This is a genomic window from Curtobacterium sp. MCLR17_051, assembly GCF_003234395.1.
GTDB classification, from domain to species: Bacteria; Actinomycetota; Actinomycetes; order Actinomycetales; family Microbacteriaceae; genus Curtobacterium; species Curtobacterium flaccumfaciens.
In genome coordinates this window covers 1-57,426 of the sequence record NZ_QKTA01000001.1, presented here as the reverse complement: position 1 = coordinate 57,426, position 57,426 = coordinate 1, and the positions used below count along the sequence as shown (strand labels likewise).

Below are 57,426 nucleotides of genomic sequence, written 5' to 3'. Positions count from 1 at the left end.
GCACCACCGCGGCCGGTCGGCTCTCCGGTGGCAACCAGCAGAAGATCGTCCTGGCGCGCGAACTGAGCCGTGAGCTGCGGCTGTTCGTCGCCGCGCAGCCCACCCGTGGCATCGACGTCGGCTCGATCGAGTTCGTCCACAAGCGCATCGTCGCCACCCGCGACACCGGTGTCCCGGTCATCGTTGTCTCCACCGAGCTCGACGAGGTCGTGGCCCTGGCCGACCGGATCGCCGTGATGTACCGCGGCGGCATCGTCGGCATCGTCCCCGCGACCACCCCCCGCGACGTCCTCGGCCTCATGATGGCCGGGGAGATCCCCGAAGGAACGGAGCTGGCCGCGTGACCGCGCAGGAACCAGACAACACGCAGCAGCCGACCCCGGCAGCGCACGGCACCGCGGACGCCCCGCTCACCGACGACCGTCTGCAGGAGGTCGAGTCGACCCCGCACCTGATGACGGACTCGGCGGAGGACACCGAGCGCCGCAACGGCGCCGGTGGTGACCGCTGGCAGGCCGCCCTGCAGGGGATCCTGAACGGCTCCGTGCTCGTCACGGTCCTCGCCGTCGTCCTCGCGCTGGTCGCGTGCGGCATCCTCATCGCGGTGACGGACGAGAACGTCCGTGCCACGGCCGGCTACTTCTTCGCCCGCCCCACCGACATGCTCCAGGCGATCGGCACCGCGGTCGGCGGCGCCTACGCCTCGCTGTTCCAGGGCTCGGTGTTCAACTTCGGCGCGGACTCGTTCCAGCAGGCGATCGGGCCGCTCACGCGCTCCGTCGACTACTCGGTGCCGCTCATCGCCGCCGGACTCGGGATCGCGCTGTCGTTCCGCGCCGGGCTGTTCAACATCGGCGGCCAGGGCCAGATCCTGATGGGCGCCGCTGCCGCCGGCTGGGTCGGGTTCTCGTTCGACGGCCCCGCCGCGATCCACATCCCGCTCACGATCCTCGCCGGCATCGTCGGCGGCGCGGTCTGGGGCGGCATCGTCGGGGTGCTCAAGGCCCGGACGGGTGCGAACGAGGTGGTCGTCACGATCATGCTCAACTACGTCGCGCTCTACCTGGTCAGCTACCTGCTCCGCACCCCGGGCCTGCTGCAGGCCCCGGGCAGCAGCAACCCGATCTCGCCCGCCACGAAGGACAGCGCGCTCCTGCCGCAGCTCTTCGGTGTGCGGTACGGCGTGGACCTCGGGTTCATCGTCGCGATCATCGCGGTCGTCGTCGTCTGGTGGCTCGTCAACAAGTCGTCGCTCGGCTTCCGGTTCCGCACCATCGGTGAGAACCCCCGTGCCGCCCGTGTGGCCGGCATGAGCGTCCCGGCGCTGACCATCTGGGTCATGGTCATCTCCGGTGCCCTGGTCGGCATCGCCGGCGCCTACCAGGTGCAGGGCGCCGTCACCACGGGCTTCACCTCGGGCATCGACGCCGGCATCGGCTTCGACGCCATCACCGTGGCACTGCTCGGCCGTTCGAAGCCGTGGGGCGTGTTCTGGGCGGCGATCCTGTTCGGCGTCCTGAAGAACGGTGGCTACGCCATGCAGGCCGCCAACGGCATCCCGATCGACATCGTCGGCGTCATCCAGGCCCTCATCGTCCTCTTCATCGCGGCGCCGCCGCTCGTCCGCGCGATCTTCCGGATCCCGCAGCCGGGTGCACGCAAGCGCACGAAGACGAGCAAGAACAGCAAGAAGGCGGTCGCCGCATGAGCACCATCAGCCCCACCGCGGCCCCCGCGTCGCCGCTCGCGGACCGTCCGGTCGAGACCACCAGGAGCTGGAAGCTCCCGATCGGGTACGGCGTGTTCACGCTCATCGCGATCGTGCTGTTCGGCCTGCTGCCGCGCTCCGGCACCACCACGTTCCGCCTCGCGAACGCCGGTGACTTCTTCGCGCTGCCGAACGTCCCGCTGCCCGCGCTCGGGACGGGCATCGTCGTCATCGCCCTGCTCGCGATCCTGACCGTGTACGCGTTCATCGAGACGCGAGCACTCCGCCGGGTCCCGCTGTGGGTCACGTCGGTGTTCGCGGTCGTCTTCGTCATCGGGTTCCTGACCTGGGCCGCGGCCGGTTCGTCCCTGCCGATCCCCGGCCTGCTGCTCGGCGCGCTGAGCCTGAGCGTCCCGCTCGTGTTCGGTGCCCTCGGCGGCGTCATCTCGGAGCGGGTCGGCGTGGTGAACATCGCGATCGAGGGTCAGTTCCTCGCCGGTGCGTTCACCTCGGCGCTCATCGCCTCGCTCACCGGGTCGCCCTGGGTCGGCCTCGTCGGTGCCCTCGTCGCGGGTGTGCTCGTGTCGTTCGTCCTCGCGGCGTTCAGCATCAAGTACCTGGTCGACCAGGTCATCGTCGGTGTCGTCATCAACGCCTTCATCTCGGGCCTGACCGGCTTCCTGTACTCGCAGGTGCTGTCCCCGAACCAGCAGACGCTCAACATCGGCATCCGGTTCCCGAAGTTCGAGGTCCCGGTGCTCCACCAGATCCCGATCATCGGACCGATCTTCTTCGAGCAGTCGGTCGTCGTCTACCTGGCCTACGTCGCCGTCGCGGTCGTCACCTTCGGCCTGTTCAAGACCCGTTGGGGTCTGCGACTCCGCGCCGTCGGCGAGCACCCGCAGGCCGCCGACACGGTGGGCATCAACGTCACGAGCACCCGGTTCTGGAACGTCTCCCTCGCCGGTGCGATCGCGGGCCTCGGCGGTGCGTACTTCACGCTCGACGCCACCGGCGGGTTCACGAAGGACATGACCGCGGGCGCGGGCTACATCGCCCTGGCCGCCGTCATCTTCGGCCGCTGGGACCCGATCAAGGCCACGCTCGCCGCCCTGCTGTTCGGCTTCGCGTCGAACCTGCAGAACACGCTCAGCGCGGTCGGCTCGCCCGTGCCGAGCGAGTTCCTGCTGATGCTGCCGTACGTGGTGACGATCTTCGCCGTGGCCGGCCTGGTCGGGCAGTCGCGCGGCCCCGCCGCGTCCGGCAAGCCCTACATCAAGAGCTGACGGCCTGGAGGCACGACACATGACCGACACGCAGCAACCAGGTGACCAGGCGGTCACCGCCACCGACCCGGCGGACGCCGCCACGGGCCTCCCGGTCGACGACGTGGACTGGGGCGCCCTGCGGGACGCCGCCACGGCCGCGATGCGGCGCGCCTACGCGCCGTACTCGTCGTTCCCGGTGGGCGCCGCGGCGCTCACCGACGACGGCCGGATCGTCTCCGGCTGCAACATCGAGAACGCGAGCTACGGGGTGACGCTCTGCGCGGAGTGCTCCCTCGTGTCGCAGCTGCACATGACCGGCGGCGGCAAGCTCGTCGCGTTCACGTGCGTCGACGGCGACGGGGCGACCCTGATGCCGTGCGGCCGCTGCCGCCAGCTGCTGTTCGAGCACTCGACCGAGGGCATGCTCCTCGAGACGCTCTCCGGCATCCGCACCATCGACGAGGTCCTGCCGGACGCCTTCGGGCCGCGGACCCTCGCCACCTACCAGCAGGAGCACTGATCCACATGGCCGTCGAGCCGTTCGACACCGTCGACCTCATCCGCACGAAGCGCTCCGGCAGGGCCCTGAGCACCGCCGAGGTGGACTGGCTCGTCGACGCCTACACCCGCGGCTACGTCGAGGACCCGCAGATGGCCGCGATGGCGATGGCGATCTTCCTGAACGGGATGGAGCGGCGTGAGATCAAGGACCTCACGCTCGCGATGATCGCGTCGGGGGAGCGGATGTCGTTCTCGTCGCTCGGCAAGACGACGGTCGACAAGCACTCCACCGGTGGCGTCGGCGACAAGATCACGCTGCCGCTCGCACCCCTGGTGGCGTCGTTCGGCGTCGCCGTGCCGCAGCTGTCCGGTCGCGGACTCGGGCACACCGGCGGCACGCTCGACAAGCTCGAGTCGATCCCCGGGTGGCAGGCGTCCATCTCGAACGACCGCATGATGCAGGTGCTGCAGGACGTCGGCGCGGTCATCTGCGCTGCCGGGTCCGGCCTGGCACCAGCGGACAAGAAGCTCTACGCGCTCCGCGACATCACCGGCACGGTCGAGTGCATCCCGCTCATCGCGTCGAGCATCATGTCGAAGAAGATCGCCGAGGGCACCGGGGCGCTCGTGCTCGACGTCAAGTTCGGGTCCGGCGCGTTCATGCCGACCTACGAGGCGTCCCGGGAGCTCGCGCAGACCATGGTCGACCTCGGCAACGACGCCGGGGTCGCGACCTCGGCGCTGCTGACCGACATGGAGGTCCCGCTGGGGCTGACGATCGGCAACGCGCTCGAGGTGCGGGAGTCGGTCGAGGTGCTCGCCGGCGGCGGCCCCGCCGACGTCGTCGAGCTGACGGTTGCGCTCGCGACCGAGATGCTCACCCTGGCGGGACTGCCCGACGCCGACCCGGCCGCGGCGCTCGCGGACGGCCGCGCCATGGACACCTGGCGTCGGATGATCGAGGCGCAGGGCGGGGACCCGTCCGCCGCGTTGCCCGTGGCCCGCGAACAGCACGTCGTCACCGCTCCGACGTCGGGGGTCCTCACGCAGCAGGACGCGCTGCCGTTCGGCGTCTCGGCCTGGCGGCTCGGGGCCGGTCGTGCCCGCGCGCAGGACCCGGTGCAGGCCGGTGCGGGCATCGAGCTCCACGTCAAGCCGGGGGACACCGTGACCGAGGGCCAGCCGCTCTGGACGCTGCACTCCGACGACGCGTCGCGGATCCCGCGTGCGCTGGAGTCGCTCGAGGGCGCGTGGACCATCGGCCCGGAGGGCTCCGCTGCCGCGGCACGCGGGCCGATCGTGCGCGAGCGCATCGGGTCCTGAACCGGGCCACCCGACCGACCGGAGGCTCCCTGCACACCTGTGGGGAGCCTCCAGTGTCTTCCGTCGTGGGTTGTGCACAGGTGCCTGCGCGGCGGCGGTGACCACCGATAGCCTGGGGGCATGAGCGCCGACGCCCCGACCTACCGCCTGCCCGACGCCGGGGCGGTCATCAACGACCTGCCGAAGGTCTCGCTGCACGACCACCTCGACGGCGGCCTGCGTCCCGCGACCATCATCGAGCTCGCAGCGTCGGCGGGTGTGTCGCTCCCCACCACCGACCCGGCCGAGCTCGGGCAGTGGTTCGCCGACCAGTCGAACTCCGGCTCCCTGGTCGAGTACCTGAAGACGTTCGACGTCACCACGTCGGTGATGCAGACCGCACCGCAGCTCACCCGGATCGCCCGCGAGTTCGTCGAGGACCTGGTCGCCGACGGCGTCGTCTACGGCGAGGTCCGCTGGGCGCCGGAGCAGCACCTGCAGGGCGGGCTGACCCTCGACCAGACGGTCGAGGCAGTGCAGGCCGGCATCGAGGAAGCCGTCGACGCCGCCGGTGGGCGCATCCGCGTCGGCCAGCTCGTCACCGCGATGCGGCACGCCGACCGGTCGCTCGAGATCGCCGAGCTCGCCGTCCGCCACCGCGACGCCGGGGTCGTCGGCTTCGACATCGCCGGTGCCGAAGCCGGGTTCCCCGCCTCGAACCACCGCGCCGCCTTCGACTACCTGGCGTCCGAACTGTTCCCCGTCACCGTGCACGCGGGCGAGGCCGACGGGCTCGCGTCCATCCGCTCCGCCCTGGTCGACGGCCGGGCGCTCCGCCTCGGGCACGGCGTCCGCATCTTCGAGGACGTCGCCCTGTCCGACGCCGGGGACGGCTCGACGCTGGCCTCCCTGGGCGAGGTCGCCTCGTGGGTCCGTGACCGCGAGATCCCGCTCGAGGTCTCGCCGTCGTCCAACCTGCAGACCGGGGCGATCGCCGCGTGGGGCGACGACCTCGCCGACCACCCGTTCGACGTGCTCTACCAGCTCGGCTTCCGGGTCACGGTGAACACCGACAACCGCCTGATGAGCGGGACCTCGCTGTCGAAGGAGCTCGCACTGCTCGCCGGCACGTTCGGGTACGACCTCGACGACCTGGCCGCGTTCCAGATCAACGCCGCGCTCGGGTCGTTCCTGCCGCTCGAGGACCGCGAGGAGATCATCGCCACCATCACGGCCGGGTACCAGGAGGCCTGACGCATGGGACTGCCACCGCTGCCGGACACCGCCGTCCTCCTCGGTGCGGACGCGCCCGCGTGGCGTGACGCGATGCGCCTGGTCGGCGGTGCGCTCGTCGCCTCGGGCTCCACCACCGACGAGTACACCGACGCCATGATCGGCATGGTCGAGGAGCACGGGCCGTACATCGTCATCTCGCCGGGGCTCGCGTTCGCGCACGCCCGGCCGGGTGGCGCCGTCGTGCGGGACGGACTCGCGATCGTGACGCTCGCGACGCCGGTGGCGTTCGGCCACCCGCACAACGACCCCGTCCGTGTGGTGCTCGGGCTCGCGGTGGCCGAGGTCGGCACCCACCTGGAGTCGATCGGCGAGATCGCGAACCTGTTCAACGACGCCACCGTCACCGGACGGATCGCGGCGGCGACCACGGCGGACGAGGTCCGCGCGATCATGGGGGTCTCCGCGTGAAGATCGTGACGATCTGCGGCGCCGGCATCGGCTCGAGCGGCATCCTCAAGGTGAACGCCGAGAAGGCGCTCGACGCCCTCGGGCTGTCGGCGTCGGTCGTCGCAGCGGACGTCGCGTCCGTGCGGGACGTCTCCGACGACGCCAACGTGATCCTGACGAGTCAGGAGTTCGTCGAGGCGATCGGTGACACCTACGCCGAGGTCATCGTCATCGCGAACCACTTCGATCAGGGTGAGATCACGGCGGCTGTGGACCGGGCGCTCGGCGAGCACTGAGGCGGGTGCGGTGGCGGCCGCTGCGGCGGCTGCTGCGGCGGGCGTCCGCCCTTTAGAGTTGGGGCATGAGCACCGAGAACCCGCTGAACGACCCCGCTGCCGACCCGTTCGAGGTCGCGCGGGCCGCCGCCGCCGCCATCGCCGAACAGTCCGGCATCGAGCGGCACGACATCGCCCTGACCCTCGGGTCGGGCTGGGGCAAGGCCGCCGACATCATCGGTGAGACCGTGTCCGAGATCCCGGCCGAGCAGGTCCCCGGGTTCAGCGCCTCGGCCGTCCCCGGCCACTCCGGCACGATCCGGTCGATCCGCCTCGCCGACGGCCGCCACGCGCTCGTCATCGGTGCCCGCACCCACTACTACGAGGGCCACGGGGTCCGTCGGGTCGTGCACAGCGTCCGCACCGCGGCGGCGACCGGTGCTTCGATCATGGTGCTGACCAACGGCGCCGGCGGCATCAAGGAGCACTGGACCCCGGGCACCCCGGTGCTCATCAGCGACCACATCAACCTGACCGCGGACAGCCCGCTCGAGGGCGCGACGTTCATCGACCTCACCGACCTGTACTCGGCGCGGCTGCGCGAGCTGGCCCGGACGGTCGACCCGTCGCTCGACGAGGGCGTGTACACGCAGTTCCGCGGCCCGCACTACGAGACCCCGGCCGAGGTCCAGATGGCGAAGACCATCGGCGGGCACATCGTCGGCATGTCCACCGCGCTCGAGGCCATCGCGGCCCGTCAGGCCGGCATGGAGGTCCTCGGGTTCTCGCTCATCACGAACCTCGCCGCGGGCATCCAGAAGACCCCCCTGTCGCACACCGAGGTGCTCGAGGCCGGCAAGCAGGCCGAGCCGGTGATCGCCGACCTGCTCGCACGCGTGGTCGCCGCACTCGGGCAGCCGGCCTCGTGAAGCTCGACCTCGACCAGGTGCTCGGCACCGCGCGGGCGTGGCTGGCGCAGGACCCCGACCCGGAGACCCGCGACGAGCTGGCCGCGGCGATCGACGCGGCCGCCGACGGTGACGGTCCCGCTGTCCGGGCGCTCGCCGAGCGGTTCGACGGCCGGCTGCAGTTCGGCACCGCCGGACTCCGCGCGGAGCTCGGCTGGGGCCCGCTGCGCATGAACCGGGTCGTCGTGACCCAGGCCGCTGCGGGGCTCGCACGGTTCCTCATCGGCACCGGGCGCTCGCGCAGCGTCGTGATCGGGTACGACGGCCGGGTGAACTCGGACGTCTTCGCACGTGACTCGGCCGAGGTCATGCGCGGCCTCGGGCTCGAGGTCACCCTGCTGCCCTCGGCCCTGCCGACGCCGGTGCTCGCATTCGCCGTCCGGCACCTCGACGTCGGCGCGGGCGTCATGGTCACCGCGAGCCACAACCCGCCGCGGGACAACGGGTACAAGGTCTACCTCGGTCAGCACGACGGCGGCTCGCAGATCGTGCCGCCCGTCGACGGCGAGATCGCGGACGCGATCGACGCCGTCGCCGCAGGGTCCGTCACGGACCTGCCGCGCGGCACGGACTACACCGTTGCGACGTCGGCCCTCGTCGACGCCTACGTGGCTGCCACGGCCGCGATCGTGCCCGCTCCGGCACTCGGGGTCGAGGAGCAGCCGAAGGTCGTCTACACGGCCATGCACGGCGTCGGGTGGGAGACCGCTCGCGCGGTGTTCGCCGCCGCCGGATTCGCGTCACCGACGGTGGTGCCGGAGCAGATCGATCCGGACGGTGCATTCCCGACGGTCTCGTTCCCGAACCCCGAAGAGCCCGGCGCGATGGACCTGGCGATCGCCCGTGGTCTCGCCGTCGGCGCCGACCTGGTGATCGCGAACGACCCCGACGCCGACCGGCTCGCACTCGCGATCCCGACGGCCTCGGACGCCGGTGCGCCGTCGTACCGTCGGCTGTCAGGCAACGAGGTCGGCTGGCTGCTCGGGTGGCGTGCCGCTGCACGGGCGTCCGAGTCGGGCGCGACCGGCACGCTCGCCGCGTCGATCGTCTCGTCGCCGGCGTTGGCCCGGGTGGCTGCGCGCCACGGGCTGGAGTACCGCGACACCCTGACCGGCTTCAAGTGGGTCTCGCGGGTGCCCGAGCTGCTGTTCGGCTACGAAGAGGCCCTGGGCTACCTGGTCGACCCGTCGGTCGTCCGCGATAAGGACGGCATCTCGGCTGCGCTCGAACTGCTGTCCCTCGCCGACGAGCTCGCCGCATCGGGCTCGACCATCGCCGACCACCTCGAGGCCTTCGCCGCCGAGTTCGGTGCGTTCGCGTCAGGCCAGGTGGCGACCCGCGTCGACGACCTGTCGCGCATCGGCGAGATCATGGCGTCGCTCCGGTCCACGCCGCCGTCGACGCTCGGCGGGCTCGACGTGCACACGGTGACGGACTACGCCGACGGGGTGGCGGGCTTTCCGCCCTCGGACATCCTGCGCTACGACCTGTCCGGCGACGCCCGGGTGATCGTCCGCCCGAGCGGGACCGAGCCCAAGGTGAAGGTCTACATCGACACCGTCGCGGATACCCCCGCCGAGGCCCAGCGCCTGGTCGACGCCCTCGCCGACTCGGTGCGCCCCTTGGTGTCGTAGGGCGCGGTCCGCAAAACACCGGTGTTCGCGCTCTGAACACCCGCACAACGCGGTGCAGAGCGCGAACACCGGTGTTTTGCTGTTCCTCCACAGGGGGTAGGGGAGCGAGGGCTCCTCACAAGGAGCGTGTTGCCGTCGTGTGGGCCGCGCGGGAGCCGTGACCGTTGGGCCATGGCTCACATCACGGTGTTCGGCGCGGCTCCGGGCGATCCCGATCCGAGAGCGCACCGACGGCTGGCGGATGCTGCTCGCCGCGGGACCCTCATCCGCCTGACGGCGGGTCGGTACGTCGAACGTGGCGCGTTCGAAGCAGCGAGCGCAGCGGAGCGCCATCGAGCACGGGTCGAAGCGGTCGCGCCGAACATCCACACTGCCCTCGTGATCTCCCACGAGTCGGCTGTGGCGATGCTCGGACTCCCGTGGCTCGGGGAGTTCCCCGAGCACGTCGTCGCCACCGATCCGCGTCGAGCCACCGGGCAACGTCGCGCACACCTGCAGAAGGTCGGAGGGGCGGGTCGCACCATCGCCTGTGCGAGCGTCGGCGGCCTGCCCGTCACGACCCTCGTGGTCACCGGGGTCGACGTCGCGCTCCGAGCATCGTTCCGCACGGCGGTGGTCGTGTTGGACGCGGTGCTGGCCCGAGGAGTGTCGCAGGACGCGCTGCTCGCCGAACTGCGCAGCCGGGAGCCGCGTCCGCGCGCGTCCACCCGCGCGCGACGGGCGATCGAGTTCGCGGACGCGGCTGCCGACTCGCCGGGTGAGTCATTGGCGCGGCTGTGCTGGGCAGAAGCGGGGTTCCCGGCGCCGGTGCTGCAGCAGGAGTTCCGTGATGCGGCAGGCCTGATCGGCCGGGTGGACTTCTGGTTCGAGGACGCCGGCGTCGTGGTGGAGTTCGACGGGCTGGTCAAGTACCGCGACCGGACGACGCGCGCTGGTCGCTCGCCCGAGCGCGTCGTCATCGACGAGAAGCTCCGGGAGGACCGGCTCCGTGCCCACCGCCACGTCCGGAGGGTCGTCCGCGTGACGTGGCCGGACGTGCAGCCGGGCGGCAACGGCCCCGTGGCACTCGAGGCGGCCGGAGTGCGCCGTGTTCGATGAAGCAAAACACCGGTGTTCACGAGTCGAACCGCGGGTTGCGCGTGTTCAACCGGCGAACACCGGTGTTTTGCGAGACGGAACCCCCGCGCTACGCGAGCTCGAGCAGCACGTGACCGGACGAGACCGTCTGGCCGACCGGGGCGTTCAGCCCGGTGACGACGCCGTCCTTGTGTGCTTGCACGGGCTGCTCCATCTTCATGGCCTCGAGCACGACGAGCAGGTCGCCCTTCACCACGGAGTCGCCCTCGGCGACCGCGAGCTTCACCACGGTGGCCTGCATCGGCGACGCGACGGACGACCCGGACTTCGCCAGGCCCCCGCGGATGGCCGACGAGCGGCGCTTCGGGGGAGCGGTGGGGCCGGCCGGACGACGACCGGCGACGCCGCCGGCAGCACCGCCACCGACGATCGACGGCATGGTGACCTCGATGCGCTTGCCCTGCACCTCGACCACGACGCTGTCGCGCGCAGCCGGCGCCGGCAGTTCCTCGGGGGAACCGCTCCACGCCGGGATGTCGTTCACGAAGTCGGTCTCGATCCACTGCGTGTAGATGCTGAACGGCTCGTCGTCGGCCGTCGCGAACGCCGGGTCGGACACCACGGCACGGTGGAAGGGGAGCACGGTCGGCAGGCCCGTGACCTCGAACTCGGCGAGTGCACGACGCGAACGCTCCAGCGCCTCGGCACGGGTGGCGCCGGTGACGATCAGCTTCGCGAGCATCGAGTCGAACGAGCCGGACACGACGTCGCCGGAGACGACACCCGAGTCGACACGGACGCCGGGGCCGGACGGTGCGTTGAAGGCGTGCACGGGGCCGGGCGCGGGGAAGAAGTTGCGACCCGGGTCCTCGCCGTTGATGCGGAACTCGAACGAGTGTCCCCGCGGCGTGGGGTCCGAGTAGTCGAGCACGCCACCCTCGGCGATGCGGAACTGCTCGCGCACCAGGTCGATGCCGGTGACCTCCTCGGAGACGCAGTGCTCGACCTGCAGGCGGGTGTTCACCTCGAGGAACGACACCGTGCCGTCGGCGCCGATGAGGAACTCGCAAGTGCCGGCACCGACGTAGCCGACCTCGCGCAGGATCGCCTTCGACGACTCGTACAGTGCGGTCTGCTGCTCGGACGTCAGGTAGGGCGCCGGGGCTTCCTCGACGAGCTTCTGGTGGCGTCGCTGCAGCGAGCAGTCGCGGGTGGAGACCACGACGACGTTGCCGTGCTCGTCCGCCAGGCACTGGGTCTCGACGTGGCGCGGCTTGTCCAGGTACTTCTCGACGAAGCACTCGCCCCGACCGAACGCGGCGATCGCCTCACGCGTGGCGGACTCGAAGAGCTCCTCGACCGAGGCGCGGTCGCGGACGACCTTCAGACCACGACCGCCGCCACCGAACGCCGCCTTGATCGCGACGGGCAGACCGACCTGGTCGACGAAGTCGAAGACCTCGGAGACGTCCTGCACGGGCTCGATGGTGCCGGGGGCGAGCGGTGCGCCGACCTTCTCGGCGACGTGGCGCGCGGAGACCTTGTCGCCGAGGCGCTCGATCGACTCCGGCGACGGGCCGATCCAGACGAGCCCGGCGTCGATGACGGCGCGGGCGAAGTCGGCGTTCTCGGCGAGGAACCCGTAGCCCGGGTGCACGGCGTCCGCACCGGAGCGGCGGGCGACCGAGATGATCTTGTCGATGACGAGGTACGTGTCGGCGCTCGTGGTGCCGTTCAGCGCGTAGGCCTCGTCGGCGAGGCGGGCGTGCAGGGCATCGCGGTCCTGGTCGGCGTAGACCGCGACCGATGCCTTGCCCGCGTCGCGGGCCGCGCGGATGATGCGGACGGCGATCTCGCCGCGGTTCGCGATGAGGACCTTGCTGATACGGGGCATGACACAGCAGCGTATTCGTGCGGCGGGAGTGCGTTTTGACTGGCACCCACAAAGAACCACCCGGAAGAGGTGCGGATGTCTACAGTGCCCACAGGTCGTGCCAGGCGATGCCGAAGCCCCGGAGGAGCATCGACCGCAGCACCGGCAGCGACATCCCGATCACGGCGGACGGTGCGCCGTCGATCCGCGTGATGTACGCCGCGGCCCGACCGTCGATGGTGAACGCACCCGCCACCTCGAGCGGCTCGCCCGTCGCGACGTACGCGTCGATCTCGTCGACGGACACGTCGTCGGCGAAGGTCAGCACCGCGCTGTCGACCGCGACCACGCGGTCGCCGGCGGCGGCCAGCGCCGACCCGCCGGGCGCGACGTCACCCAGCTGCGGGACGCCGGCGGTGGACGTGACCAGGGACCGGACGGGAGGCACGGTGCGGGCCGGTGCTGCGCCTCCAGGCCGTCCCGTGGCCGGTTCCGGGGCCCGGTGCCGGTCGTCGCGTCGTCGATCGATCACGCAGTGTCCGCTCCACAGGGTCCCGCCGCCGGCGGCGAGCATCTGCCGCCAGCGCTCCCGGGCGACCGCGGGGTCGTGCGGCTTGCCGTACAGCTGTCCGTCGACCTCGAACGCGGAGTCGCCGCCGAACACCACGCCGTCGACCGGTGACCCGGCGACCGCGGAGTCGGCGACTGCGGACGCCTTCGCGACGGCGAGGAGCGAGACGAGCTCCGGACCGGTCAGGTCGCGGCCGAGGGATGCCGCTGCTGCGGCGCCGACGGCGTCCTCGTCGACCCCGGGGGACACGAGCACGGGTTCGATCCCGGACTGGGCGAGGAGTGCTCGGCGGGCGGGGGATGTACTCGCGAGGTACAGACGCATGGGACCATCTCACCATGGGTGAATCCGTCGGCACGCTGCTCGAACTCGACGTCACCGGGATCGCCCACGGCGGCATCTCGGTGGCACGGCACGAAGGACGGGTGGTCTTCGTCTCGGACGCGATCCCCGGGGAGCGCGTCGTCGCCCGGGTGACCGAGGACCGCAAGAAGTCGTTCTGGCGCGCCGACACGGTCAGCGTCATCACGCCGAGCGAGCACCGCGTCGACCACGTCTGGCCCGAGGCCGCGCTCGAGCGTGACCCCGAGACGCGCCCGGGTGGTGCCGAGTTCGGGCACATCGCCCTCGCACACCAGCGCACGCTCAAGCACGACGTCCTCGTCGACTCGTTCGCGCGGTTCGCACGGATGGACCTCGCCGAGGTGCTCGGCCACGACGTCGTCGTCGAGGCCGCGCCCGGCGACGACGCGGCGAACGGCCTCGGCTGGCGCACGCGCGTCCGGCTGCACGTCGACGAGCAGGGCACCGCCGGACCGTTCGCGGCCCGCTCCCACTCCGTCATCCCGGTGACCGGCCTGCCGCTCGCGACCGCCGTCGTGCAGCAGAGCGCCCCGCTCGGCCGTGGTGCGCTGCCGGGCTCGTCGGTCATCGACGTCCTCGCACCGAGTGGCTCCGAGGGCGCGCGGCTCGTCATCGACGACCAGAAGCCCACCGTGGTGACCGAGGTCGTGGGGGAGCGCACGTTCCAGGTCGACGACAACGGGTTCTGGCAGGTGCACCGTGCCGCGGCGACCGTGCTCACCGAGGCCGTGCAGGACCTGGTCGACCGCGACCGACTCGACCCCGAGGGCACCCACCTGGACCTGTACGGCGGTGTCGGCCTGCTCGCCGCCGCCCTCGGTGACCTGGTCGGCCCGAAGGCACGCATCACGAGCGTCGAGAGCGCCGCCCGTGCCACCGAGCACGCGCAGGAGAACCTGTCGGAGTGGCTCGGCGCCCGCGCCGAGACCGGCCGCGTCGACCGCTGGCTGACGAACACCGTGGCGAACGCCTCGCGCGCCGAGAAGGACCGCTTCCGCGCCGGCACGATCGTGCTCGACCCGCCCCGCGCCGGTGCCGGTCGTGACGTGGTCGTGCAGATCGCCGCGCTCCAGCCGGAGCAGGTCGTCTACGTGGCGTGCGACCCGGTGGCACTGGCCCGCGACGTCGCGACGTTCGCCGACCTCGGCTACCGGCTCGAAGCACTGCGGGCCTTCGACCTGTTCCCGCACACCCACCACCTGGAAGCCGTCGCACGCCTGGTCCCCACACGCTGAGGTCCGGCGGTCGCTCGACCGCGGGTCCTTGCGTGTCGGGGTGTCCACCAATCGGCGGACCGGCCAGCGTGGCGCAGCGGAGAAGCCCCGCACCTGAGTCCGGGCTGGGTATCCTGGGTCGTTGATGGCACTCCGGTTTCAGGGGCCGGCGTCGCGCATCGGAACGAGAGGCCACTGTGGCAGCAGGAACGACAACCACCAGCACCGAGACGTCAGGGGCGGCCACCAGGCCGGTCCGGGTCGCGATCGTCGACGACCACGAGTCCGTCCGACTCGGGATCCAGGCGGCGTGCCAGAACGAGGGGTTCGAGGTGGTGCTCACCGCCGCCAGCGTCCCCGAGTACGTCCAGAACCTCGACGGGCGAGAGGTCGACGTCGTCGTCCTCGACCTGTCCCTCGGTGACGGTTCGACCGTGACCGAGAACGTCAAGGGCGTGCAGGGGACGGGATCGGCGGTGCTCGTGCACTCCATCGCGGACCGTGTCGCCAACGTGCGTGAGGCGCTCGCAGCAGGGGCTGCCGGCGTCATCCCGAAGTCCTCGGCCACCAAGACGGTGATGGCCGCCGTCGCCACCGTCGCGCGCGGTGACGTCCTCAACAACCTCGAGTGGGCGAGCGCCATCGACGCCGACCGTGACTTCGCGAAGGCGCAGCTCGGCCGTCGCGAGCGCGAGATCCTGCACCTCTACGCCTCGGGTCTCCCGCTCAAGCTCGCCGCCCAGCAGCTCGGCATCGGCTACTCGACGGCCCGTGAGTACCTCGACCGGATCCGTGTGAAGTACGTCGAGGTCGGTCGCCCGGCCCCGACGAAGGTCGACCTGCTGCGTCGAGCCGTCGAGGACGGGATCCTCCCCGGGCTCGACTCGGGCATCGACCCCGACGGCGACGGTCGCTGACACGGATGGCGACCGCGGCTGAGTCGGCGCGGACGGTCGTCGAACCGGCGCCCTTCGGCGCCGATCCGGCGCGCAGCGTCCGCGCCTCGATCACGCAGGCGTCGGTCGAGCGCGCGTTCGCGATCCTCCTCGCGATGGCGGCGATCGGCCTCGGCATCGTCGACGCGCCCGCGGTCCTGCAGCAGCTGCCGTACCTCGACCCGTTCTGGGGTCCGACGCTGATGCTCGCCCTCGCGGCGTCGTTCGTGTTCATCGGGGTCTCGGCCTTCGTACAGCGGGTCGCGCAGCTGGCGCAGATCGTCTGCGCGCTGCTGTTCCTCGTCGTGCTCGTGACGTGGACGGCCACCGTGCAGGAGCCCATCCCGTCGGCGCAGCAGCCGTGGCCGTGGTGGTTCTGCACGGTCGGCTGCACGGCGGCGGCGATGGGCTTCGCCACGTGGCGTGCGACGGTCTACACGGCGCTCGTGCCGGCGGTGTACGTCGTCATCCGGCTCAGCCCGCTCGGCGGCGACGTCGGGGTCCTCGCGGTCCTGCTCGACGGCGTGTACACGGCGCTGCTCAGCGGCGCGGTGCTCGTCATCGCCGTGGTGCTGCGGCGTGCGGCCACGTCGGTCGACACGGCGCAGTCCACGGCCGTGCGGCGGTACTCGCTCGCCATCCGGGAACACGCGACCGAGGTCGAACGGGTCCAGGTGGACGCCATCGTGCACGACAGCGTGCTCACGACGCTGCTCTCCGCCGCCCGTGCCGACACGCTCGAGGCCAAGACCCTCGCCGCGCGGATGGCCCGGAACGCGATCGACCACCTCGAGGCCGCCGCCACCGACGGTCCCGGTGACGTCGCGCCGGTCGCCCTCGGGGAACTCCGGGCGCGCATCCGCGAGGGGGTCGGTGCGTTGCCCGCTCGGGTCCGCCTCGTCCCGACGCCGACCGGGTCGGTCCGCCTGCCCGCGTCGGTCGCCGACGCGCTGGCCTCGGCGGCGCTGCAGGCCGCTGTGAACAGCGTGCAGCACGCCGGCGACGCAGACGTCTCCCGCTGGGTCCGCATCGAGCAGCAGGGCCAAGGGGTGCTCGTCGAGGTCGGTGACGAGGGCCGCGGGTTCGACGTCGCGGCCATCCCCGCCGAACGGCTCGGTGTCCGCCGCTCCATCGTGGAGCGGGTCGCGACCGTCGACGGTCGCGCCGAGGTGCACACCGCCCCGGGCGAGGGCACCCGCATCGTGCTGACGTGGTCGCCGGCCGCGAGGACGACCGCATGAAGGTCTCCCTGCCGGCGAGCATCGCCCTCGGACTCGCGTCGCTGTTCTCCCTCTACCACCTGGTCCTCGCCGCGGCCACGCTGCCGCGCGTCGACCAGGTCGCCCCGATCATCGCCTGCATGGTCCTGTATGCCGCGGCCACCGGCCTCGCACTGTTCGTCCCCGGCAGGGTGCTGCCGGTCTGGACGGCCTGCTTCTCCCTCGCCACCGCGATCGTGATGCCGGTGATCGCCGCCCCCGTCCTCGTCGATGGTCGTGGTCCGGGCTCCGCCACCTGGTGGATCGCGGCCATCGGCACGCTCATGGTGGTGCTCGTCGTGCGCGGCCGGGGCCCCTTCGCGTGGGCCGGCGTGCTGTTCCTGACCGTGTACACCGTCGCCTGGGCCGGTCTCGGCTCGCTCGGTGGGCTCGGCGTGGTCGGCAGCGTCGCCTGGGTCGCGATCGCCACCGTCTTCGCCGCCGCGATGAGCCGCGCCATCCGGAACACCCGGGAGCTCGTCCTCGCCGAGCAGGAGACCGCCGACTGGCAGGCCGCGCAGGACGCCCACGTGTTCGAGCGGCAGTTCCGGCTGAGTCAGACCACCCGGATGGCCCTGCCGATGCTGCAGCGCATCATCGACTCCTGCGGCGACCTCGACGACGCCGACCGCGCCGAGTGCCTGCACCTCGAGCAGGCCATCCGCGACGAGATCCGGGGCCGGTCCCTGTTGTCCGACGACGTCCGCGACGAGGTGATGCGCCTGCGTCGCCGCGGAGCGACCGTCCAGCTGCACGACGACGGCGGGCTCGACGACCTGGACGCCCCGGACATCCGCCGCATCCACGCCCGTGTCGCCGAGGCGCTCCGGCAGGCCCGCGATGCCGACAACGTCATCGTGCGGACGGTCGGTGAGGGCTCCGACTCCGCGGTGACCGTCGTCGGACTCCGCCTCGACGGCGCGGCCAGTGAGTCCGCGGCGCTCGGAGCCGGGATGGACGACGACGACGGGGACGAGGACGACTCCGTCGCACTCTGGCTGGAGATCCCGCGGCACGAGCCCGCGTAGCGCGCGGCACGCCCGGTACAGCGCGCGGCAGCGCGTGCGCGCGTGTTGCGACCATTCACCACGTGATCGACGCGTGGATCGTCGCGAACTTGGTGCGGACGGCGCTGCGGACGCGCGTGGTGCGCCGGGCGTGCGGGCGGCGGTGGACGCGATGGGGGACAGCCGGGAGGCCCGTGGCGGCGCCGCCACGGGCCTCCAGGCTGCCGCGTGGGTGCGTCGGCGGGCGCGCGCACGGAAGCGACCATGTCGCTGTCGTACGACGTCGACGGTGTCGTTCCGGATCGGCCTCGCCAGCCGCCCCGCCAACCGCACCGACGCCCGCCCGCACGCGCCACACGCCCCGGAAACGGGGAACGGGCCGGTCGGATACCGACCGGCCCGTTCACGACCCGAGGCTGAGCGACAACCCGAATGTCGCCCTGCCTCGCAGCGGGCGGTGGCTTCGTACCCTAGTCGGCCACCGTCCTGCGATGTCTTTCGTTGAAGGACACCGAACACCAACTACTATGCCGACGCACGAGCCGCATGTCAGTCGTCATTATGGGGGACAATTCCGCCATTTCCGGTCCGTATCCACTGAACGTGTCCCCCGAGTGAGGGGATACCGACCGGGAAGTGCGCCCTGCAACCGTTCCGGTCGCCCGCGCACCAGGGGTACATCAGCGGAGCGATCGGCCCCAGGCGCCCGGTCCGTGGTCGAGCGGGCGGCGGAGTCCGCGGGCCGCGGCGTCCCACCCGGTGCGGGGTTCGACGACCACGGCGGCTCGTCCGGCGGCAGCGGCCTCGTCGGCCTGGCGCTGCAGGACGGCCACGACGGCGGCGAGTTCCTCGGGGGTGGGGTCGCCGGCGACCACCCGGACGTCCGCCACCGACGCGGGTTCGTCCGAGGGCACGGCTGCTGCGTGGCGACCCATCAGAGGGGGATGTTCCCGTGCTTCTTCGGGGGCAGCGTGGCGCGCTTGCCCCGCAGCGACCGGAGGGCCTTGATGACCGACACGCGCGTGGCGTGCGGCTGGATGATGCCGTCGAGCTCACCGCGCTCGGCCGCCAGGTACGGCGACGCGACGTTGTACGTGTACTCGTTCGCGAGCTTCGTGCGGACCGCGGCGACGTCCTCGCCGGACTCCTCGGCGCGCTTGATCTCGGCGCGGTACAGGATGTTCACGGCGCCCTGGCCGCCCATGACGGCGATCTCGGCGGTCGGCCACGCCAGGTTGATGTCGGCACCGAGCTGCTTGGAACCCATGACGATGTACGCGCCGCCGTAGGCCTTGCGGGTGATGACGGTGACGAGCGGGACGGTGGCCTCGGCGTAGGCGTACAGCAGCTTCGCGCCGCGGCGGATGACGCCGGTCCACTCCTGGTCGGTGCCGGGCAGGTAGCCGGGCACGTCCACCAGGGTCAGGATCGGGATGCCGAACGCGTCGCAGAACCGCACGAAGCGGGCGGCCTTCTCGCCGGCGTCGATGTTCAGCGTGCCGGCCATCGCCTGCGGCTGGTTCGCGATGATGCCGACCGTGCGGCCCTCGACCCGGCCGAAGCCGATCAGGATGTTCGGCGCGAAGAGCGGCTGGACCTCGAGGAACTCACCGTCGTCGACGATGTGCTCGATGATCGTGGTGACGTCGTACGGCTGGTTCGTCGAGTCCGGGATCACGAGGTCGAGCTCGTGGTCGGCGTCGGTGGTCTCGAGCTCCGGGGCGACGTCGTAGGCCGGCGGGTCGGACAGGTTGTTGTCCGGCAGGAACCCGATGAGCGAGCGCGCGTAGTCGAGCGCGTCGGTCTCGTCCTCGGCCAGGTAGTGGGCCACGCCGGAGACCGCGTTGTGCGTCTGGGCGCCGCCGAGCTCCTCGAAGCCGACGTCCTCGCCCGTGACGGTCTTGATGACGTCGGGGCCGGTGACGAACATGTGGCTGGTCTTGTCGACCATGATGACGAAGTCGGTCAGGGCGGGGGAGTACACCGCACCGCCGGCCGCCGGACCCATCACGATGGACAGCTGCGGGATGACGCCGGAGGCCTGGGTGTTCAGGCGGAAGATCTCGCCGTACTTGCCGAGCGCGACGACGCCTTCCTGGATGCGGGCGCCGCCGGAGTCGAGGATGCCGATGATCGGCACGCCCGTCTTCAGCGCGTGCTGCATGACCTTGATGATCTTCTCGCCGGCGACCTCGCCGAGCGACCCGCCGAAGACCGTGAAGTCCTGCGCGTAGACGGCGACGTTGCGGCCGTGGATCGTGCCGACGCCGGTGACGACCGCGTCACCGTAGGGGCGCTTGGCGTCCATGCCGAACGACGTGGTGCGGTGCCGCACGAACTCGTCGAACTCCACGAAGGAGTTCTCGTCGAGCAGCTGCTCGATGCGTTCGCGCGCGGTGCCCTTGCCCTTCGCGTGCTGCTTGGCGATGGCGGATTCGCCCGCGGCGGTCACGGCCTCGTGGTACCGGTCGCGGAGGTCGGCCAGTCGGCCGGCCGTCGTCGACAGATCGGGGGTGTCTCCTGAAGTCACCCGCTCACCCTACCGGCGGGTGCCACGCTGCCGGTTGGAGGACCCCCACGGTTCCTGCCCGTACATTTGCGTGCATGTCCACATCCCCGTCGCCGTCGTTCCCCGCCACCAGCGCGGCTGTCCGGTCGGCGGGCGCGACGATCACCGTCCCCGCCGAGACCGGGTCCACGAACGCGGACCTGCTCGCCGCCGCCCCCGAGCAGCAGCACGGCAGCGTCGTCGCGACCCTGCACCAGACCGCGGGTCGGGGCCGGCTGGACCGCACCTGGACCGCTCCGGCCGGTGAGACGCTCGCCGCCAGCGTGCTCGTCCGTGCGGACCTGGACGACCACGACCGCGGCTGGTTGCCGTTGGTCGCCGGGGCGGCGATGCGCGACGCGATCGCGTCGGTGCTCCCCGCCGGCGCCGACGTCGTCGTGAAGTGGCCGAACGACGTGCAGGTCGCCGGGGAGAAGGTGTGCGGGATCCTCTGCCAGGTCGCCGCCGACGGCAGCGTCGTGGTCGGGGTCGGCGTGAACCTGACGATCCCGGCGGACCGGCTGCCCACCCCGACGTCCACCTCGCTCCTGCTCGCCGGCGCGGTCGACGACGCACCCGCCCTGGCCGACGCGGTCCTGTCCGCCTTCCTGCGGTCCGTCCTGGAGGCGGTGGCCGGCCTGGTCACCGGGGGTCCCGCCGCCGAGACGGTCCGGTCCCACGTCCGCGCCGCGTGCGGCACGATCGGTCGCCGCATCCGCCTCGAACTGCCGGACGGCACCGTCGAGGAGGCCGACGCGACCGGCATCGACGACGCCGGCCGCATCACGATCCGGGACCAGGCGGGCGGCACCAGGGGCGTCGCGGTGGGGGACGTCACCCACCTGCGGTATGCATGACGGCATGACCGCCGAGCCCCCGCCCGAACGTGTCGTCGCACGCCTGCGACCACACGCCCGTCGGCTGGTGCGCCCGGCGGTGTTCGTCGTGCTCGTCACCGCGGCCGGCGGGTTCGGCTTCGGCGTGTTCCAGGCGCAGCTGGCGTGGCTGAACGCCGTCGTCGCGCTCGTCGTCGTGGTGCTCGTCGTGTTCGGCGGTGCCGTCCCGCTGTTCCGCTGGATGTCGGAGCGGTACGTCGTCACCACGCGTCGCCTGGTCGTGGTCAACGGACTCGGCACGCGGACCCGGCGGGAGCTCCTGCACTCCCGCGGCTACGACGTGACCGTGCGGCGCCGCGGGCTGCAGGGGCTGTTCCGCTCCGGCGACGTGCTCGTGTTCCCCGGCGACGATCCCGCCGTCGTCCTCGCCGACGTGCCGCACGCCGACCTCGTCGTCGCCGTCCTGCACGACCTGGTGGAGGCCTACGAGGCCAGACGCCGGCACCGTGAGCCGGACTGGGACGAGATCGTCGGCGGTCCGGACCGTCCGCCGTGGGGCGACGTGCGGGCCTGACCCGGCCGCTGCGAGCCTCGTCGCGGGCGTCGTGATGAGACTTCGGCGAGAAACCGGTACCTTCTTCGACGTGCGTATCTCTGTGATCGGCTGCGGCTACCTCGGTGCCGTGCACGCCGCCTCCATGGCCAAACTCGGACACGAGGTCGTCGCCGTGGACGTCGACCCCACCAAGATCGAGCGGCTCGCCGCGGGCGAGGCCCCCTTCTTCGAGCCCGGCCTGCCCGAGATCCTGACCGAGGCCCTCGAGTCCGGTCGGATCCGGTTCACCACCGACATGGCCGAGGTCGCCGGTGCCCGCGTGCACTTCCTCGCCGTCGGCACCCCGCAGGGCCCCACCGGTGCCGCGGACCTGACCTACGTCAACGCCGCCGTCGCCGCGCTCACCCCGCACCTGTCCGCCGGCGAGTTCGTCGTCGGCAAGTCGACCGTGCCCGTCGGTACCGCCGCACGCCTGGCCGCCGAGGTCAGCGAGGCCGTCCCCGGTGCCACGCTCGTCTGGAACCCCGAGTTCCTGCGTGAGGGCTTCGCCGTGCAGGACACCATCGCGCCGGACCGCTTCGTCTACGGCGTGCCGGACGGCGAGGCCGGCGAACAGGCCGTCGCCGCCCTCGACGAGGTCTACGCCGAGGCGCTGTCCACCGGCACGCCCCGACTCGTCGTCAACCTGCCCACCGCCGAGCTCGTGAAGATCAGCGCCAACGCGTTCCTCGCCACGAAGATCTCGTTCATCAACTCGATGGCCGAGATCGCCGAGGTCGCCGGTGCCGACGTGACGGCGCTCGCCGACGCGATCGGCCACGACGCCCGCATCGGCCGGAAGTTCCTGAACGCCGGCCTCGGCTTCGGTGGCGGGTGCCTGCCGAAGGACATCCGTGCGTTCCAGGCGCGGGCGAACGAGCTGGGCGTCGGGGAGTCCCTGGCGTTCCTGGCCGACGTCGACGCCACGAACCTGCGTCGTCGCGCCCACGTCGTCGAGCTGGCGCAGGAGCTGCTCGGCGGGGTCGTCAGCGGCAAGCGCGTCGCGGTGCTCGGCCTGGCCTTCAAGCCGAACTCCGACGACGTCCGCGACTCGCCGGCCCTGGACATCGCAGCCCGCCTGCAGGAACTCGGCGCCGTCGTCTCGGCGTACGACCCCGAGGCCGTCGTCACCGCACGCCGCGTGCACCCCGAGCTCGACTACGTCGAGAGCGCGGCCGAGGCGCTGGGCGGGGCGGAGCTCGTGCTCGTGCTCACCGAGTGGACCGAGTTCCGGGAGCTCGACGCGACCGCCGCTGCCGCACTCGTGGCGTCGCCCGTCGTCATCGACGGCCGCAACTGCCTCGATCGTGACGCGTGGACCGCCGCCGGCTTCACGTACCGCGGCATGGGACGCTAGCCGCGACCGACAGGAGGCCCGGTGCCGGTCCGTGGGACCGGCACCGGGCCTCCGGTGTGTTCGCCGCGTCGTCAGCCGATGGCCGCGCGCAGCACCGCCCGGTAACGCTCGCCGATCCGTTCGGTGGAGAACTCCGCTGCCGAGACGACGGCCTGCTCCTGGTAGCGCGAGCGCGCTGCGTCGTCGGTGAGCACGCGCTGCAGTGCTGCGCGGAGCGCCGGGACGTCGCCCGGGGGCACGAGCACGCCGGACACGTCGTCCTGCACGACGTCCCGGATGCCCGGCAGGTCGCTCGCCACGATCGCGGCCCCGACCGCCGCGGCCTCGAGCAGGGTGACCGGCAGCCCTTCCTGGTCGCCGTTCGCCGCGGGGATCGACGGCACCGCGACGACGGTGGCCGACGCGAGGGTCTCGAGCACCTCGGTGCGGCCCCGCTGGCCCAGGAACGTCACCGGCAGCCCCGCCGCCTGCTGCTCGAGCTGGGCGCGGTACGGGCCGTCGCCGACCACGGTGAGCCGCCAGGGCACGTCGTCGCCCAGGCCGCGGAGTGCCTCGATCAGGTTGCCGAAGCCCTTCTTCTCGACCAGACGACCGACCGCGACCACGTGGTGCTCCTGCGGCGCGACGCGGGCACGGGTGTCGCGGGCCGGGCCGAGGTCGACACCCATCGGGATCACGGTCGAGCGCGACTCGGGGACGCCCCACTCGGTCAGGCGCTCGCGCATCTCGGAGTTCACGGTGGTGACGTGCGCCGACCGTCCGAAGATCCAGCGCTTGAGCCGGACCAGGGGAGCCGCACGGAGCGCGTAGATGTCCCCGCCGTGGGTCGTGACGACGACGGGCACACCCGGGGCGGCCAGCGTCGCGACGAGGGCCTGCGGGATGGCCCAGTGCGCGTGGATGACGTCGGGCCTCGCGGAGCGCACCACGCGCCGCACGGTCAGGTACTGCGCGAGCACGAGCGCGGGCACCTGCACGATGCGGGAGCGCCGCTCCTTGAGGTTGTCGAGGATCGCGCCGTCGGCCAGGTCCTCGAAGCGACGCGGGAAGTACGGGTAGCGGCGCACCTCGACCTCGCCGAGGCGCTCCTTCGCGGCACCGCCCGGCACGCGGGGGGTGAGCACGAGGGTGTCGAACTCGGTGGCCTCCTGGTGGGCGAGGTCGAGCACGAACGCCGGAACGCCGTCGTCCGGACGGGCCGGGAACGTCGAGCCCAGGACGAGCAGGCGGGGGCGGTCCTGGCGGGAGCGGGCGGAGCGAGTGGTGCGGGACATCGTGCCTTTCCGGGGCTGGCGGGGGACGGTCCGGTAGGCTCTCACCCCGTGCGCGTACTGATCCACAATAGCGATTCGCCCCACAACCGCGGGGACCGGGCGATCCTCGCCGGCAACGTCGAGCTCGTCCGTCGCCGGTGGCCGGACGCCGAGATCGTGTCCCTGTCCCAGTACCCCGAGCGGGACGCCGCGTGGTTCGGGATCCGGTTCCTGCCGGTCTCCCCGTACAGCACCGGCATCGGCGACCTGTTCGCGCTGCTCCGTGCCGCTCGCGGCGCCGACGTGGTGCTCTGGGGTGGCGGCGAGATCCTGAAGGACTACACGAACAAGCTCGGCCTCGTGTACTGGTTCGGCAAGATGCTGCTCGTCCGTGCGGTCAACAAGAACCTCGTCGGGGCGTTCCAGGGCATCGGCCCGACCACCGCCGGGGTCAGCAAGCGCCTGATCCGCGCCACCGTCGACCTGTGCAGCGCCTTCGCCGTCCGCGACGACGAGTCCCGCGAGAAGCTCCTGTCCTGGGGCGTGAAGACGCCGATCGTGTCGTCCTTCGACCCCGCGGTCGTCGGGACGGTCACCCCGCCCGACGCCGAGGTGCTCGAGCGGCTCGAGCGCACCACCGGCCTGACCGCCGAGCAGCTCGAGGGCTCGATCGGCTTCGGCGTCCGTCGCTGGTTCCACTACAAGCGCAGCGGCTGGATCCCGTTCCGGTTCCTGCCGAAGCGCTTCCGCCAGACCGGTGTCGACAGCGACAAGCTCGTGACCTACCGGCAGGCCGTCGCCGACCTCGCCGACCGTGTGATCGACCGCTGGGACGCCGACGTGGTGTTCTACCCGATGCACATGGAGGCGTCCGAGGGTGACGCCGCCTTCGCCCGCGAGGTCATCGCGCTGATGCGGCACGCCGACCGCACCCACGTGGTCGAGGCCGACGAGTTCTCGCCGTCCGAGTACGCCGGGCTGATGTCGCGCAGCCGCCTGTTCCTGGCGAGCCGCCTGCACTCGGCGATCGTCGCGACCATCGCCGGGGTCCCCGCCGCGGTGCTCTACTACGTCGACAAGGGCCGTCTGTTCTTCGAGCAGATGGGCCAGCAGGCCTACTCGAAGCCGATCGAGGCGGCACTCGAGCCCACGTTCGTCGACGACGTCACGGCGCAGCTCGAGGCGCTCGACGCGGACCGCGACGCGGTCCGCGCGCAGCTCGCGCAGGGCGTGGCCCGCATGGCGACCGCCCTCGACGCCGACTTCGCCGAGGCGACGCGCGACGTCCGCTGACACTGTGCGCTGACACGGCGGGTGCGAACCCGCGCCCGTGACGGACAGGAGGCCCGTGGCGACACCGCCACGGGCCTCCTGTCCGTTCGCGGTGGCCGAGCGCCGGGGGCGCGCGCCCCTAGGCTGACGACATGACCGAGCGTCGATCCCTCACCGTCGCCGGCGGCGTCACCGCCGCCATCGGCGGAGCCGTCTCCGGAACCGGGGCGCTGATCCTCACCGTGTACGCCGCGACCGGCGGGAGCTTCCCGTTCGGTGCGGCGTTCCTCGTCTTCGCGGGTGGGCCGTTCCTGCTCGTCGGCGCGGTGCTGTTCGCCGTCGGCTGGTGGCAGGGCCGTCGATCGCAGCGACGTCCCTGACGGGCGTCAGCTCGTCCGGGACGCGAAGCGCTTCAGGTACGTGATGTCGTTGCGGTAGACGTCCTGGTCGCCGGGGAGCGTGCCGCTGGCCGCCCACTGCCAGAAGGTCCACTTCGACCAGCTGCGTCCGAGGGTGCCGGGGGTGGTGAAGTTCTTCACCGGGTAGATCGCGACGAACAGCGGGTTCTTCGAGAACTGGTTGCTGTTGTTCGTGCAGCGCTTCCACCAGTCGGTCGTGGTGTAGATCGCGGGGTACCGACCCGTCTTGGCGACGACGGTCCGGTTGAAGTCCTTGATCCAGGTGCGCATCGCGCCCCACGACTTGCCGTAGCAGGTGCCCTGGGCGGCGCTGCCGTACTCGATGTCGAGCAGCGGCGGCAGGGTCTTGCCGTCCTTGCTCCACTGGCCGCCGTGGGCGAAGAAGTAGTTCGCGGTCGCGGCGCCGCTCGCCTGGCTCGGCTGGGCGTAGACGTAGCCGCCGCGGTACAGGTTGCGCTGCTTGGCGGTGGCGTACTGCTGCTTGTAGGTGGAGCTGACGTACGAGGTGCCCTCGGTCGCCTTCACGTACACGAACCGGGCGCCGTTGCGGTAGGCCTGCAGGAAGTTGACGCTCGGCTGCCACGCGCTGATGTCGAAGCCCTGCACTCGGCCGGGGGGCGGCCCGCCGGCGGTGGCGGCAGCGGCCGACGAGCTGAGGGACTGTGCGCTCACGCCGCCGCCCGAGGTCGCGTCGGGGGAGGTCGTCATGTGGGTCTCACCGGCGTGGGCGGCGATGCCGGCACCCATGGTGTGGTTGCCGGTGCGGTCCATCTCGGCGATGGAGAGCTGCTGACCGGTGTCGGTGCCTGCGGCGGCGGTGGCGGTCGCGCCGACCGCCGGGCCGCTGCCGAAGGTGATGACCCCGGCGACGGCGGCAGCGGTGCCGAGCCCGAGGATCCTGCTGATGGGTGCGCGCATGTGGTCTCGTCTTCCCTGTCGAGATGCCGTGGGCCTGATCTCCCACGCCGCGGTCCGAGCGATGCTACCCGGACTCGGCGACACCTGTCCGTGAGACGCACAGGGGCAGCGTCGGATGCGGTGTCCGCTGTCGGGGCTAGCGGGCGGTGCGGGTGCCCTCGTCGTCCGTCTCGACCTCGGGCAGGCGCCCGCGCGAGGAGACCTCGCGGGTGGCGTGCTTCTGCCGGCGGTTCAGGAAGTTGCGCTCCACGAGCCACCACATCCCGACGCAGATCGCCAGGGTGATCGGGATCACCACGAAGACCATCATCAGGAACTGCCACTTCGGGTACAGGCCCATCGGCAGGAGCAGCAGGTTGCCGAGTCCGAGCAACGGGCTGTGGAAGAGGTAGATCGTGTAGGACACGAGGCCGGCGAGCACGAACGGCTTCCACGCGAAGAAGCGTGCGAGCCAGGTGTGCTCCCCGGTGACCGCCTTGCGGCCCATCCAGGTCAGCAGGATGCCGGCGAAGATGCCGAGGACGACCTCGGACGGCCAGGTCTGGTGCTGCCAGTAGTCGCGGTTGCGGAAGAAGACGAGGAGCATGCCGACGAACATCGCGGCCACGAACACGCCGCTCTGCCACCGCGGACCGCCGAGCTTCGAGGCGTTCAGCTTGCCGGTCAGGTGCTCGTCACGGGCCTTGACGGTGAGCTCGGCGGCGAGCATGCCGACCGCGAAGAGGCCGACGAACCACGGGTGCATCCACGAGTAGCGGCTCTCGGAGCCCATCCACATGCCGATGAGGACCAGCGAGGACGCGGTCGCCCACCCGCCGAAGACCTTCCAGAGCGGCAGGATCAGCAGCGGCATGAGGAAGTAGATCTGCCACTCGACGGCGACCGTCCACATCGGGCCGTTGATCTTGCCGATGTACTGCGGGAAGAAGTCGTGCACCAGGAAGAAGTGCGTGAGGAAGGTGCCCCAGCCCATCGGCAGCTTCGTGTCCCACTGGGTGCCGCCGGGCTGCCCCATCACCGGGACGAACAGGATGATGAGCGCGAAGACGACGAGCGACGCCCAGTACGGCGGGATGATCCGTCGGGCGCGGCGCCAGATGAACTTCCAGAAGCCGCCGGGCAACCGGTAGCGGTCGAACCGGGTCACCACGGGCAGCATCAGGACGTAGCCGGACAGGACGATGAACAGCGGGACGCCGAGGTAGCCCCACCCGATGAACGGTCGGAGCCACGGCAGTTCGGTCGGCCCGGTGCCGGTCGTCCCGGTGAAGAGGTACGCGTGGTAGAACACCACGGCCAGGGCGGCGAGACCGCGGAGCCCGTCCAGGTACGGGAACTCGAGCCGGCCCCCTGCGCGGGGAGCGGCCGCCGTCGGTTCGGCTGCGGATTCGGCTGCGCGGGTTTCGGTGGCCAACGAACGTCCTCGAGGTGGTCGGAGCGGGGTCCCCGGCAGTCTCCCACACGCCGAGCGGGGCCCGCGATCCGCCTCGGTGCGGTCCGGCAAGCGAACGGATGTCATGATGAAGCACGTGACCGTGACGACGACCGCAGCACCGCAGAGCACCCACGAGCCCGCACGACGGCGTTCGGGGGCGGGTGCGCGACGGTACCGGCACGTCGTCGCACCCCTGATCCTGGGCGTCCTCGTGGTGATCGGGGTCGCCCTGAGCGCCGCCGTGGCGTACCACAACCGCCTCGGCGTGACGAACGTCGACGGCATCTCCTACATGGGCATCGCGCGCGAGTACGCGAACGGCTGGCTGCCCGACGCGATCAACGCGTACTGGTCGCCGCTGGTCTCGTGGATGATGGCGCCGTTCATCGCCCTCGGGCTCGGCATGCAGACGGCCTTCGCGATCGTGAACTGCTTCGCCGTGGCCGTCGTGCTCGGCATCGGCGGGTGGCTGGTCTGGTCGCAGAACCACCGCATCGTCCCGGCCGTGCTCTTCATGGTCACCGCGATCCCCGCCCTGATGAGCGCCGTGTCGGTGCAGACCCCGGACCTGCTCGTCGTCGCGTGGATCGTCGGGTTCCTCTGGGCGCTCCGGTGGGCCGACCAGGCGCTGCACGGCTCGACGCGTGCGCGGGTCGCCTCCGGCGCGGTGCTCGGCGTTGTGGCCGCGCTCGGGTACTTCACCAAGCTCTTCCTGCTGCCCGTGGCCGTCGGTGCGGTGATCCTCTGGCTGCTGCTGCGCGTCTGGTCCGCCCGTCGCCGCCGCGAGCCCGTCCGGCACTGGTGGACGGCCCCGGTCGCCACGATCGTCGTGTTCGCCGTCGTCATCGCCCCGTGGGTCGGCGCACTGACCCTCAAGTACGGCACGGTGACGCTCGGGTCGTCGCTGTCGGTCAACATCGGTTCGAAGTTCGACGACGGCGGCCGCGCAACGGACTGGCCGTTCCTGCCGGTCCCGCCCAACGACCACGCCTTCTCGCCCAACGAGGACTTCACCCCGTCGGTCTACAAGCAGGGCCCGATGGACAACCCGGACCCCGCCGTGGTGCCGCCGCCCACGCAGTCGACCACCGAGGACACCGCGCCGAAGGTCACGAAGGAGTCGGGCATCGCGGCCCGCGCCGGGTACTACCTGCACGAGCGCATGCTCGCCCTGCCGTACTACCTGCAGAAGATCAGCACCTTCGCCCCGTTCGCGGCGCCGATCGCCCTGCTCTTCGCGGCGGCACTCGTCATCGGTGTCGTGCGGTTCCGCCGCTACGCGTTCACCTGCATCGTCGCGGCGACGACCCTGGTGTACTTCGTCGGCTACGGCATGATCACCTCGTCGTCGAGCGGCGGCGGCAACGCCCGGTACTACTGGCCGTTGTTCTACCTGACGGCGATGATCGGGGCGCTCATGCTGCCGGCCGTCTGGCGGCTGGTGCGCCGTCGGGGTGTGGTCCGGACGATCGTGGCGTGCGTCGCGATCGCCGTGGTGCCGATCGCCTCGTACACGCAGAACTGGTTCGGGTCCCCGGCACCGTTCTACCCGTCGGTCAACCGCACCGAGGCGCTGCGCGTGTTCGGGCCCACCGACGTGCCGGAGATCGTCCGGCTCGCCGACCAGATCCGGGCGAGCGGCGCGCTGCCCGAGGACGCCACCGTCATCGGCTCGAACTACCGCTCGCTCTCCTCGCTCGCGTTCCTGACCGACACGCGTGTGTACGGTCGCTCAGGTCAGGGCTACACGTACCACTCGGACGCGATGCGCAACCTGTTCATCGACGAGGGTGTGCAGTACTTCGTGCAGTTCGACCCGGCGACCGCCCCGGCCCGCGACTACTCGGTGGCCGGCAAGCTGGTCGGCACGTACAACGCGACGATCTCGTGCAGCGCCGACCGCTCCACGGACCCGGAGATCCCCTGCCGCGTGCAGATCGTCAAGCTCGCCCGGTGACGCTCGACCGGTGACGTCCCCGGCACCCGCTCCCTGCGGCAGCACCGCAGGGAGCGGCCCGCCCCAGCGTCTACCATGACCTGAGCCCGTGACCTGAGCAGGAGACCCGTTTGTCCGCAAGCACCAGCGACACCCCCGCGCCCGAGGGGAAGCGTCCGTCGAAGCGACGACGGTTCCTCGGCAAGGCGATCCCCATCGCCTTCTACGTCCTGCTCGCGGTGTTCCTCGTGCTGTACGTCCGGAGCGTCGACTGGGGACAGCTCGCCGGGCTCGACTGGCAGTGGTCGTGGGTGATCCTCGCGACGGTGATCAGCCTCGGCTTCCGGTACTGGGGTGTCGGCATCTGGTTCTACCTGCTGCGACGGCTCGGCGCGACCGGGCTCAAGGGCAGCGGCGTCACCCTGACCTACGTGTACGCGAAGTCCTGGATGGGCCGCTACATCCCCGGTGCCGCGACCTGGATCATCGGCAAGGTCTACTTCGCCTCGAAGCACGGCGTCTCGAAGGCCCGCCTCGGCGTGAGCGGGCTGCTCGAGGGCGCCCTGCAGATCGCCGCGACCCTGGCCCTGGCGCTCGTGCTGCTGCTCATCGACCCGCGCACGCACAACCTCGACCCGTGGCTCATCGTCCTGATGATCGCGGCGTTCGTGGGCTGCGTCGTCTGCCTGATCCCGCGCGTGTTCGTGTTCCTGATCGGGATCGCGCTGAAGATCCTGCGTCGCAAGCCGCTCGAGGCCGACGTCCGTCCGAACCTCGGCACGGTCCTCGGCGGAGCCGGGCTCTACGTCGCGGGTGCGGTGCTGTCCGGCACGGCGTACTACTTCATCACCCTCGGCGTGTACCCGTCGCTGAAGCTCACCGACGCGGCCTTCGTGATCGGTGCCGCGAGCATGGCCTCGGCGATCAGCATGCTGGCCGTCTTCGCCCCCGGTGGACTCGGCGTCCGCGAGGGCGTGCAGGCCCTCCTGCTGGCGCTCGTCATGCCGGCGCCCATCGCACTGGTCGTGGTCGTCGTCACCCGTGTCTGGAGCCTCGCGGTCGACGGACTCTTCCTGCTCTGCGCCGCGGCCCCGACGTGGTTCCGGCGCAACCGCCCGACCGACGACCCCTCCGCGGTCGAGGGCGGCGTCCCCGCCGCCTGACGCGCGGCGCGCGCAGCGCTTCGTGAGCAGCAATGGTCGGGTCCGGATGACGGACCCGACCATTCCTGCTCACGGAGTGGGGCACCGGTCGCGCGTGATGACGGACGGGAGGCCCGTGCCAGCTGGCACCGGGCCTCCCGTCCGTCTCGTGGGGCGTCCACCGCACGCCGCGCGCCGTCCGCCGAGGGGTCACGAAGTGTCGCCTGCGGCCGCGCCTGCCGACAGTTCGCGACCCCTCGGCGCCGCGCCTGCGGCACGTCGTGCCACCGCGGCGCTCCGCAGCCGGGCGTGTCAGCGGACGGGAACCGTCGTCGACAGGGTCCGACGGTCGGCGCGCGCGACCTGCACGACCGACGCGACGAGCCCCACCGCGACCAGGGCCACGACGACGACGAGCACCGCGGGTGGCACCGGCCCGATCTCGGAGTACCGCAGCAGCCCGCGGCCGGTCACCGGGAACAGCGCCGCGTTCCAGAACCAGGCCGACGCCACCGCGAAGCCGTACACGCCCACCGCGGGCAGCACGACGGCCAGCGCCACCGCGGCCCAGGTGCGTGCCCGGCCGGCCGGCACCAGTCGTCGCCACGCGAGCGCGCTCAGCACGATCAGGCAGACGATCGCGGGGAAGTAGTACCGGCCCTGGGTGGCGGCGACCTCGGTGGTGGTGAGGTACGAGTGCGCGCTCGTGCGGTTCTGGATGCCGATCAGGAGCGCCGGGAACACCGCGAGGCACAGGGCCACCCGCAGGTCCGGGCCGCGGCGGAACGCCCAGCCGACCAGCACCACGAGGGCGACGAGGGTCAGGACGGCGGTGAGCAGGTCGCCGATGGTCACCTGGGCGCGACCGCCGAAGCTGCCCCAGAACGTGCGCGACAGGGTGCCCCAGCTGACGTCGAGGAAGTGTCCGAGCGTGGGGCTCTCGCCCGGCGGGAAGTCCTTCGGGGGCCGCATCGCCGTGTAGCCGTTCGGCTGGATCCGGCCGTACGACACGAGGTTGTGCAGCCACCACCAGGCACCGATGCCTCCGGAGACCGCCATCGTGACGACCGTGCGGACGATCCGTTGCCGCAGGGACAGCACCCCGGCACCGGCGAACAGCACCACCACCGCGACGAACGGCACCGCCGGCAACCCGGTGCCCTTGATCCAGACCAGGGCCCCGAGGACCACCGCCAGTGCGATCGTGGTGCGCCAGCGGGTGTCGCCGGTGAGCAGACGGGTGGCGAGCCAGACGACGATCCCGGCGACGAGCAGCACCGGGGCGTCGTTCGAGAACGACGAGCCGATGGACGCGAGTTCGGGCGTCGCGAACACGGCGAGGGCCCCGATCAGCGCGGCGCGGGGGCTGCGGGTCACCCGGCGGACCGACGCCCAGGCGAGCAGCGGGAGCGCGGTGACGGCCAGCACGTCGGCCAGCCGGAGAGCGACGAACGCGTGGTCCCAGCGGAGCTCGCCGAAGTCGACGGCCCGGAGCACGGCGGCTCCGGCCAGGTACGCGGTGGGCGGGTGCTGGGTCATCTGGTTGACCGTCGCCGAGGGTCCTGGTGCGTTCTGCAGCAGCTCGCTCACCGTCGACCACTCGTTGGACGGCTTCGTCGCCTGTTCGACCTTGGCCGCCTGCACGGCGTTGGTGACGTGCAGCTCGCCGGGGGCCGCCCACGCGTCCCCGAGGGCGACGTGCACGGCGGCGTCGATGTGCGCGGTCTCGTCGGGGGCCTCGAACACCGGGACGAGCAACGCCCACGCCACCAGCCAGAGCCCGAAGGTCGCCGTGATCACCGCGATCGCGACACGTTCCCAGCGCGCGGTGCGGGGTGGGGCGGGGGTGGTGGTCATCTCGGCCGTCACCCCACCGATCCTAGGTCAGACGTCGTGGGGGACCCGCGGGCCGTCGGACACCGACTCGTCCGCGGCGGCCGGCTGCGTGGCCGTGCGCTCGGGGTGGTAGACCCAGACCTTGTAGAGCCAGAACCGGAAGACCGTGCCGAGCACGAGCCCGATGATGTTCGCGACGTTGTCGGCGAGCACCGAGGTGAGCCCCATCGCGTAGTGCGACACCCCGAGGCAGGCGAGCGCGATGACCATGCCGCCGAGCGACACGACGACGAACTCGATGCCCTCGCGGGTGGCCACGGCGCGACGCTGCTCGCGGAACGTCCAGTACCGGTTGCCCATCCAGTTCACGAAGATCGCCACGACGGTGGAGATGACCTTCGCCCAGAACGGCCCCGAGTGGACGTCCTCGGGGTTCAGGACGGTGATGCGCAGCACGTTGAACACCGTGGTGTCCACGACGAAGCCGACGGCACCGACGACGCCGAAGCGTGCCAGCTGGGCGATGAGGCGCCGCACGAGCCCTCCAGGATCCGTAGAGTTGTGACCGGTCGTGCAGAGCGCGACCCGAACAGCGATTGTAGACAACGCGTTCCCACCGCACGGTGGGAGCGCCGGAAGGATCACACAGCATGGCGTTGCGCGTCGGGGTCATCGGTGGAGGACAGCTGGCACGGATGATGGTGCCGGCCGCGGTCGAACTGGGGATCGACATCCGGGTGCTCGCCGAGGGGCCGGGCATGTCCGCCGCGATCGCCGCCACCGCCGAGGGCGACTACCACGACGCCGCCACGGTGCTCGAATTCGCCCGACAGGTCGACGTCGTGACCTTCGACCACGAGCACGTGCCGCAGGACGTCCTGCGCAGCCTGGTCGATGCGGGCGTGTCGGTCCACCCCGGACCGGACTCGCTGGCCGTCGCCCAGGACAAGATCACCATGCGTCGCCGGCTGAGCGAACTCGGACTGCCGGTGCCCGACTGGGCGGCCGTGCAGGGACCCGACGACCTCCGAGCGTTCCTGGCGGACCACGGTGGCCGTGCCGTCGTCAAGACGCCGCGGGGCGGGTACGACGGCAAGGGCGTCCGGGTCGTCTCCGACGCGTCCGACGTCGACGACTGGTTCATCGCCGTGGCCGAGGCCGGCGGCGACCAGGCCCTCCTGGTCGAGGAGCTCGTCCCCTTCACCCGCGAGCTCGCGCAGTCCGTGGCACGCCGTCCCTCCGGGCAGGTCGTCGCCTGGCCGCTCGTCGAGACCGTGCAGCGCGACGGGGTCTGCGCCGAGGTCATCGCACCGGCGCCGGACAGCGCCGGCCGGATCGCCGACCTGACCGAGTCGATCGCCGTCCGCATCGCGGAGGAACTCGGTGTGACCGGCGTGCTGGCGGTCGAGCTGTTCCAGACCGACGACGAGCGCATCCTCATCAACGAGCTCGCGATGCGTCCGCACAACACCGGGCACTGGACCATCGACGGCGCCACCACGAGCCAGTTCGAACAGCACCTGCGCGCCGTCCTCGACCTGCCGCTCGGGGCCACCGGCTCGTTCGCCCCCGCGTCCGTCATGGTCAACGTGCTCGGCGGGCCCGCGGACGGCGACCTCGCCGCCCGGTACCCCGCAGCGCTCGACGCCTTCCCCGAGGCGAAGTACCACTTCTACGGCAAGGCGCCCCGGCCCGGCCGGAAGATCGGGCACGTCACGGTGCTCGGCGACGACGTCGACGACGTCGTCTACCGCGCCCGCGCGGCCGCGGCGCACTTCGACGACTGAGGCGGTGTCCGCGACACCGGGTCGCGTCCTCGACGTGACCGGATGACGGACGGGAGGCCCGTGGCGACGCCGCCACGGGCCTCCCGTCCGTCACGGGTGCGGGACACACTTGTCGGCCGCTCTGCGGACACCCCCTCGGGTGGCACCCGCTCGGGAGGCTGGCGGGAGCCGGGAGCGCATGTTCCCCTGGTACAGTCCGCGCCCACCGTCCAGGGAGTCCCCATGCGCCGCCGTCCGCGTCGTGCCGCCGTCTGCGGTGCAGCCATCGCCCTCGTCGCAGCCGTCGCCGGCCTGCTGCCGACCGCGACCGCGTCCGCAGCGACCTCGGCCTCGACCATCCGCTCGGCCACGTCCGCGTCGCTCTACGGCGCCGGGCCGTACCGGTCGCCGACGAGCGAGGCCGCGAAGGCGCAGGCCGCCCTGGCCGCCACCGACCCGGCCGGGGCCGCGGCGGCGAAGACCATCGCCGGGTACCCCGTCGCGACCTGGCTCGGCGACTGGAGCCAGGGGACGCAGCTGACCAAGACCATCAGCACTGCCCTCACCGGTGCCGAACAGTCCGGCACCACCCCCGTGTTCGTGCTCTACGCGATCCCCGACCGTGACTGCGGCGGGTACTCCGCCGGCGGCTTCGACGAGGGGTCTTACGACGCGTGGGTCGACCAGGTCACCGCGGCGCTGGCGGGACACCGCGCAGCCGTCATCGTCGAACCGGACTCGCTCGCGATGCTCAGCAACGCCAAGTGCAGCACCGCGCTCGACGAGCAGCGCTACCGGATCCTCTCCCGCACCGTCGCCGGGCTGACCGCCGCCGGGGTCCCCGCCTACCTGGACGCGGGCAACTCGAACTGGGTGCAGCCCGCGCTGATGGCGTCGCGGCTGAACAGCGCGGGCGTCCAGCAGGCCCGCGGGTTCTTCACCAACGTGGCGAACTACTACCCGACCGCGCAGGAGCAGGCGTACGCGCAGAAGGTGTCCGCTGCCACCGGGGGCTCGCACTACGTCATCGACACCTCGCGCAACGGGCAGGGCTGGCGTGGCACCTGGTGCAACGGGCCGGGGGCCGGGCTCGGCACCTCGCCCCGGGTGGTGTCCGACGGCACGGCGCTCGACGCCCTGCTGTGGGTCAAGACCCCCGGCGCGAGCGACGGCACCTGCAACGGGGCGCCGGCCGCCGGCAAGTGGTTCTCGACCTACGCACAGGCCCTCGTCGCGAACGCACGCCTGGGTGTGCCCGCCGCCGACCTGACCCCCCGTGGCACGCTCGAGGCCGTCGCCGGCACCGGCGGCGGCGTCCGCGTGTCCGGGTGGGCCTACGACGAGGACGACCCCACGCAGCCCGTGCGGGTCCGGGCCACCGTCGACGGTGTCCCGGCCGGCGTCACCACCGCCGGGCTCGACCGGCCGGACGTCGACGCACGCTCCGGGGTCGGCGCGACCCACGGCTTCGACGTCGTGGTGCCCACCGCGGCCGGTGCTCGCCGCGTCTGCGTCACCGCGGTGAACATCGGCGCGGGGTCGGACACCCCGCTCGGTTGCTCGACCGTCCGCGCCTACCGGCACGACCCGTACGCCGAACTGGAGTCCGCGAAGGCCGTGACCCGGGGCATCGCGGTGCGCGGCTGGGCGTTCGACGGCGACGCGGTGGCCTCGGCGAGCCGGGTGGCGATCACCGTCGACGGCAAGCGGGTGACGTCGCTGGACGCCGGTCGGAAGCGCGCCGACGTGGACGCGACCTGGGGCTCCGGCGGGTCGCACGGCTTCGCGGGCACCGTCCGGGCGGCGGCCGGCAAGCACACCGTCTGCGCGGTCGTCCACAACACCGGGAGCGGAGCGGACCGCAGGGCGTCGCCGTGCCGGACGGTGACGGTGCGCTGAGGCGGCGTCCGCCGTGCGGCGTTCCGCGCGGCGTTCTCCGTGCGGCGTTCGTCGCACGGTGCGCGGCGTGCGAGAGGATGGGCGCATGCCGCGTGATCTCGTCCGCCGGGCCGCCGGACGCCTGCGCCGCGCCGTCGCAGGTGCCCCGCCACAGCCGGCGCCCCTGCCCGTCCTCGGGTACGTCGTCGCGGGCGGTGGCGGCGCCCACCCGGCCTCGGCACACGTCCGTGTCGTCCGCCGCACCGAGCACCTGGCCGCGAGCGGCACCGCCGAGGTGCGCCAGGTGGACCCGGCGGCGTTCGTCGACGGCTCCGACCAGGCGCCCTACGCCGCACTCCTGGTGCAGCGGGACATCCTTCCCCTCGACAGCGTGCAGCCGTTCCTGGCAGCCGCCGCCTCCCGGGGCATCCGCGTCGTGGCCGAGGTCGACGACGACTTCTTCACCGAGTCCGGACGCGCTCGCTTGGCCCGCGCCGAGTACGACCCCGACCGGCTCGCCTCGATCGACGCCCTGGTGCGCGGTGCCGACACCGTCGTCGTGAGCACGCCCGAACTCGCCGACGTGGTCCGTCCGGTGGCGCGGGACGTCGTCGTCGTGCCGAACGCCCTCGACCCGACGATCTGGACTGCCGGCCCCACCGCGGACGACGACGAGCGGCCCGCGGGGGAGCACCGGGTGCTGTACATGGGCACGCTCACCCACGCCGCCGACCTCGAGCTCCTGCGAGACGTCTTCGCCGACCTCACCACCGCCGACGGCACCCCGATCCGGCTCGAGGTCATCGGGGTGACCGACGAGGGCGGTGCCGACTGGTTCCGCCGGGTCGAGGTGCCCGACGGGCACTACCCGGCGTTCTCCCGATGGCTCGTGGCGCACCGGGAGCGCTGGCGGGCGGGCGTCGCACCGCTCCGCGACGAGGAGTTCAACCGCGCGAAGAGCGACCTGAAGTTCCTCGAGTACACCGCGCTCGGGCTGCCCGCCGTGGTGTCCGACCGTCCGTCCTACGCCGTCGCACGGGCCCACGGCGCCGTGGCCGTGCCGGACGACGTGCCGGCGTGGCGGGACGCCGTCCGGACCGCCGTCGACCGTGGCCGGGCGGACGAGGGGGCGGCCCGCTGGGTCGCCGAGGACCGCACGATCGGCCGTGACCGCGACACCTGGCGACGCGTGCTGCTCGGCTAGGCTCGTCGCGTGACCGACACCGCCGCACCCGCACAGCCGCTCGTCTCGATCATCATGGGGTCGGACTCCGACTGGCCCACCATGCGGGCCGCGGCGGACATCCTCACCGAACTCGGCATCCCGTTCGAGGCGGACGTCGTGTCGGCGCACCGCACGCCGGACAAGATGACCCGCTTCGCCCGCGGCGCCGCCGCCCGTGGCATCCGGGTCGTCATCGCCGGGGCCGGTGGCGCGGCACACCTGCCGGGCATGGTGGCCTCGATGACGACGCTCCCGGTGATCGGTGTCCCGGTGCAGCTCGCGCGTCTCGACGGCCTCGACTCGCTGCTCTCCATCGTGCAGATGCCGGCGGGGATCCCGGTCGCGACGATGGCGATCAACGGTGCCGCCAACGCCGGTCTGCTGGCCGCGCGCATCATCGGTTCCTCGGAGCCGGTCGTCGCCGCTCGCCTGACCGAGTACGCCGACGGGCTCGAGCGCCTGGTCGAGGAGAAGGCGGCGCGCCTCCGCGACTCGCTCTGAGGCCGCCGCTGTGGGGTCCGAGCCGCGCTACGGTAGCGGGATGCGCCGCGCCGTCCCCGTCCTCGTCCTCGTCCTCTCCGCGGTCGCCGTGGTCGCCGCGGTGGTCTGCGTGGTCGCTGCGCGCGCGGCCGGTCCGGTGAACCCCGTGGCGGGGTGGTTCCGTGGCGCGGGCCCGGACGTCGTGGCGACGAAGTCGCAGTTCGATTCGTGGTTCGCGGCGCTCCACGTCGCCGAAGCCGCAGCGGTCGTCGCCGTCCTCGCCGTGGTGGCCGCCGTCGTGGTCGCCGTGGTCGCTCGACGCCGTCGCGCACGTCCCTGACCCCACCACCCGACGTCGGCGCGCGGCTGATCCGACCGATGCCGACGCCACGCCACGCGCACTGACCAGGACTTCTTGCCCGACGGCTGATCCTCGCGCAAGCCCCGTGTACTGGGGGTGCGCTGAAGTGTCAACCCCCAGGCGCAGATTGTGGACAGCAACTACCGTGAACGCCGGGTAGCCGAGATCCGGCCGCCCGGCACCCACGGGAACGGGTGCGAACAGTCACGTCAGGGAGTGACCGACCTCATGCAGAAGCGCACCACCAGGAGGGCCGCACTCGCCGTCGTGCTCCTCGGAGCAGCACTCGTCGCCGGACCGCTCGGTCAGGGGACCGCAGCGACCGCCAGCTCGGCACCGCTCGGCGACGTCGGGAACTTCAAGCAGACCTTCCGCGAGCAGTTCAGCACCGCGGCCAGTGCGAAGGGCGCCTTCGCCAAGAAGTACGCCAACTCGTGGCAGCCGTACCCGGACGGGACCGGCGGCATGTACTACTCGGGTTCGCAGATCAGCTCGCACAACGGGTACATGGACGTCAAGCTCGACGGCAAGCACGGCGCCGCCGGCACCTTCGGCACACCGACGGGAGCCTGGGGCCACAAGGGCGGCAAGTTCATCGTCCGCGCCAAGGCCACGGGCGGCGCCGGCAACGGCGCAGCATTCATGCTCTGGCCGTCGTCCGACCGCTGGGCCGACGGGGAGATCGACTACCCCGAGGCCAACTTCGACCAGCAGCCGATGCTGCACCACCACTCGATGATCGCGGGCCAGGAGGCCAACGCGACGAGCCTGAGCACCGGCGTCTCGTGGCGCTCGTGGCACACGTACTCGATCGAGTGGATCCCCGGGAAGTCCGTGCGCTACCGCCTCGACGGCAAGGTGATCAAGACGATCACCTACGACGTGCCGAAGACCGCGCACCGCTACATGTTCCAGGTGGGCGACTGGGGCGACGCGGGGCACCTGTACATCGACTGGGTCAGCACCTACACGTACAAGGGCTGACGCGCTCCGGCCGTCAGAGGTCGGCGTGCAGCTGCCAGGTCTCCGCGGCGGAGTCGGACCAGTCGTACATGCGTGCACGGTCCGGCCCCGCCACAGCCAGCCGGCTGGACAGTTGCGGGTCGTTCACGACCTGGTAGACGGCCTGTGCAAGCCGTGCGGAGTAGGACTCCCGCGGTGACCGCGCGACGGTGACGCCGGCGTCCGACGCGACCTCTGCCACGGCGGGGTCGTCGGAGTGGATCACCGGGGTGCCGAAGCTCATCGCCTCGATCACGGGCAGGCCGAAGCCCTCGGCGAGGCTGGGGAACACGAACACCGTCGCACGGTCGTAGACCACCGCGAGGTCCGCGTCGTCGATGCGGCCGAGGACCTTCACCCGGTCGCGCGACAGTCCCGCGCGCTCCGCGGTGCCGTACACGTCGACGTCGCCCCAGCCGTCCGGGCCGGAGATGACGAGGGGCACGTCGCTGGGGGCATCCGGGTGGGCCATCGCCTCAATCAGGGACGCCAGGGCCTTGCGCGGCTCGAGCGTGCCGACCGCGAGCACGTAGCGGTCGGGCAGGCCGAGGCGCTCGGCGCGCAGGTCGGCGTCGACGGGCAGGCGGAGGCGTCCGCTCGGGGCACCGCCGATCACGCGGAGCCGGTCGTCGAACCGGTGGATCTCGTTCAGCGCCCCCGCCACGGCGTGGGTCGGCACCACGACGGCGTCGGCGTGCTTCCACGCCCGCTTCACCATCGCCTTGTGGAAGTGGACGCCGCGCGGCGTGAGGGTCTCGGGGTTGGTCCACGGCACCACGTCGTGCACGGTCACCACGGTCTGCCGGCCCGGGTCCTGGAAACGGTCGTGCTTGACCAGTGGTGCGAGCACGCTCGGCGCGTGCACCATGCCCTTCGCGATGCCGCCCACGAACCCGCCCTGCCAGGCGAGCGACAGCTCACGACGTGGCAGCGGCAGTCGCTGCAGGTCGGACAGTCCGGGCAGGAGCGTGCGCAGGTGCGCCATCTCGTCGGACCCGACGGCGGAGACCACACCCGCGACCTCGCAGCCGCTCGGCGCGTGCTCGACGAGGTGTCGCGCGAGCTCCTCGGCGTAGCGCCCGATGCCGCCCGGCACGGGCGCGACGATCTGGTCGACGATGACGTGGAGGGTGGTCATGGTGCTGTGCTCCTCGTCGTGGTTCGTGGACCCGTGGTCAGGGGGCCGAGGGCCGGCCCCGCGCTCGGCTGCCCGACACTACCAGGGTGGTCCCGGCGCCCCCTGGGCGCGGTCGGTGGTCGGACAGGAGGCGCGGGTCGGGTCCGCGGTGTGCGGAACCCGACCCGCGCCTCCCGGTCGAGAGCCGTGCCTACGCGGTCAGCGCACCCGCCGCGACCGCAGCGTGCAACGCGTCGCGCCAGTCGCGCATCGGCGCGAGTCCGGCGCGCGACCAGCCGTCGTGGCCGAGCACGCTGTACGCCGGGCGCGGCGCCGGCCGGACGAAGGCGGCGCTGTCGGTGGGCAGCACGCGCTCCGGGTCGAGCCCGAGTTCGCGGTAGATGGCCTGCGTGAAGTCGAACCAGGAACCCTGGCCGGCGTTCGTCCCGTGGTAGATGCCCGCGGGGGCGTCCCCGTCGATGAGCTCGACGATCCGTGCGGCGAGGTCGCCCGTCCACGTCGGCTGGCCGACCTGGTCGGTGACGACGCTGACGGTGTCGTGCGACCCTGCGAGCCGGAGCATCGTCGCGGCGAAGTTCGGCCCGTGCGCGCCGTAGATCCACGCGGTGCGGACGACGTACGAGGTGTCCGGGGCGATCGCGCGCACGAACGCCTCGCCGGCGGCCTTGGTGCGGCCGTAGGCGTTGATCGGGTCGGTCGGGGCGTCCTCGGCGTAGGGCGCGGTGCCGTTGCCGTCGAAGACGTAGTCGGTCGACACGGTGACGAGCTTCGCGCCGTGGCGGACCGCGGCCTCGGCCAGGAGCTTCGGCCCCGTCGCGTTGACCGCGTGGGCGTCGTCCTCGTGGTCTTCCGCGTCGTCGACCTTCGTGTAGGCGGCCGAGTTGATCACGACGTCGTGCCCGGCGACGGCGGCGTCCACCGCGGTCGGGTCGGTGATGTCGAGGTCCGCCCGCGACAGCGCGGTGACGTCGCGGCCGGCGAGTGCGGCCTGGAGGTCCTGGCCGAGCATGCCGGCGGCGCCGGTGATGAGGTACCTGGTCACGGTGTGCCGGTTCAGCTCAGGGCCGCACGCTGCTTGAGCGGCTCCCACCAGGCGCGGTTGTCGCGGTACCACTGCACGACGTCGGCCAGGCCCTGCTCGAACGGCACGAGCGGCTCGTAGCCGAGCTCGGCCTGGATCTTCGAGATGTCGACCGAGTAGCGCAGGTCGTGGCCGAGACGGTCGGCGACGCGGTCGACGTACGACCAGTCCTTGCCGGTCGCGTCGAGCAGCAGCTGGGTGAGCTCCTTGTTGGTCAGCTCGGTGCCGCCGCCGATGTTGTAGATCTCGCCGGCGCGGCCACGGGTCAGGACCATCGCGATGCCACGGGTGTGGTCGTCGACGTGCAGCCAGTCGCGGATGTTGTTGCCCTCGCCGTACAGCGGCACGTGCACGTCGTCGATGAGGTTGGTGACGAAGAGCGGGATGACCTTCTCGGGGAAGTGGTACGGCCCGTAGTTGTTCGAGCAGCGGGTGATCGAGAGGTTCAGCCCGTGCGTGCGGTGGTAGCTGCGGGCGAGCAGGTCGCTGCCGGCCTTCGACGCCGAGTACGGCGAGTTCGGCTCGAGCGGGCGCTCCTCGTCCCACGAGCCCTCGCTGATGGAGCCGTAGACCTCGTCGGTGGAGACGTGCACGAAGCGCTCGGTGCCGTGGCGGAGCGCGGCGTCGAGCAGACGCTGGGTGCCCACGACGTTGGTCTCGACGAAGATGCCGGAGTCGCGGACCGAGCGGTCGACGTGGGACTCGGCGGCGAAGTGCACGATGGCGTCGACGGTCGGGACGACCTCGTCGAGCTTCGCGGCGTCGCGGATGTCGCCGTGCACGAAGGTGTAGCGGGGGGAGTCGGCGACCGGGGCGAGGTTCGCTTCGTTGCCGGAGTAGGTCAGTGCGTCGTAGACGACGACCTCGGCGCCCTCGAGGCCGGGGTACGCGTCCTCCAGCGTGCGGCGGACGAAGTTCGAGCCGATGAAGCCGGCTCCTCCGGTGACGAGGATCTTCACGAGTTCTCTTTCCTGACGGTCGGTTCGTGGGTCGGCGGCGATTCTAGCGGGCCGCTGGTGGGGTCGGCGGGCTCGGCGGCGTCGGCGTCGGCGGGCTCGGCGGCGGTGGCGGGTGCTCCCGGCTCGGCGACGGTCCGCCACACCAGGACGACGGTCGCGACTGCGGCGGCCGCGAACACGATGGCGACCAGCAGGATCGCGAACGGCCCGGCGACCGCGCCGCCGGCCATCGCGGAGATCCCGCCGGGCGTGATGCGGAACTGCGTGTTCTCCCACCCGCCGCGGTAGGTCAGGCCGATGCCGTACGTGCTGATCGCGAGCGAACCGACGACCGCCAGCCGGGCCAGGCGTCGGCGGAGCTCCGGACGGACGACGAGGGCGTGCCACGCGACCGCCTGTGCGAGCACGAGCGCGACGACCGCGACGAACAGGAACCGGCCCTGCAGCCCGTTGCCCTGGTGCGTGCCGAGGTAGTTCCGCCAGTTGTAGGCGAAGGTGGCGACGAGGACGACCGTCGGCCAGACGAGCAGGATCGTGGTCACCCGGCGGCCCGGAGCCCGGCGGGCGTACGACCACCCGATGACGGCCAGTCCGACGACCGCGAGCGTGTCGATGACCATGGACGGCAACGGCCACTGGTTCGCACCGAGTGCGCCGAAGAACGAGGCGGTCAGGCCGTCCCACTGGCGCCCGGCGAACGCCCCGGGGTTCGCACCGCCCGCCGGGTACGGCTGCACAGTCGTGACGGCGCGCAGGGCGTCGGGCAGGAGCGTCCCGCTCACGAGCAGCGTCCGCACCCACCACCAGCCGGACACGGCGACGGCAGCGAGGACGACCACGCCGGCGTGCAGAGCACGACGACCCCACGTCCGGCCCGGTGCCAGGGCGGACACGAGGACGACGAACGGGATCGCCAGGAGCCCCAGCGCGCTCAGGGCCGCCAGTCCGGTGACAGCGACGGCGAGCCCGGCGGTGGTCCACCACGAACGGTCGCCGGTCAGCACGCGTGCGCTCAGCCAGACGAGCACGGCGCCGAGCAGGACGACCGGTGCCCACACCGTGACGCCGGAGGTGACCTGCGCCAGCTGCGGGACGGCGAAGAGCAGGACCGGGGCGACGAGTGCGGTGCGGGGCGAGCGGGTCACCCGACGGACCGTCGCCCAGACCAGGACCGGCAGCGCGGTGACGAGCAGCACGTCGAACACGCGGAGCGCGAGCACCGAGGTCGCCCAGTCGTGCGAGCCGAACCGGATGACGCGCAGGATCCCGGCGGCCACCAACCAGTACGTCGGCGGGTTCTGGGACATCGGGTCGATCGCCGGGGAGTCCCCGGGCACCGCCGCCAGCAGCGCGTCGACCGTGGGGCGGTCGACGGCCGGTGCCGGGTGCTCGACGATCTGGCGCACGGCGGCGAGGTAGTGCATCTCGCCGCCGTGCGGCCAGCCGAGTCCGAGCGCGAGGCGGAACGCGGCGTCGACGTGTGCGGGCTCGTCGGGTGCCCCGAAGGCCGGGGTGACCAGGGCGAAGGTCAGCAGGAAGGCGAGCCAGGCCAGCGTCACGGTGCCGAGCAGGACCCACTCGTGCCGGCCGACGAGCGGTCGCGGGGCGCTCACGCGGGGACCTCTGGACGGCGCATGAACCGGACGAGCAGCACGGCGGTGACGGTCAGTGCGACCGCGGCGACGGCGACGAGGGTGAAGTTCGTGCCGGCGGGCACCATGCCGTAGCGGTCGAACCGGCCGACCGCGAACTCGTCGACCCAGAAGGCGGCGTCGCGCCCGAAGGCCCGCAGCGCGTAGACGACGCCGTACAGCGCGATGGCCATCGCCGCGATCGACATCCCGACGGCGAGCCGGGTGGTGCCGGCTGCCGTCACGGTGACCCGGCGCCAGGCGAGGGCGCTCAGGGCGATGAGGGCGATGAGGGTGGGGTAGTAGTAGCGCCCCTGGGTGCCGGCGACGATGGTGCTCCGGAGGTACCCGCCCCACCCGCTCTGCAGGTGCAGGGCGATGAGGATCACGGGGAACGACGCCAGCACGATCGCCGGGCGGAGCGACGGGCCGCGGCGGAAGCCCCAGACGACGATGCCGACGAGCGACGCGATGGTCAGCCCGTCGATCAGGACCTGGGCGAGCTGGAACTGGGTGAGACCACCGACGCTGCCCCAGAAGGTGCGGGTGACGCCGTTCCAGTAGTCGCGGAGGAACACCTCGGGGCTGGCGGCGGTGCCGGCCGGGAACGGCATCGGCGGACGTGCGCCGGCCATGCCGTCCGGCTGGATGTCGCGGTACACGAGGATGTTTCGCAGCCACCACCAGCCACCGACGACGGCGGCGAGCCCCAGGGTCCACAGCGTCCGGAGCGCGTTCCGCCAGACGGTCGCCCGGGTGCAGCCAGCGGCCATCACGGCGATGCCCACGAACGGGATCGCGGGGAGTGCGGTGCCCTTGACGAGCAGCATCGCGCCGAGCAGCAGCCCGATCCAGATGGTCGTGCGCACCCGCAGGTCGCCGGTGAGCAGTCGCACCACGAAGTACACGAGCGCCCCGGCCAAGGGCAGCATGAGCGCGTCGTTCGTGACCGAGGTGCCGATCGAGGCGACCTCGGGCAGGGCGAACACCGCGGCACCGCCGACCAGTGCGGCCCGTGGTGACCGCGTCAGCCGACGCACGGTCGCCCACGCCAGGAACGGCAGCGGCAGGACGAGCAGGGCGTCGAACAGTCGCAGCACCATGACGGCGAGGTCCCAGCGGAGGTCCTCGAAGTGCACCAGCTGCAGGACCCCGGCGGCCAGGGCGTAGTACGTGGCGGGGTGCTGCGACATCTGGTCGATGCTCGTCGGGTGCACGCCCGGGAACTCGCGGAGCAGCTCACCCCACGTCTGGTTCACGTCGGTCGACTGCCGCATGTTGCTGATCTGGGTGTCGTGCACCGCGTTGAGGTAGTGCATCGCACCGGGCGCGGGCCAGCCGTCACCGATCGCCAGGTGCAGCACGGCGTCGACGTGGGTCGGCTCGTCCGGGGCCTTGTACGTCGTGGTGACGACGGCCCAGACCGCGAGGACGGCGGCGAACGCCACCGTCAACGCGATCACGAGGATGCGCTCGCGCCGCCCGACCGCGGGTCGGACGTCGGAGCGCGACACGGCCGGTGCCGTGTCAGTCGCCATACCGCTGCAGTTTCTGCAGGTCGAGCTGCTCCTCGGCCAGCGTGCGGTTGAGGCGGGTGAGGTCGGCCACGACGCCGATGACTATGGAGAGGAGCGCCGTGATGAGCAGGACGACACCGAGGATGATCGACTGCAGGTGGTTGCCGCCGGTCTGCATCGCCAGGAGCACCAGGTAGCGGATGAGCGGCCAGAGTCCGAGCGCACCGAGCACCGCGGCGACCCAGAGGAACAGGGCCATCGGCCGGTACATCAGGTAGACGCGGGCGATCGCCGAGCCGGACTCGAACATGTGCTGGAAGATGTTGTTGAAGAGCCGCGACTCGCGGGTCTTCGGGTTCGTCGTGATCGGCACCGACGCGATCGCCAGGCGCTTGTAGCCGGCCTGCACGATGGTCTCCATGCAGTAGCTGAAGCGCGTCACGATGTTCAGGCGGATGAGCGAGTACTTCGAGTACGCGCGGAACCCGCTGGCCGCGTCGGGCAGGTCGAGCCCGGCAGCGCGGCTGGCGACCCACGAGCCGAAGCGCTGCATGATCTTCTTGAAGCCGGAGAAGTGCTCGATGGTGCGCGTCTGCCGGTCGCCGATGACGATCTCGGCTTCCTTCCGGAGGATCGGCTGCACGAGCTCGGCGATCTGTGCCTGCGGGTACTGGTTGTCCCCGTCGGTGTTCACGACGATGTCCGCACCGTGCAGCAGCGCGTAGTCGACGCCGTCACGGAACGAGCGGGCGAGACCCATGTTCGTGGTGTGGTGCACGAAGTGCTTGACGCCGTGCTCCTTGGCGACCTCGACGGTGCGGTCGGTGCTGCCGTCGTTGATCACCAGGATCTCGATCTCGTCGATACCGTCGATCTCCCGCGGGATGGAGTCGATGACGCTGGCGAGGGTGTTCTCCTCGTTGAGGCAGGGGATCTGGACGAATAGCTTCACGGGCTCGCTTGGTCTCGTTTCGGGAGTCGCAGCGCGCGGGGCGCGGGGCACAGAACCAGGACAGCCTATGCGAACTCACGGCTTGCTAGGCTTCCCCGGTGCAGATCCGCGAACTGAAGATCCCTGGCGCGTGGGAGTTCACGCCCGTCCAGCACGGCGACGCACGAGGAGCATTCCTCGAGGCGTACCGCGCCGACGTGCTCGAGGAGACCGTCGGTCACCCGCTCGACCTCCGCCAGGTGAACATGTCGATCTCCGCGGCCGGTGTCGCCCGCGGGATCCACTACGCCCTCGTCGCACCGAGCCAGGCGAAGTACGTCACCGCCGTGCGCGGGGCGTTCATCGACTACATCGTCGACATCCGCGTCGGGTCCCCGACGTTCGGCCAGTGGGACTCCGTCCGGATCGACGACGTCGACCGCAAGGCCGTCTACCTGTCCGAGGGGCTCGGCCACGCGATCGTCGCGCTCGAGGACCAGTCGACCGTGAACTACCTGGTCAGCGCGCACTACAACCCCGAGCGTGAGAAGGGGATCACGATCCTCGACCCGACGGTCGGGCTCGACCTGCCCGAGGGCCTCGGCGAGCTGGTGCTGTCCGAGAAGGACACCAGCGCCCCCACCCTCGAGGAAGCCGCGGCACAGGGCCTGCTGCCGACGTACGAGGAGTGCGTCGCGTACACCGAGTCGCTCCGGACGAAGAAGTAAGGGACGGGACACCGATGAAGGGCATCATCCTCGCCGGCGGTTCCGGCACGCGCCTCTGGCCGATCACCAAGGGCATCAGCAAGCAGCTCATGCCGATCTACGACAAGCCGATGGTCTACTACCCCCTGTCGACCCTGATGATGGCGGGCGTCCGAGAGGTGTTGGTCATCACGACGCCGGAGTACAACGACCAGTTCCGGGCCCTGCTCGGCGACGGCTCGGCGCTCGGCATGGAGATCCAGTACGCCGTGCAGCCGTCCCCGGACGGTCTGGCGCAGGCCTTCGTCATCGGTGAGGAGTTCATCGGCGACGACAGCGTCGCCCTCGTCCTCGGCGACAACATCTTCCACGGCACCGGCCTCGGCACGAACCTCCGGAAGAACACCGACGTCCAGGGTGCGACGATCTTCGCGTACCACGTGGCCGACCCGAAGGCGTACGGCGTCGTGGAGTTCGACGACGACTTCACCGCCGTCTCCATCGAGGAGAAGCCGGCCGAGCCGAAGTCGAACTACGCCGTCCCCGGCCTGTACTTCTACGACAACAAGGTCATCGAGATCGCCAAGACGATCGAGCCGAGCGCCCGCGGCGAGCTCGAGATCTCCACGGTCAACGAGCGCTACCTCGAGGCCGGCGAGCTCGGCGTCCAGGTCCTCGACCGCGGCACCGCGTGGCTCGACACCGGCACGTTCGAGTCGATGATGCAGGCGTCGGAGTACGTGAAGGTCATCGAGGACCGTCAGGGCTTCAAGATCGGGTGCATCGAGGAGATCGCCTGGCGGAACGGCTGGATCGACGACGCGCAGCTCGCCGAGCTCGCCGCGCCGCTGGTCAAGGGCGGCTACGGCGTCTACCTGCAGCGACTCCTCGGCGTCTAGCTCCGCACGTGACCCCCACCCCCGGTTGGTTCGGTCGCCGACGTCGCGACACGACGGCTCCCGACCACCCCGACCGGGAGGCCCGTCCCGCGCCCGCAGCGCCGACTGACGTCGCGCGCGTGGCCGGCTTCGACCGTCCCCTGCCGCGGCTTGACCACGACGTCACGGTGCTCGTCACGACCCGTTCGGACCGGCACGCCGAGGTCGCCCGACTCGTGTCGGTCGCCCGTGGTGCCTTCGGCCGCGGGGTCGACGTCCGCGCCGTGAGCTACGTCGCGGACGCCTCGCCGGTCCACCCGTTCGGCCGTCGCCTGCCGTGGGTCCGACCGGAATCCGTCGACGGCCTCGGCTCGGCGATCAACGCCGGTGTCGCAGCCGGTGCGGGCCGGACGCTCGTGGTGGTCGACACCTCGGTGTCGGTCGACGTGCCGGCACTGCACGCGCTGGCGGCCGCGGGCTCGGTCGCGCAGGCCCGGGTCCGGATGCCGGACGGCACGCTCCGCTCCGGTGCCCGGCTGCTGCGCCCCGGTGCCCTGCCGTGGTCGGACGACCGCGCCGACACCGTGACCGGCATCGACACCGTCTTCGCGGCGGACCAGCCGGTGCTCTCGGTGCCGGGGGCGGCGCTGGTGCCGGCACCGTGCCTCCCGGACGAACGCATGACCCTGACGGCCTGGAGCCGCGCGGCCGCCGATGCCCACGGCGGACCGGTGCGCGTCGTCGGCGAGGCGACCCGCTCGGTCGAGGCCGGCCGCACCGTCGACGCCGCGACCGTCGACGCGTTCACCGCCTGGCGTGACCGCGCGTCCGAGGGCGACGGTGTCGTCGCCGGACCGCCCCTGCCGCCCTGGGGTGCTCGGCCTGTGGCCCCGGCCGCGCGCGTGACCGGCGGTGACGCCGAACACCTCACGTGGTCGCTCAAGATCGCTGCGCCCGCCGGGCCGGAGGGTGACGGCTGGGGCGACGTGCACTTCGCCGCCGAGCTCGCCGGGGCACTCGAGCGGCTCGGGCAGCGGGTCCGGATCGACCGACGCGACGCCCACGTGCGGGACGACGATGCCTCGGACGACGTCACGCTGGTGATCCGGGGCCTCGACCGGGTGCCGCCGAACCCGGCGTCGGTGAACCTGCTCTGGGTGATCAGCCACCCCGACGACGTCGCCGACACGGAACTGCGGTCGTTCGACGCGGCCTTCGCAGCCGGCCCGGTGTGGGCAGCCGCAGCCGCTGCGCGTGCGGGCGTGCCGGTCCGGACCCTGCTGCAGGCGACCGAGCCGGCGGTGTTCCACCCGGTCGCGCGCACGGCGACGAGCCCCGATGCCGACCACGTGGTGTTCGTCGGCTCGACCCGCGGAGCCGCGCGACCCATCGTGTCCGACGCGGTCGCGCTCGGTGCCGACCTGCGCGTGCACGGTCCGGGCTGGGGAGAGGTCGTCCCCGCGGAGTCGCTCGGCGAACCGTCGCTGACCCGGGCCGAGGTCGCGGCGGCCTACGCCTCGGCGCGTGTGGTGCTCAACGACCACTGGCCCGACATGGCCGCCGGGGGCTTCGTGTCGAACCGGGTGTTCGACGTGCTGGCGTCCGGGGGAGTCGTCGTGACCGACCCGGTGGCCGGGCTGTCCGACGTGCTGGACGTTCCGACGCTCGCGGTCGCGCGCTCCCGTGACGAGTTGGCCGACCTGCTCGACCCGGCGCACGCGTGGCCGTCGGCTGCCGAGCGGGCCGCCGTGGCCGAGCGCATCGCCGCCGAGCACTCCTTCGACGCCCGAGCCGCCGTACTGCTCGAGTCCGCGCGCGCCACCCGCGCCCGCCTCCGCTCCTGACCCGGGCCGCAAAACACCGGTGTTCGTCCTCGGAACACCCGCATTCCGCGGTGCGATCGACGAACACCGGTGTTCCGCGGGCCGACGCGGCGCCCCCGGGCGGCTACGCGGCGCGGTGGGCGACGGGGAGCTCGGCGCCGGACGGCTCCGGGTCCGGGGCCGACGGGAGCGTCGGGCGCCGACTGCGGCGCAGGGCACCGAGCAGCAGGAACAGATCCAGGATCGGGAAGCCGCCGAACAGCGCGATCCACGCCGGCGAACCGATGTCCCGGAGTCGTCGCGCGCCGAGTGCCAGGTTCGGGATGGCCGTCAGCACGCACCACACGAACAGCACCCACTGCGACGGCGGCCCCTGGGCGACGACGTGCCAGCCGTCGGGGCTGCCGTTGAGGCTCAGGACGGACTGCCCGATCCCGAGGAACCCGGGGGTGTTCTGGAAGGTCGACATCGAGTCGTCGGCGTCCGGGATCCCGGTGGCCATCGGCACGAACGTCACGACGAGCCAGACCACGAGCACGTCGACGGCGCGTGCCCACCAGAACTCGGCCCGGCTCGCACGGGCACGGCGGAACGTGAACGCCCCCGTCCAGTAGCGGCGGGCGGCGTCGATCGGGCCGCAGCCGAGCCAGGGTTCCGGGTCGCGGTGCACGGCGCCGAGCCTAGCGGGGTCGCGCACGGCCCCGCAGGCCCCCGACCGGGCTACTTGCGAGTGACCCAGCGGGCGCGGGCAGAGAGGCCCGCGTGCAGCACGACACGCAGGGGCCAGAGCCACCACGCCCGGTACTTCCGCGACAGGAACCGGTAGGCGCTGCGGTGGTGCTCGATCTCCATGCGGCGCCGGTTGGACGACGTCGAGTGGGCTCCGGTGTGGGTGACGACCGCCGAGGGCACGTACACGTTCGCCCGGCCCGACCGTCCGACGCGCTGCCCGAGGTCGACGTCCTCGAAGTACATGAAGTACGACTCGTCGAACCCGTCGAGCTCGCGGAAGAGCGACGTCCGGATGAGGAAGCACGCGCCGGAGAGCCAGCCGGCCTCGCGCTCGACGACCTTCGTGGTGGACCAGTACCGCTGGCTCCACGGGTTCGCCGGCCAGAACCGCGAGAACGCCGCGTGGCCGAGGCCGGTCCGGAGCGAGGGGAGCTGCCGGGCGGACGGGTAGGTCTCGCCCTGGTCGTCGAGGATCCGGGGCCCGAACGAGCCACCCGACGGCAACCGGTCGGCGGCGGCCACGAGTTCGTCGATCGAGCCCTCGCCGAGCACGACGTCGGGGTTCGTGACGAGCAGGAACTCCGGGCGGACGTCCGGCAGCACGTCGTCGAGGGCGCTCAGAGCCGCGTCGATCCCACCGCCGTAGCCGCGGTTGCCGCCGGAGGACACCACGACGGCGCCGTAGGACTCACCGATCGCCCGGAGTGCGTCGATGTCGGCCGAACCGTTGTCCGCGATCACGACGGCGACCGGGTCCTTCGAGGCACCGGCGACGCTCGCCAGGAACGGCCGGATGGTCTCGCCGGTGTTGTAGGTGACCGTCAGCACCGCGACCCGGATCACCGCGCACCCCCGGCGACGGACTCATAGGCCTCGACGTGCACGGCGGCGGTGGCCTCCCAGGTGAACGAGGAGGCCCGCGTCAGCGCCGCCGCACGGTGCGAGGCCAGGAGCGCGGGATCGTCCAGCAGCGCCGTCATCGCGGACGCCAGCGCGGTGGCGTCGGGCTCGCTGTAGACGGCCGCGTCACCGCCGACCTCGGGCAGCGACAGCCGCCGGGTGGTCAGGACGCACGCGCCGGAGGCCATCGCCTCGACCACCGGCAGGCCGAAGCCCTCACCGAGGGACGGGTAGACGACGAACTCGGCACCGCCGAGGAACCCGGCGAGGTCCTCGAGCGGCAGGTAGCCGGCCTCGATGACGTGGTCGGTGGGCTGCAGGGCGTCGAGCCGCGCGACGGCCGACTCGTCCCAGCCGCGGGCCCCGGACAGCACGAGCCACGGGGTCTCCGAACCCGGGCCACCGTCCGACCCGGCTGCGGCACGCGCGGCGCGCACCGAGGCGTACGCGTCGAGCAGCGCCGTGACGTTCTTCCGCGGTTCGATGGTGCCGAGGAACGCGATCCACGGAGCACCCTCGGGCAGGGTGGCGGCGATCCGGGCGTCCTCGACCGCGGCGACGTCGGGCTCGTGGAACACCGTGCGGTCGACGCCGAGCGGTGCGACCCGGACGTCGGCGCGGATGCCCCGCACGACCCGGGTCGCCTCGGTCGCGGTCGCGGCGCTCGGCACGATGACGACGGGTCGGGTGCGCAGGGACCGGCGGCTCCACCAGGTGAAGAAGGTGCGCTTCAGGCGCGAGTGCCACTCGGGGTTGGAGAAGAACGTGGCGTCGTGCAGCGTGACGACGGACCCGCCGCGCCAGCCGAACGGGAACGTGTAGTGCGGGGAGTGCAGCACCTGCGCCCCGAGCCGACGGCCGAGCGCCGGCAGCCCGGTCTGCTCCCACAGGAACCGCAGCGGCACCGAGTCGGTCCAGCCGGGCGCCGTGTGCACGGTCGCGTGCGGCGCGACGGCGGCGAAGTGCGGAGCGTGCACGGGGCGGACGACCAGGTGGACGTCGAGCGACGGGTCGGTCAGGTGGGACACGACCCCCTCGACGTAGCGTCCGACGCCGCCGAGCGCCTGCGGTACCGCGGTCCCGTCGACGAGGACGGTGAGCTGCGGCACGCGTGGTTCCTTCCGGGCGGGGACGTCGTGGCCGGGGCCGTCGACGGGGGAGTGTCCAGGATAGCCCGCTGCACTCATGCGCCCGGGTCCACGCTGCGGCGCGGGACGGACGCGCGCCGGGTCTCGCGCAGCCGGCGCGCGAGGTGGACCGGCAGGGTCCCCACGACGTCCGCGAACGCCGTCAGGACGAGCCGCGCCTCCCGGCGGGTGCGACCGGAGGCCAGCCCACGCAGACCGCGCACCAGGGTGCGGACGCTCGCCCGCACGACGGTCGGCCACGGAGCGTGCCAGAGCGCGACGACGATGCGGTTGCGCGCGTTCCGGAAGACGAACAGGTCGCTCTGCACGCCGGACGACGCCGAGTGGTCGTGCTCGACGACCGCGTCGGCCGCGTGCTCGACGCGCCATCCGCGGCGGCGCAGCCGCCAGGCGAGCTCGGTGTCCTCGTAGTACATGAACAGGGACTCGTCGAGCAGGCCGACGTCTTCCAGCGCCGTGCGCCGGAGCGCGGACGCGCCGCCGGAGAACCCGAAGACGTCGACGTCGGCGACCCGGTCGACGGGCGCGAACCAGTCGCGGTCCATCCCGTTGCCGTCGCGGTCGACGCGGACGCCGGTCGAGTTGAGCCGGACCTCGCCGTCCGCCGACGGCGTCCAGCGACGGCCGTCGTGGTCGCGCAGCACGCGCTGGCCGGGTGCGGGCTCCAGCCCGGCCGGGAGGCCCGTCCAGCGTCCGGCGAGCACGATGCGGCCCGTCACCGCGGCGACCTCGGGCCCGGCGTGCGCCAGGTGGTCGCGGAGCGCCGCGACGAAGCCCGGTGCGGGCACGGCGTCGTTGTTCAGGAGGACGACGACGTCGGCGTCCGTGTGCCGGATGCCGGCGTTGGCACCGGCCGCGAAGCCGCCGTTGTCGCCGCGTGCGACCACGGTGGCGTCCGGCAGGGCACGGCGGAGCACCGCGACGGAGTCGTCGGACGACCCGTTGTCGACGACGATGACGTCGTCGGCCGTGCCCTCGTCGAGCACGGCGCGGACGGCCGCCGTGGTCAGGTCGGCGCGGTTCCAGTTGACGACGACGACCGCGGTGCGGAGCGTGCCGTCGGCCCGGGGCGCGGAGTCACCACGGGGCATGCCGTCGGCGCTGGTCCCGGTGTCGCCGTCGTCCGGGGTCAGTCGAGCTCCTCGATCGAGGGTTCGGCGTAGACCGTGCCCACGGCGTGCTCGAACCCGGGGACCTCGAACGAGTCGCACTCCGGCATGTCGTGCAGGTGGCGTCCGGCCGAGTCCATCATCGACACGTTGATGAAGTACTTGCCGGTGCCGAACGCGGTGTCGGCGATCCGCAGGCGGAGCTTCCGGCGACCGTGCAGCGGCTGCAGTTCGAGGCCCATGATGCCGGTGGTGGTGCCGTAGACGACCTGGCCACCGGCGTTGTTGATCTGGACCGCGGCCTCCCAGTCGGCGATGCCGTCCAGGTGCTCGAACTCCATGTCCACGACGAGGTCGTCGCCCGGCATGACCTCGGCGCGGGGCTGCTTGCCGTCGACGTGCACGCTCGCGCCGATGACCTTGCCACGGCCGACGGCGACGTCGGTGCTGAGCTCGCCCTGACGGCGTTCCTCGAGCACCTCGCGGAACATGCTCACGGCCTGGACGGGGTCACCGTCGTGCAGCACCTTGCCCTTGTTGAGCAGGACGACGCGGTCGCACATCTCCTGCACCTGGCTGAGGGAGTGCGTGACGATGATGATCGTCTTGCCGGCCTCCTGGAAGGTGCGGATGCGGTCGAGGCACTTGCGCTGGAAGGCCTCGTCACCGACGGCCAGGACCTCGTCGACGAGCAGGACGTCGGGGTCGGTGTGCACGGCGACGGCGAACGCGAGCCGCACGTACATGCCCGATGAGTAGAACTTCACCTGGGTGTCGATGAAGTCCCCGATGCCCGAGAACGCCAGGATGTCGTCGAACTTCTCGTCGGTCTGCTTGCGGCTGAGGCCGAGCAGGCTTGCGTTGAGGTAGACGTTCTCGCGACCCGACAGGTCGGGGTGGAACCCCGCGCCGAGCTCGAGCAGGGCGGCGAGGCGACCGCGGCGGGACACCGTGCCGGAGGTCGGCTGGATGATGCCGCCGATGGCCTTGAGCAGGGTCGACTTGCCGGAGCCGTTCTGGCCGATGAGCCCGACGGTCGAGCCGGCCTGGATCGACACCGTGACGTCGTCGAGGGCCCAGAAGTCCTGGCGGTGCTTCCGCCCGGCGCGGCCGAGCGTGACGATGCGCTCGCGCAGGGTGTTGTCCTTGCGGACCGTGAAGCGCTTGCGGACGTGGTCGATGACGATGACGTCGGGACGCTCGGCGGTCTCGCCGGCGGTCGTCGGGGCGACGGGGGTGCTGATGGCCATGGTCTAGAGCTCCTGCGCGAAGTTGCCCTGCAGGCGGGAGAAGATCCGCTGCGCACCGATGAGGCAGAGGACGCCGATCACGAACGCGATCCCCAGCCGCAGCATCAGGTGGTCCGGGTACGTGACGTCGGCCGGGTCGTGCAGCCAGATCGCGTTCTGCAGGCCGAGCACCGACAGGGTCAGCGGGTTGTTCGTGTAGAGGGTGAGGAGCCAGTCGGCGTTCACGGTCGCGACCACGCGCGAGTACGAGTAGACGATCGGTGAGGCCCAGAGCAGGACCATCAGGCCGACGTCGATGACGAACTGCACGTCGCGCAGGTACACGTTGAGCGCGGACAGCACCAGGCCGATGGCCGCGCCGTAGACCAGGATCACCGCGAGCGCGGGGATCAGGTAGACCAGACCCTCGTGCCACGGGAAGACGCCGATGACGACCGTCGCGGCCAGCAGGATCGCGAACTGGATGGTGAAGTTCACCAGGGCCGCGCCCACACTGGCGAGCGGGAAGACCTCGCGCGGGACGTAGACCTTCTTGATCAGCCCCGAGTTGCCGACGATCGACCCGGTCGACCCGGCGACGATCTCGCTGAAGAGCGTGTAGGCGGTCAGGCCGGTGAAGACGTAGATCGCGAAGTTGTCGATGCCGTTGGCGGCGCCGAGGACCTTGCCGATGACGAAGTAGTAGATGAGCAGCTGTGTCAGCGGGCGCACGAGCGTCCACACGAACCCGAGTGCCGAGTCCTTGTAGCGGGCCTTCAGGTCACGCCGGACGAGCATGCCGAGCATCTCGCGCTGCCGGAAGACGTCGCGCAGCTCACGGAAGGTCCCGCGGAAGGCGCTCGTCGGAGCGCCGATCACGACGAGGGGTTCCTTCGCGAGCGCGGTCATGCGGGCTTGGTCGACCATACGTCTCTTCGTTCGTGGGGGCAGGACCGGAACAGCATACTCACCGGGCCCGCGGGACGGGGTTGGGCGACGGTCGTCGTGCACCCCGAGTGGGGGTGATTCCGGCCGATCCAACCCTCAACCTTCACTTTCGAGTTACCGTTGTTGCAACCCGGACCCTTGTCAACATCCACAGGACGGCCCGTCAGCATGCTCCTCGCATCCAGGCCGATCGCTGCGTTCGCGGTGGTCGGTGCACTCAGTCTCCTCTTGGCCGGTTGTTCCGGTGGTGGCGACGACGCCACCCCGTCGCCGTCCGCGTCCGTCTCGCGCACCCCGAGTGCGACCCCGACGGACGACGACTCGGCGACCTCGGTCCCCACCGACGCGGCCTCGACGCCGACCGACGGTGGGTCCGACGACGGTGACGGCGACGACGCCGGCGCCTCCGACGACGACACCCCCGGTGCGTTCCCGGGCAGCGGCGCGACGAACCAGCCGGACACCGACCCGTCGGAGTACCCGGCCACGTCCGTCGTCACGTTCGCCGGCTGGGACACCGGCTCGAAGACCCTCCAGGCCGGTGGCCTGGTCTCCGGTACGACCGACACGAGCGGGAAGTGCACCTTCACCGCGACGAAGGACGGCGTCACCCGCACCGCCACGAGCACCGCACAGGCGAGTGCCTCGTCGGTGAACTGCGCGCAGGTGTCGTTCCCCGCGGCGAAGGTGTCGAGCGGCACCTGGTCCGTCACCCTGACCTACGCCGTCGGCTCCGCGTCGACGACGTCCGACCCCCTGACCGCCGAGGTCCCGTGACTGTCTCTTATACACATCTGA

Annotated in this window: 53 protein-coding genes (1 of these 53 only partly in view); 32 read left to right on the top strand and 21 right to left on the bottom strand. The window is 71.8% G+C overall.

From position 1 onward, the window contains the following. The 11 genes from DEJ06_RS00265 to DEJ06_RS00215 form a co-directional block, all read left to right on the top strand. Positions 1-344, top strand: the final stretch of a protein-coding gene (locus DEJ06_RS00265) for an ABC transporter ATP-binding protein (protein WP_071406403.1). It extends 1,177 nt beyond the left edge of the window; only the last 344 of its 1,521 coding nucleotides appear in the window; its start codon lies off the left edge, out of view; it ends in the stop codon at positions 342-344. Beyond that, entirely contained in the window at positions 341-1,708 is a 1,368-nt protein-coding gene (locus DEJ06_RS00260; RefSeq protein ID WP_181436754.1) for an ABC transporter permease, read from the top strand. The genes DEJ06_RS00265 and DEJ06_RS00260 overlap by 4 nt, the downstream gene beginning before the upstream one ends. Then, positions 1,705-2,994 carry an ABC transporter permease gene (locus DEJ06_RS00255; RefSeq protein WP_111038035.1) on the top strand — a complete coding sequence of 430 codons (1,290 nt, stop codon included), beginning with the start codon at positions 1,705-1,707 and terminating at the stop codon, positions 2,992-2,994. The genes DEJ06_RS00260 and DEJ06_RS00255 overlap by 4 nt, the downstream gene beginning before the upstream one ends. A 19-nt stretch (positions 2,995-3,013) precedes the next feature. Beyond that, a complete protein-coding gene (locus DEJ06_RS00250) occupies positions 3,014-3,496 on the top strand; it encodes a cytidine deaminase (RefSeq protein ID WP_111038034.1) in 483 nt (160 codons plus the stop codon). A 5-nt stretch (positions 3,497-3,501) separates the two neighbouring features. Next, on the top strand, positions 3,502-4,800 hold the full coding sequence (locus DEJ06_RS00245) for a thymidine phosphorylase (protein ID WP_111038033.1): 1,299 nt from the start codon (positions 3,502-3,504) through the stop codon (positions 4,798-4,800). A gap of 120 nt (positions 4,801-4,920) precedes the next feature. Continuing rightward, a complete protein-coding gene (locus DEJ06_RS00240) occupies positions 4,921-6,033 on the top strand; it encodes an adenosine deaminase (protein WP_111022313.1) in 1,113 nt (370 codons plus the stop codon). A 3-nt stretch (positions 6,034-6,036) separates the two neighbouring features. Continuing rightward, a complete protein-coding gene (locus DEJ06_RS00235; protein ID WP_111038032.1) occupies positions 6,037-6,483 on the top strand; it encodes a PTS sugar transporter subunit IIA in 447 nt (148 codons plus the stop codon). Continuing rightward, the gene (locus DEJ06_RS00230) at positions 6,480-6,758 is read left to right on the top strand and encodes a PTS sugar transporter subunit IIB (RefSeq protein WP_027466460.1); all 279 of its coding nucleotides are present in this window, start codon (positions 6,480-6,482) and stop codon (positions 6,756-6,758) included. Before DEJ06_RS00235 ends, DEJ06_RS00230 begins: the two co-directional genes overlap by 4 nt. Before the next feature lie 65 nt (positions 6,759-6,823). After that, entirely contained in the window at positions 6,824-7,666 is an 843-nt protein-coding gene (locus tag DEJ06_RS00225; protein WP_071244261.1) for a purine-nucleoside phosphorylase, read from the top strand. Further along, a complete protein-coding gene (locus tag DEJ06_RS00220) occupies positions 7,663-9,339 on the top strand; it encodes a phospho-sugar mutase (protein ID WP_111038031.1) in 1,677 nt (558 codons plus the stop codon). Before DEJ06_RS00225 ends, DEJ06_RS00220 begins: the two co-directional genes overlap by 4 nt. A 171-nt stretch (positions 9,340-9,510) precedes the next feature. Further along, positions 9,511-10,437 (top strand): hypothetical protein, encoded by a 927-nt coding sequence (locus DEJ06_RS00215; RefSeq protein ID WP_111038030.1) that lies wholly within the window; start codon positions 9,511-9,513, stop codon positions 10,435-10,437. 88 nt (positions 10,438-10,525) lie between these two features. On the opposite strand, the gene DEJ06_RS00210 is transcribed toward DEJ06_RS00215, so the two are convergent. After that, the gene (locus tag DEJ06_RS00210) at positions 10,526-12,310 is read right to left on the bottom strand and encodes a biotin carboxylase N-terminal domain-containing protein (RefSeq protein ID WP_111038029.1); all 1,785 of its coding nucleotides are present in this window, start codon (positions 12,308-12,310) and stop codon (positions 10,526-10,528) included. A gap of 79 nt (positions 12,311-12,389) precedes the next feature. Further along, positions 12,390-13,184 (bottom strand): nucleoside triphosphate pyrophosphatase, encoded by a 795-nt coding sequence (locus DEJ06_RS00205; protein ID WP_111038028.1) that lies wholly within the window; start codon positions 13,182-13,184, stop codon positions 12,390-12,392. Between the two features lie 14 nt (positions 13,185-13,198). Between DEJ06_RS00205 and DEJ06_RS00200 the strand changes: the two genes are divergently transcribed. The 4 genes from DEJ06_RS00200 (at position 13,199) to DEJ06_RS00185 (ending at position 17,659) form a co-directional block, all read left to right on the top strand. Further along, complete coding sequence (locus tag DEJ06_RS00200; protein ID WP_111038027.1) at positions 13,199-14,458, top strand: class I SAM-dependent RNA methyltransferase; 1,260 nt, start codon at positions 13,199-13,201, stop codon at positions 14,456-14,458. A 176-nt stretch (positions 14,459-14,634) separates the two neighbouring features. After that, positions 14,635-15,354 carry a response regulator transcription factor gene (locus DEJ06_RS00195; RefSeq protein WP_017888757.1) on the top strand — a complete coding sequence of 240 codons (720 nt, stop codon included), beginning with the start codon at positions 14,635-14,637 and terminating at the stop codon, positions 15,352-15,354. 5 nt (positions 15,355-15,359) lie between these two features. Continuing rightward, on the top strand, positions 15,360-16,613 hold the full coding sequence (locus DEJ06_RS00190) for a sensor histidine kinase (RefSeq protein ID WP_111038026.1): 1,254 nt from the start codon (positions 15,360-15,362) through the stop codon (positions 16,611-16,613). Beyond that, positions 16,610-17,659, top strand: coding sequence for a hypothetical protein (locus tag DEJ06_RS00185; protein ID WP_071406459.1), 1,050 nt, complete (start codon positions 16,610-16,612; stop codon positions 17,657-17,659). Before DEJ06_RS00190 ends, DEJ06_RS00185 begins: the two co-directional genes overlap by 4 nt. A gap of 659 nt (positions 17,660-18,318) precedes the next feature. On the opposite strand, the gene DEJ06_RS00180 is transcribed toward DEJ06_RS00185, so the two are convergent. Next, the gene (locus DEJ06_RS00180; protein WP_111038025.1) at positions 18,319-18,573 is read right to left on the bottom strand and encodes an acyl-CoA carboxylase subunit epsilon; all 255 of its coding nucleotides are present in this window, start codon (positions 18,571-18,573) and stop codon (positions 18,319-18,321) included. Then, positions 18,573-20,168 (bottom strand): acyl-CoA carboxylase subunit beta, encoded by a 1,596-nt coding sequence (locus tag DEJ06_RS00175; RefSeq protein WP_071406413.1) that lies wholly within the window; start codon positions 20,166-20,168, stop codon positions 18,573-18,575. The genes DEJ06_RS00180 and DEJ06_RS00175 overlap by 1 nt, the downstream gene beginning before the upstream one ends. A gap of 74 nt (positions 20,169-20,242) precedes the next feature. Here DEJ06_RS00175 and DEJ06_RS00170 point away from each other — a divergent pair, with 74 nt between their 5' ends. From DEJ06_RS00170 to DEJ06_RS00160, 3 genes are all read left to right on the top strand, one after another. After that, positions 20,243-21,043: a biotin--[acetyl-CoA-carboxylase] ligase gene (locus tag DEJ06_RS00170; protein WP_111038024.1), complete on the top strand. Its 801-nt coding sequence runs from the start codon at positions 20,243-20,245 to the stop codon at positions 21,041-21,043. 4 nt (positions 21,044-21,047) lie between these two features. Then, positions 21,048-21,596, top strand: a complete 549-nt coding sequence (locus tag DEJ06_RS00165; RefSeq protein WP_071244247.1) for a PH domain-containing protein — start codon at positions 21,048-21,050, stop codon at positions 21,594-21,596. A gap of 70 nt (positions 21,597-21,666) precedes the next feature. Beyond that, positions 21,667-22,974 (top strand): UDP-glucose/GDP-mannose dehydrogenase family protein, encoded by a 1,308-nt coding sequence (locus tag DEJ06_RS00160; protein WP_071406414.1) that lies wholly within the window; start codon positions 21,667-21,669, stop codon positions 22,972-22,974. Positions 22,975-23,045: 71 nt separating this feature from the next. On the opposite strand, the gene DEJ06_RS00155 is transcribed toward DEJ06_RS00160, so the two are convergent. After that, positions 23,046-24,248: a glycosyltransferase gene (locus tag DEJ06_RS00155; protein ID WP_146245772.1), complete on the bottom strand. Its 1,203-nt coding sequence runs from the start codon at positions 24,246-24,248 to the stop codon at positions 23,046-23,048. Positions 24,249-24,296: 48 nt separating this feature from the next. Between DEJ06_RS00155 and DEJ06_RS00150 the strand changes: the two genes are divergently transcribed. Then, a complete protein-coding gene (locus DEJ06_RS00150; protein WP_181433309.1) occupies positions 24,297-25,520 on the top strand; it encodes a polysaccharide pyruvyl transferase family protein in 1,224 nt (407 codons plus the stop codon). Between the two features lie 131 nt (positions 25,521-25,651). Beyond that, complete coding sequence (locus DEJ06_RS00145; protein ID WP_111029457.1) at positions 25,652-25,879, top strand: hypothetical protein; 228 nt, start codon at positions 25,652-25,654, stop codon at positions 25,877-25,879. Between the two features lie 6 nt (positions 25,880-25,885). On the opposite strand, the gene DEJ06_RS00140 is transcribed toward DEJ06_RS00145, so the two are convergent. Together DEJ06_RS00140 and DEJ06_RS00135 are read right to left on the bottom strand one after the other, a co-directional pair. Then, positions 25,886-26,836 carry a GH25 family lysozyme gene (locus DEJ06_RS00140; protein ID WP_111038021.1) on the bottom strand — a complete coding sequence of 317 codons (951 nt, stop codon included), beginning with the start codon at positions 26,834-26,836 and terminating at the stop codon, positions 25,886-25,888. Positions 26,837-26,972: 136 nt separating this feature from the next. After that, a complete protein-coding gene (locus DEJ06_RS00135) occupies positions 26,973-28,250 on the bottom strand; it encodes an acyltransferase (protein WP_181433031.1) in 1,278 nt (425 codons plus the stop codon). A gap of 106 nt (positions 28,251-28,356) precedes the next feature. Between DEJ06_RS00135 and DEJ06_RS00130 the strand changes: the two genes are divergently transcribed. Next, on the top strand, positions 28,357-30,228 hold the full coding sequence (locus DEJ06_RS00130; protein WP_111233383.1) for a glycosyltransferase family 39 protein: 1,872 nt from the start codon (positions 28,357-28,359) through the stop codon (positions 30,226-30,228). A gap of 110 nt (positions 30,229-30,338) precedes the next feature. Continuing rightward, on the top strand, positions 30,339-31,370 hold the full coding sequence (locus tag DEJ06_RS00125) for a lysylphosphatidylglycerol synthase domain-containing protein (protein WP_111029461.1): 1,032 nt from the start codon (positions 30,339-30,341) through the stop codon (positions 31,368-31,370). Between the two features lie 291 nt (positions 31,371-31,661). Here DEJ06_RS00125 and DEJ06_RS00120 read toward each other — a convergent pair whose 3' ends face one another. Then, positions 31,662-33,218: a DUF2142 domain-containing protein gene (locus DEJ06_RS00120; RefSeq protein WP_111038019.1), complete on the bottom strand. Its 1,557-nt coding sequence runs from the start codon at positions 33,216-33,218 to the stop codon at positions 31,662-31,664. A gap of 15 nt (positions 33,219-33,233) precedes the next feature. Continuing rightward, entirely contained in the window at positions 33,234-33,722 is a 489-nt protein-coding gene (locus DEJ06_RS00115) for a GtrA family protein (protein ID WP_071406423.1), read from the bottom strand. 113 nt (positions 33,723-33,835) lie between these two features. Here DEJ06_RS00115 and DEJ06_RS00110 point away from each other — a divergent pair, with 113 nt between their 5' ends. The 6 genes from DEJ06_RS00110 to DEJ06_RS00085 all read left to right on the top strand — a co-directional run bounded on the left by DEJ06_RS00110 (position 33,836) and on the right by DEJ06_RS00085 (position 39,879). Further along, complete coding sequence (locus DEJ06_RS00110; protein WP_111038018.1) at positions 33,836-34,972, top strand: 5-(carboxyamino)imidazole ribonucleotide synthase; 1,137 nt, start codon at positions 33,836-33,838, stop codon at positions 34,970-34,972. A 222-nt stretch (positions 34,973-35,194) separates the two neighbouring features. Next, positions 35,195-36,850 carry a glycoside hydrolase family 6 protein gene (locus DEJ06_RS18465; protein WP_111038017.1) on the top strand — a complete coding sequence of 552 codons (1,656 nt, stop codon included), beginning with the start codon at positions 35,195-35,197 and terminating at the stop codon, positions 36,848-36,850. A gap of 85 nt (positions 36,851-36,935) precedes the next feature. After that, the gene (locus DEJ06_RS00100; protein ID WP_111038016.1) at positions 36,936-38,033 is read left to right on the top strand and encodes a hypothetical protein; all 1,098 of its coding nucleotides are present in this window, start codon (positions 36,936-36,938) and stop codon (positions 38,031-38,033) included. 9 nt (positions 38,034-38,042) lie between these two features. Next, positions 38,043-38,555, top strand: a complete 513-nt coding sequence (gene purE, locus DEJ06_RS00095) for a 5-(carboxyamino)imidazole ribonucleotide mutase (RefSeq protein WP_111031915.1) — start codon at positions 38,043-38,045, stop codon at positions 38,553-38,555. Between the two features lie 40 nt (positions 38,556-38,595). Then, positions 38,596-38,874 carry a hypothetical protein gene (locus DEJ06_RS00090; protein WP_111038015.1) on the top strand — a complete coding sequence of 93 codons (279 nt, stop codon included), beginning with the start codon at positions 38,596-38,598 and terminating at the stop codon, positions 38,872-38,874. Positions 38,875-39,111: 237 nt separating this feature from the next. Then, positions 39,112-39,879, top strand: a complete 768-nt coding sequence (locus DEJ06_RS00085; RefSeq protein WP_111029466.1) for a family 16 glycosylhydrolase — start codon at positions 39,112-39,114, stop codon at positions 39,877-39,879. Between the two features lie 13 nt (positions 39,880-39,892). Here the strand turns inward: DEJ06_RS00085 and DEJ06_RS00080 are convergent, their stop codons facing one another. From DEJ06_RS00080 to DEJ06_RS00055, 6 genes are all read right to left on the bottom strand, one after another. Further along, complete coding sequence (locus tag DEJ06_RS00080) at positions 39,893-41,035, bottom strand: glycosyltransferase family 1 protein (RefSeq protein WP_111038014.1); 1,143 nt, start codon at positions 41,033-41,035, stop codon at positions 39,893-39,895. A 190-nt stretch (positions 41,036-41,225) separates the two neighbouring features. Then, a complete protein-coding gene (gene rfbD, locus DEJ06_RS00075; protein WP_111038013.1) occupies positions 41,226-42,077 on the bottom strand; it encodes a dTDP-4-dehydrorhamnose reductase in 852 nt (283 codons plus the stop codon). Between the two features lie 11 nt (positions 42,078-42,088). Next, positions 42,089-43,075 carry a dTDP-glucose 4,6-dehydratase gene (gene rfbB, locus DEJ06_RS00070; RefSeq protein WP_071406432.1) on the bottom strand — a complete coding sequence of 329 codons (987 nt, stop codon included), beginning with the start codon at positions 43,073-43,075 and terminating at the stop codon, positions 42,089-42,091. Beyond that, the gene (locus tag DEJ06_RS00065; RefSeq protein ID WP_111038012.1) at positions 43,072-44,688 is read right to left on the bottom strand and encodes a glycosyltransferase family 39 protein; all 1,617 of its coding nucleotides are present in this window, start codon (positions 44,686-44,688) and stop codon (positions 43,072-43,074) included. The genes rfbB and DEJ06_RS00065 overlap by 4 nt, the downstream gene beginning before the upstream one ends. After that, positions 44,685-46,244 (bottom strand): glycosyltransferase family 39 protein, encoded by a 1,560-nt coding sequence (locus DEJ06_RS00060; RefSeq protein WP_111038011.1) that lies wholly within the window; start codon positions 46,242-46,244, stop codon positions 44,685-44,687. The genes DEJ06_RS00065 and DEJ06_RS00060 overlap by 4 nt, the downstream gene beginning before the upstream one ends. Then, a complete protein-coding gene (locus DEJ06_RS00055; protein WP_111029469.1) occupies positions 46,234-47,175 on the bottom strand; it encodes a glycosyltransferase family 2 protein in 942 nt (313 codons plus the stop codon). The genes DEJ06_RS00060 and DEJ06_RS00055 overlap by 11 nt, the downstream gene beginning before the upstream one ends. Before the next feature lie 98 nt (positions 47,176-47,273). Between DEJ06_RS00055 and DEJ06_RS00050 the strand changes: the two genes are divergently transcribed. From DEJ06_RS00050 to DEJ06_RS00040, 3 genes are all read left to right on the top strand, one after another. Next, a complete protein-coding gene (locus DEJ06_RS00050) occupies positions 47,274-47,882 on the top strand; it encodes a dTDP-4-dehydrorhamnose 3,5-epimerase family protein (protein ID WP_071406436.1) in 609 nt (202 codons plus the stop codon). Positions 47,883-47,896: 14 nt separating this feature from the next. Beyond that, positions 47,897-48,760: a glucose-1-phosphate thymidylyltransferase RfbA gene (rfbA, locus tag DEJ06_RS00045; protein ID WP_111029470.1), complete on the top strand. Its 864-nt coding sequence runs from the start codon at positions 47,897-47,899 to the stop codon at positions 48,758-48,760. Positions 48,761-48,879: 119 nt separating this feature from the next. After that, complete coding sequence (locus DEJ06_RS00040; protein WP_111038010.1) at positions 48,880-50,583, top strand: glycosyltransferase; 1,704 nt, start codon at positions 48,880-48,882, stop codon at positions 50,581-50,583. Between the two features lie 103 nt (positions 50,584-50,686). Here the strand turns inward: DEJ06_RS00040 and DEJ06_RS00035 are convergent, their stop codons facing one another. From DEJ06_RS00035 to DEJ06_RS00010, 6 genes are all read right to left on the bottom strand, one after another. After that, on the bottom strand, positions 50,687-51,232 hold the full coding sequence (locus tag DEJ06_RS00035) for a DUF805 domain-containing protein (protein WP_181436756.1): 546 nt from the start codon (positions 51,230-51,232) through the stop codon (positions 50,687-50,689). A gap of 50 nt (positions 51,233-51,282) precedes the next feature. Then, on the bottom strand, positions 51,283-52,137 hold the full coding sequence (locus DEJ06_RS00030) for a glycosyltransferase family 2 protein (protein WP_111038008.1): 855 nt from the start codon (positions 52,135-52,137) through the stop codon (positions 51,283-51,285). Next, the gene (locus DEJ06_RS00025; RefSeq protein ID WP_220036964.1) at positions 52,134-53,303 is read right to left on the bottom strand and encodes a glycosyltransferase family 1 protein; all 1,170 of its coding nucleotides are present in this window, start codon (positions 53,301-53,303) and stop codon (positions 52,134-52,136) included. The genes DEJ06_RS00030 and DEJ06_RS00025 overlap by 4 nt, the downstream gene beginning before the upstream one ends. Before the next feature lie 74 nt (positions 53,304-53,377). Then, positions 53,378-54,433: a glycosyltransferase family 2 protein gene (locus DEJ06_RS00020; protein WP_111038006.1), complete on the bottom strand. Its 1,056-nt coding sequence runs from the start codon at positions 54,431-54,433 to the stop codon at positions 53,378-53,380. 38 nt (positions 54,434-54,471) lie between these two features. Continuing rightward, on the bottom strand, positions 54,472-55,701 hold the full coding sequence (locus DEJ06_RS00015; protein WP_111031903.1) for an ABC transporter ATP-binding protein: 1,230 nt from the start codon (positions 55,699-55,701) through the stop codon (positions 54,472-54,474). Positions 55,702-55,704: 3 nt separating this feature from the next. Next, positions 55,705-56,607 (bottom strand): ABC transporter permease, encoded by a 903-nt coding sequence (locus DEJ06_RS00010; protein WP_111038005.1) that lies wholly within the window; start codon positions 56,605-56,607, stop codon positions 55,705-55,707. 189 nt (positions 56,608-56,796) lie between these two features. On the opposite strand from DEJ06_RS00010, the gene DEJ06_RS00005 reads away from it, so the two are divergent. Further along, complete coding sequence (locus tag DEJ06_RS00005; RefSeq protein WP_111038004.1) at positions 56,797-57,405, top strand: hypothetical protein; 609 nt, start codon at positions 56,797-56,799, stop codon at positions 57,403-57,405. Positions 57,406-57,426: the final 21 nt, after the last annotated feature.

Excerpts from the sequence above, each read along its gene's own strand:
- DEJ06_RS00005 (WP_111038004.1), top strand. The coding sequence starts at position 56,797 with ATGCTCCTCGCATCCAGGCCGATCGCTGCGTTCGCGGTGGTCGGTGCA.
- DEJ06_RS00140 (WP_111038021.1), bottom strand. The coding sequence starts at position 26,836 with ATGCGCGCACCCATCAGCAGGATCCTCGGGCTCGGCACCGCTGCCGCC.
- DEJ06_RS00215 (WP_111038030.1), top strand. The coding sequence starts at position 9,511 with ATGGCTCACATCACGGTGTTCGGCGCGGCTCCGGGCGATCCCGATCCG.
- DEJ06_RS00205 (WP_111038028.1), bottom strand. The coding sequence starts at position 13,184 with ATGCGTCTGTACCTCGCGAGTACATCCCCCGCCCGCCGAGCACTCCTC.
- DEJ06_RS00200 (WP_111038027.1), top strand. The coding sequence starts at position 13,199 with ATGGGTGAATCCGTCGGCACGCTGCTCGAACTCGACGTCACCGGGATC.
- DEJ06_RS00190 (WP_111038026.1), top strand. The coding sequence starts at position 15,360 with ATGGCGACCGCGGCTGAGTCGGCGCGGACGGTCGTCGAACCGGCGCCC.
- DEJ06_RS00240 (WP_111022313.1), top strand. The coding sequence starts at position 4,921 with ATGAGCGCCGACGCCCCGACCTACCGCCTGCCCGACGCCGGGGCGGTC.
- DEJ06_RS00235 (WP_111038032.1), top strand. The coding sequence starts at position 6,037 with ATGGGACTGCCACCGCTGCCGGACACCGCCGTCCTCCTCGGTGCGGAC.
- DEJ06_RS00245 (WP_111038033.1), top strand. The coding sequence starts at position 3,502 with ATGGCCGTCGAGCCGTTCGACACCGTCGACCTCATCCGCACGAAGCGC.
- DEJ06_RS00180 (WP_111038025.1), bottom strand. The coding sequence starts at position 18,573 with ATGGGTCGCCACGCAGCAGCCGTGCCCTCGGACGAACCCGCGTCGGTG.
- DEJ06_RS00015 (WP_111031903.1), bottom strand. The coding sequence starts at position 55,701 with ATGGCCATCAGCACCCCCGTCGCCCCGACGACCGCCGGCGAGACCGCC.
- DEJ06_RS00255 (WP_111038035.1), top strand. The coding sequence starts at position 1,705 with ATGAGCACCATCAGCCCCACCGCGGCCCCCGCGTCGCCGCTCGCGGAC.
- DEJ06_RS00210 (WP_111038029.1), bottom strand. The coding sequence starts at position 12,310 with ATGCCCCGTATCAGCAAGGTCCTCATCGCGAACCGCGGCGAGATCGCC.
- rfbA (WP_111029470.1), top strand. The coding sequence starts at position 47,897 with ATGAAGGGCATCATCCTCGCCGGCGGTTCCGGCACGCGCCTCTGGCCG.
- DEJ06_RS00100 (WP_111038016.1), top strand. The coding sequence starts at position 36,936 with ATGCCGCGTGATCTCGTCCGCCGGGCCGCCGGACGCCTGCGCCGCGCC.
- DEJ06_RS00060 (WP_111038011.1), bottom strand. The coding sequence starts at position 46,244 with ATGGCGACTGACACGGCACCGGCCGTGTCGCGCTCCGACGTCCGACCC.
- DEJ06_RS00110 (WP_111038018.1), top strand. The coding sequence starts at position 33,836 with ATGGCGTTGCGCGTCGGGGTCATCGGTGGAGGACAGCTGGCACGGATG.
- DEJ06_RS00165 (WP_071244247.1), top strand. The coding sequence starts at position 21,048 with ATGACCGCCGAGCCCCCGCCCGAACGTGTCGTCGCACGCCTGCGACCA.
- DEJ06_RS00090 (WP_111038015.1), top strand. The coding sequence starts at position 38,596 with ATGCGCCGCGCCGTCCCCGTCCTCGTCCTCGTCCTCTCCGCGGTCGCC.
- DEJ06_RS00020 (WP_111038006.1), bottom strand. The coding sequence starts at position 54,433 with ATGCCCCGTGGTGACTCCGCGCCCCGGGCCGACGGCACGCTCCGCACC.
- DEJ06_RS00010 (WP_111038005.1), bottom strand. The coding sequence starts at position 56,607 with ATGGTCGACCAAGCCCGCATGACCGCGCTCGCGAAGGAACCCCTCGTC.
- DEJ06_RS00080 (WP_111038014.1), bottom strand. The coding sequence starts at position 41,035 with ATGACCACCCTCCACGTCATCGTCGACCAGATCGTCGCGCCCGTGCCG.
- DEJ06_RS00130 (WP_111233383.1), top strand. The coding sequence starts at position 28,357 with ATGAAGCACGTGACCGTGACGACGACCGCAGCACCGCAGAGCACCCAC.
- DEJ06_RS00155 (WP_146245772.1), bottom strand. The coding sequence starts at position 24,248 with ATGTCCCGCACCACTCGCTCCGCCCGCTCCCGCCAGGACCGCCCCCGC.
- DEJ06_RS00250 (WP_111038034.1), top strand. The coding sequence starts at position 3,014 with ATGACCGACACGCAGCAACCAGGTGACCAGGCGGTCACCGCCACCGAC.
- DEJ06_RS00170 (WP_111038024.1), top strand. The coding sequence starts at position 20,243 with ATGTCCACATCCCCGTCGCCGTCGTTCCCCGCCACCAGCGCGGCTGTC.
- DEJ06_RS18465 (WP_111038017.1), top strand. The coding sequence starts at position 35,195 with ATGCGCCGCCGTCCGCGTCGTGCCGCCGTCTGCGGTGCAGCCATCGCC.
- DEJ06_RS00145 (WP_111029457.1), top strand. The coding sequence starts at position 25,652 with ATGACCGAGCGTCGATCCCTCACCGTCGCCGGCGGCGTCACCGCCGCC.
- DEJ06_RS00225 (WP_071244261.1), top strand. The coding sequence starts at position 6,824 with ATGAGCACCGAGAACCCGCTGAACGACCCCGCTGCCGACCCGTTCGAG.
- DEJ06_RS00185 (WP_071406459.1), top strand. The coding sequence starts at position 16,610 with ATGAAGGTCTCCCTGCCGGCGAGCATCGCCCTCGGACTCGCGTCGCTG.